This is a genomic window from Sinorhizobium sp. 8-89, from assembly GCF_030124325.1.
Lineage (GTDB): Bacteria > Pseudomonadota > Alphaproteobacteria > Rhizobiales > Rhizobiaceae > Sinorhizobium.
The window spans coordinates 338,382-385,094 of record NZ_JASKLR010000003.1 but is presented as its reverse complement, the minus strand read 5'-3'; the positions used below and the strand labels follow the sequence as shown (position 1 = coordinate 385,094).

Here is a 46,713-nt window from a genome sequence, read left to right as displayed (position 1 = left end):
GAACGATCTCGTCTGCGTCATGAGCACCGGCCGCATCGTCCAGATCGGGCCACCCCAGGAGATTTACGACCGCCCGGCAAGCCTCTTCGTCGCCGACTTCGTCGGCAAGACCAATCGCATCGCAGCCACGATCGACGCGGGCACGAATTCGATCCGGCTGGCGAACGGCGTCGCCCTTGCGAAACCCGCGAGCGCCAACGGCACGCTCGGCGCGGCCATGGTTGCACTGCGCCCGGAAGCGATCAGCCTCGTCCGCAATGGGAGAGCGACGCTTCAAGGCACCGTGACGCACCGTATCTTCCTGGGGTCGTCGGTCGAATATTCGGTCGAGGTCGATGGCCTCGGCGACTTTCTGGTGACCGCCGACCGCCGAAGCCTCAACGAAAGCGACCTCGCGGAACCTGGCGAAAGAATCGGGCTCTCCTTCGATCCCAACGCGCTTCACGTCTTCCCGGCCTGAACCGCCGGATCTGCTGCCATCACTGCACGTCAACGATAAGGGAACAGCATCATGACCAAGTGGTACAGAGAGAATGCCCCGATTACCGCCGACAAGCTTGCCGACGAGCTGATGCGCCTGAAGCGCGGCTCGGTCACGCGCCGTCACTTCCTCGGCGTTACCGGCCTCGGCCTCGCGACCGCCGTCCTCGCGCGCCAACCCGGCCTCTTCAATTCCGCCGCCTTCGCCGGCGATCTCGGTACGCAGATGTCGATCGCGACCTGGCCGAACTACCACGATCCTGCCACCTTCGAGGCCTTTACCGCCGCAACCGGCGTTGCCGTCGAGGTCAACGTCTTCGGCTCGAACGAGGAAATGCTGGCGAAGCTCCAGGCCGGCGGCACCGGCTGGGATCTCTTCGTGCCCACCAACTACACGATTTCGACTTATGTGAAGCTCGGCCTCATCGACGAGCTCGATATGTCGAAACTGCCGAACTACGACGCCTCGACGGAGACCGCGCGCTTCACCAACGAAGGCATCGTCGAAGGCAAGACCTATGCCGTGCCGAAGAACTGGGGCACGACCGGCATCGCCGTGAACTCCAACAAGATCAAGGCGCCGGTTACGAGCTGGAAGGAGTTCTTCGACGTGGCGATAACAGAGGCGGACGGTCGCGCCATGGTGCACGATTACCAGCTCACCACCATCGGCAATGCGCTCGTCGCGCTTGGCTACTCGTTCAATTCGATCAAGCCGGACGAACTCGTCAAGGCCGAGGAACTGCTGATCAGGGTGAAGCCGCATCTCTACGCGATCAACAGCGATTATCAGCCGTCGATGCGCGCGACCGACGCCTGGATGACCATGTGCTGGACCAATGACGGCGCCCAGCTCAACCGCGACATGCCGGAAATCCAGTTTGTGCTCGGCAAGGACGGCGGCGAGATCTGGTCGGATTTCTACGCCATCCCGAAGAGTGCGGCCAACAAGGCCGCCGGCTATGCGCTGCTCAACTACCTGATGACACCGGAAAACGCCGTCAAGGAACACATCGCCAACGGCGCGCCGACGACCGACAGCCGCGTCCTGAAGCTGCTGCCGGCCGAGGTCACCTCGAACAAGATCGTCTATCCGGACGAAGCGGCTCTCACTCCGCTCGAATTCGGCGCTGCCGTGACGCTGACCGACCCCGGCCGCGCCGAACTGATGGCGCGCTTCAAGTCGGCGTGACGGCCTGACCGCCCCCTCATCCGGCCTGCCGGCCCCCTTCTCCCCGCCAGCGGGGAGAAGGTCGCGGCAGCGGAACGAGGGGCCTTCTTCAACGTGCATTCTGACGGACCAACTTCATGCAAGCGGCAATGAACACGAAGAGGAACCTGGTGACGGCGGCGCTGGTTGCGCCGGCGGCGGCGTGGCTCTGTGTTTTCCTGGTTCTCCCCTTCATCGCCATGCTGATCTTTGCCTTCGGCGAGCGCGCGCCGGAGGGCGGATATCAGGCCGCCTTCACCTTCGCCCAGTTCGCCAACCTGCCGACGCGGGCGGCAGCGTTCTGGAATACACTCGTGCTTGCGCCCGTCGGCGCCCTGCTCTGCCTGCTGGTCGCCTATCCCGTCGCCTATTACCTCGCCGTCAAGGCGAACCCACGCTATCGCCTCATCCTCGTTTCGCTTGTGGTCGTGCCGTTCTGGACGAGCCTGCTCGTACGCACCTACGCCTGGATGTACATCCTCGGCTCGCGCGGCATCCCCAACCTGCTCGCGATGATCGGCATCGAGGATGTTCGTATGCTGAACACGCCTGGGGCGGTGCTGCTCGGCATCGTCTATGGCTATCTGCCGCTGATGATCATGCCGATCTATGTAAGCCTCGAAAAGCTCGACCGCCGGCTGCTCGAAGCCTCCGCCGATCTTGGCGGCAGACCGGTCTCCACCTTCTTCGGCGTCACGCTGCCGCTCTCCCTGCCGGGCGTGATGACCGGCGTCGCGCTTGTTACCATCCTGCTCCTTGGCGAATACCTGATCCCGCAGCTCCTCGGTGGCGGCAAGGTCTTTTTCATCGGCAATGCGCTGGTCGACCTCTTCCTGCAATCGCGCAACTGGCCTTTCGGGTCCGCGATCGCCGTCACGCTCGTCGCCGTGGTCGTCGTGGTGCTCATGGTGGCGATGCGGATCGCCTGGAAGGTCGCGGGCACAAGACAGGTGGACCTCGTCTGATGCGCGCCTTCGTCTCCTCCGTCTATCTCTTCCTCTACGCGCCGATCGCGTTGGTCGTGCTGTTCTCCTTCAATGCGGGCCGCAATGCGAGCGAGTTCACCGGCTTCTCGACAGCCTGGTATGGCAAGGCCCTCGGCAACACGTTCCTGGTCGCAGCGCTGCAAAACAGCCTGATGATCGCCTTTACGAGTGCTGCGCTCGCCGCCGTCTTCGGCACCATGGCCGCACTCGGCATGGAGCGGCTCGGCACGCGCACACGCGCCGTCTTCGACGCCTTGTTCGCCGCGGCGATCGTCGTGCCGGGCGTCGTCATCGGCATTGCCACGCTGGTCGCGCTCGTCGCCGTCTTCTCCTTCGTCAATCCGGCGCTCGCGACGATCTGGCCGGGCGACCAGCCGCCGCAGTTCGGCCTCGGCTACGGCTCGATCATCGCCGCCCACGGCCTCTTCTCGATGGCGCTGGTGACCATGATCGTCAAGGCGCGGATCGCCAGCCTCGGCCGCGACATCGTCGAGGCGTCGAGCGATCTCTACGCGACGCCGCTCACCACGTTCCGCCTGATCGTGCTGCCGCAGATCCTGCCGTCGATCCTCGCCGGCTTCCTGCTCGCCTTCACCTTCTCCTTCGACGATTTCATCATCGCCTTCTTCGTCGCTGGCTCGAAGACGACACTGCCGATTTATGTCTTCGCCTCGATCCGCCGCGGCGTGACGCCGGAAATCAACGCGATCGCGACCCTGGTGTTGGTCGCCTCGCTGCTCCTGATCCTCACCGCGCGCGTGCTGATGCGCGAAAAAAAAAGCAAATCCGGGGAGTGAAACCATGATCCTGAAAGACCGGATCGCGATCGTCACCGGAGCAGGCTCCGGCATCGGTCAGGCGGGCGCCGCCATCATGGCGCGCGAAGGCGCCCATGTGATTGTCGTCGACCGCAGCCTCGTGGCCGCTGAAGCAACGGTCGGAGCGATCACAGCAAAGGGAGGCAGCGCCGAGGCGCTCCCACTAGACGTCACCGACGACGTGGCGCTATCGGACGGCATCGCCGACATTGTCTACCGCCACGGCCGCATCGACATCCTGCATAATCATGCCGGCGCGCAGATAGCCGGCGACCTCGAGGAAGTCGAAGTGGCGGGTTTCGACCGCTCCTGGAGCCTCAATGTCCGCGCCCACTTCATGGCCGCCCGCCTCGTCATGCCGTCGATGAAGGCGGCGAGCCGCGGCGTCATCGTCAATACGTCCTCCTCCTCCGGCGTGCTCTACGATCGCGAGATGATCGCCTATACGACGACCAAACATGCCGTCATCGCCATGACCCGGCAGATGGCCGGCGACTATGCGAAATACGGCATCAGGGTGAACGCGCTCTGCCCCGGCTGGGTGGATACGCCCTTCAACGAACCCTTCATCGCCCAGATGGGCGGACGGAGTGCCATCGAGGCTTATATCCGCGAGAAGGTGCCGCTCGGCCGCTGGGCAAGCGTCGACGAAATTGCCGAGTCGATCCTCTTCCTCGTCTCCGACCGGTCTTCCTACATGACCGGGCAGATACTTGTGGTCGATGGCGGGGAGACGGTCGTCTGACAGCCCATCGCAGCGCCGTCAAACCTTCACGTGCCCGATGCCCTTTGCCGCAATCTCCTCGAAGCTCTCGTCGTAGCCCGCATCCGCATAGCGGATGACGCCGAGTGCGGTGTCGTTGGTCAGCGCATGGTCGAGTCGCTCGTCGGCGGCCGTCGTGCCGTCTGCAACGACCGTCACCCCGCAGCTGGTCATGTAACCGGCATAGCCGCCCCCGCCCGAATGGACGACGACGAGGTCGGCCATCGAGGAGCAGAGCAGCATGGCGTCGAGCAGTGGCCAGTCGGCGATCGCGTCGGAACCGTCCTTCATCCGCTCCGTCATGATGTTCGGATGCGCCATCGCGCCGGCATCGAGATGATCGCGCGAAAACGCGATCGGTCCGTTGAGTTCGCCGCTCGCGACCAGTTGATTGACGCGCCGCGCGAGCGCCGTGCGCTCGCCGTGGCCGAGCCAGGCGATGCGCGCCGGCAGGCCCTCGAAGGGAATGTGCTGCCGCGCGAGCCGTATCCAGTTGGTGATGATCCGATTGTCAGGGAACATTTCGAGGAGCAGGTCGTCGATACGGCCGATGTCGCTCTCCTCCCCGGAAAGCGCCATCCAGCGGAACGGACCGATGGCGCGGGCAAAAAGCGGACGGAGATATGCTTCGGTGAAGATCGGGATGTCGAAGGCATTGGCAACACCCCCTTCCCGCGCCTGCGTGCGGATCAGGTTGCCGTTGTCGAAGACCTCGGCACCTTGTTTCTGGAAATCGAGCATGGCCTTCACATGTTCGACGATCGAGGCGCGGCTTGCCGCCATCAACTGCCCCTGCCCGTCTTCGCGCAGCGACCGCACCTGATCGAGGCTCATGCCCTTCGGCACGTAGCCGTAGACAAGATCATGCGCCGACGTCTGGTCTGTCACCACATCCGGAACGATGCCGCGGCGTGCGATCTCCGAATAGATTTCAGCCGCGTTGCCGACGAGCCCAACCGAGAGCGCCCGCTTCTCCTTGACCGCCGCGTCGATCATCGCGAGCGCCGCGTCGAGGTCAGGCGCGATTTCCTGAAGATAGCCGACCTGCTGGCGCTTCTTTGCGCGTTCCGGATCGATATCGACACAGAGGATGGCGGCGCCCGCCATGCGGCCGGCAAGCGGCTGGGCGCCACCCATGCCGCCGAGCCCGGCAGTCAGCACGAAACGTCCGGAAAGATCGCCGCCGAAGCGCCGCTCGGCAATCCGCATGAAGATCTCGTAGGTGCCCTGGATCACCCCCTGGCTGCCGATATATTGCCAGGCGCCTGCCGTCAGCCCGCCCCAGCAGATCAGCCCCTTGCGCTGCAGCTCATAGAAGACCTCGGCCTTCGCCCATTGGCCGACGATGTTGCAGTTGGCCATGATGACGAGCGGCGCCTTGGCATGGGTCTTCAACAGGCCGACAGGCTTGCCGGACTGGATGAGCAGCGTCTGGTCCTCGTCCATCTCGGTGAGCGTCTTGACGATTGCCCGATGTGACGGCCAGTTGCGCGCCGCCTTGCCCAGAGCCGCGTAGACGACGAGATTGTCCGGATCCTCGCCGACCGAAAGGACGTTTTCGAGCAGCCGCAGCAACGCCTCTTGCCGCCAACCCTTGGCGCGCAACTCCGGCCCGCCGGGAATGGGAAAGTTCGGGTGACGGGGATTGGGTTTGGGCATGGTGGTCGTTCCTTTGTTGCGTCGCGGTCGTGTCTTTGCCCCTCACCCTAACCCTCTCCCCGCAGGCGGGGAGAGGGCACTGGGAGAGCGCGGCATATCCCTTCTCCCCGTCTCACGGGGAGAAGGTGCCGGCAGGCGGATGAGGGCAACCCACGCCGCCCATCATTCACTTCGACGGCAGCGAAACCACGTAGCTGAGCGCCGCATCCAGCAGGCGCTGGCGCAAGGCGTCATCGCCATAGGCTTCCGCACCGGCGCGCACCCAGCCGTGCATCCGGCGCTCACCCATAACCATCTGCACGATGCCGGGCAGCGCCAAGGCCCAATCGTCATTGCCCTTGCCAAGCCGCACGAGCATTCCATCCTCTCGCGCGCCGCAGAGCAAATTGCCGTTCAGAAGAAAGGCCAAGCCACCGAACATCGGTTTTTCGGAGAGCCCTGCACGCTCACCGAGGTCTTGCCTCACCAGCTCCTCAAGCCCGGTATCGCGCGCCACATCGCCCTCCCGTCAACGCTTCCCGGCCAGGGCGTAGCGTGCAATCTCGATCCCCATCGCCTTTTCGACTGGCGGATAGACGGACGGGTCGAGCACGCTGGAGGCGAGCGGGATCACCGACTTCGGCACATGCAGCACGAAGACTGTCATGCCCACCTGCAACTGCCCGACGCTTAAAGGTTCGCCCTCCGGCGACAGCGTGGTGATGACATCCGGGAACGTTGCAAGGCGCGCACCGTCCGGCGTTTCCACGGCCATGTACTCGTTCATCACATGAAGTACCGTTGAGTCATCGCCCTTCCCGAGCGTGACCATGCCAATGTCGAAGGCCTCCTTGGTATAGACGACGGATTTATCCGTGATCGTTCCCTCCGCAAGAATGGAGCCGTTGGTGGTATTGGCGATCGCATCGATTACGGCGCTGCCGCCCTTGCCTTCCGCAGCGATAATCGCCTCGCCCAGAGTCAGCGCCATGGAAATGCCGCCGAGCGCGGCATTGGCCTTGACGTAGGACGCGCGCACCGGGTTACGGCAGGAGGCGATGAAGCCACCTGACATGTCTGCGGCAGTCCTCAGAATCGGTGACACCTTGGCCGTCGCACCGCGCACCATGAGTTCGATATAGCGGTTCTCTTCGCGGTTTCCCCCCACGGCCGTCTGGATCATCGGTTCGGGTGAACCGGCAAGGCCGATCGACCCCATGTCGCCCGTGGGATGGGCGCGGATATCGCCCACGGCATCCACCACCTTGGTCCCAAGGATCGCGGAAGGCAGCCAGCCATTGAGCGTCGAGGACTTGCCGTTCTGCCCTATGATCAGGCCGGTGAGCTTTTCGCCGAGCGCCTCCTGCAGCAATTCAACCGCCTTCACGTAATCGACGCCGCGCATCTCCCACGGCGTCGTCGAAGCCGGCGCGCCGATTGCAGCCGCGGTCGCCACCCAGTCGTCTGGCTCCAGCTCGTTGATCGAAACCAGTTCCGGCTTGCCGATCGAGACGGCCGCATATCCGAGCATACGCCCGTGATCGGCCCAGCCGCCGCCGCCCGCAGCATAGACGGAACCGCCCTTGACCGCCGCCTCGACATCCTTTTCCGTCAGTATCCGGCCCATCTACGTCTTCTCCTGCAATTGCCCGTCGAGCCGTCGCACGGCCTCGAACAGCACGGCCGCGCCAAGCGCGATATCGTCATTCTCCGCCCATTCCTCGGGTGCATGCGACCGGCCGTCGCGACAGGGAATGAAGATCATCGCGGCTTTCGTTATCCGGCCCATCCAGGCCGTGTCGTGCCCTGCCCCTGAAGCCATCAGCCGGTGTCGCGCGCCGACGCGCCCGCAGGCCGCTTCCAACGTAGCAAGAACCGAGGGGTCGCCGGGTGTCGGGTGATTGTCGGAGATCACCTTCCGCGGCGTGATCGCGACGCCGGTCTCTTCGGCGATGCGCGCGGCAAGCGCCTCCACCTCGGTGATGAACACCTCCATCTGCGGCCGCAGCTCGGCGCGGGCATCGATCAGGAGCCGTGCCCGCGAGGGCACGACATTGGCGGCATTGGGTTCGATCTCGAATTCGCCGACGGTCGCGGTGAAGTGGCCCTCGCCCGCAGCATGGGCAAAACCGAGCTTCTCGATCTCCAGCACAAGCCGCGACGCGGCGACAAGCGCGTCACGACGCCGCCCCATCGGCGTCGTGCCTGCGTGATCCGCCTGACCCTCGACGACGATCTCGATGCGCGTGATCCCGGAGATCGCCGTCACGACGCCGATGTCGAGTCGCTCGGCCTCGAGCACAGGCCCCTGCTCGATATGCAACTCAAGGAACGCTTTGATATCGGACCGCTTCAACGACGGCAGGCGGGAAGGATCGCCCCCGGCCTCGACGATCCCTTGGCGGAGCGTCAGCTCGTCGTGCGCACGACTCAGCCAGCCATCCGGAATAAGTCCTGCCATGCCGCGGCTGCCGACGCAGGAAACGCCGAAGATCGACACCTCCTCGGCAAGGAAATCGACGATCTCCAGATCATGATCGAGCTCAATGCCAGCGTCAGAAAGAGAGCGCGCCACTTCGAGCGCCGCCGCAACGCCGGCGATCCCGTCGAAGCGGCCGCCTTCCGGAACCGTGTCGGAATGCGAGCCGAGCATAATAGTGCCGAGCGTCGACTTGCGCCCCTTGCGCCGACCGATAAGGTTGCCGGCCGCATCAATCCTCGTGTCGAGGCCCGCCGCCCTGAAACGCTCTTCGAGGAAGGCGCGTCCTTCGAGGAAGAGCGGCGTGAAGGCCCGCCGGGTATAGGGGCGGTCGGGCTCGGTGATACGCGCGAGCCCCTTGACGATCTCGGCGATGCGCCGCGCATCGACCGGCAGATTGGTTTGCGTTGCGGTCATTGCCGCGGCTCCCGAATCGGCAGGCTCGGCAGCGGCCGGATGAAGGCACCCGTGCCCGGCTCCGCCACGACCCGGCTGCCATCGAAGGCGAGCCGTCCGCGCAGATAGGTGGCGGAGACCCGCCACGGCAATCGAATGCCGTTATAGGGCGACCAGCCAACAACATTGTTGCCGCTTGTCGCCGCGTCATAGACATAGGATTCCGGCGTCATGACGATGACGTCCGCATCCTTGCCGGCTTCGAGCGCGCCCTTGCAATGGTCGAGCCGGAAATGCCGCACGGGGTTGAGCGCCATAAGCTCAGCGGCGCGCGTCAGCGGAATGCCGCGCTCCAGCGCACCCTTGACGAAAAGCGGCACCATCACCTCGAGGCCCGGCACGCCGGAAGCATTGGTAAGCATGTCCGGATTGGTTTTGCGATCCTCCGACCAGCTCACGTGATCGGTCGAAACCATCGTGACATTACCTTCGGCCACATGCCGCCAGAGTTTTTCCACCTCCGCACGCGGCCGGATCGGCGGGTTGATCTTGGCCTTGCCACCGAGGCGGCGCACGTCGTTTTCCTCGTCCAGCGTCAGATAATGAACGCAGCACTCGATCGTCGCCGCATGACCCTGCGCCCGATACGCGGCCGCGATCTCGTAGCCGCGGCCAAGCGAGCAATGCACCACATGCGCCGGGCAGCCGGTCACGGCTCCGGTTTCATAGATCTGGTTGGTGGCAAGAAGCTCGGTCAGCGGCGGGCGCGAAAACCCATGCGCCCGATAGTCCGTGATCCCTGCGGCCTTGACCTTCTCGATCGCGGCCCGCACCGCCTCATCATCCTCATTGTGAACGCCGGCGGTCAGTCCCGTCGGGGCGATAGCCCGGAAGCACTCTTCCAATAGCGCGGCAGGAATTCGCGGAAAACGTTTCGGGTCCGTTCCAAATGTCGAGAACTTGAAGGCGGCAACACCTGCCTCTACCATCTCGCCGATCCGCGACGGTCCCTCCTCGGGATCAATCGTGCCGTAGAGCGCAAAGTCGACGCGGGCCTGCGGACCGGCGTGGGCGACCTTGCGTCTGACCGCTTGCGCCGATGAGACGAGATTGCCCTCGTCGTAAGGCATGTCGACGATCGTCGTCACTCCGCCGGCGGCAGCCGAGCGCGTCGACCAGATGAAGTCCTCCTGATTCTTCTGCGACAGCGAATGCACCTGCGCATCGATCGCGCCGGGAAGGATCAGCGCTTGACCTAGGTCGTGCCGTTCGCGCGCCGCCGGTGCAGCGCCCTGCCCGACATGCACGACCTTGCCGTCTCGGACGGCCACATGCCCGCCTTCGACGATGCGATGCGGAAGGACGACGGTGCCTTTCAGAACGAGATCGAAATCGGACATTGCTCTTTCCCTTCCCGTTCACTCTGCCCGCTTATTTGGCCAGCGCAAAAAAGTCGTCGAATTCCGGCATCGGCGCCGTCTCGACGAAAGCGCGCAACAGGTCGTGGTCAGTGAACGCCGCCTGCAGCGCTTCGATCTCCTTCGAAAGCGGACGGTCCTTGAGGTAGATCGGGCTGACCGAGCGAGTGCGATCGTAGGCCAGCTTGACGACGCCCCACGGCTCGTCGCCGACGAGATCCATCGCCTGCGCGGACAGCATCGCCTCGATCGCCGCAAGCTGCCTGAGATCGCGGACCTGCGTTTCCATGCGCTCAACGATCAGCGGCAGGAAAGTCGCCTCCTCTTCCAGCCCACCGGCGACGACGATCGATTGGGCGGACAAGGGAACGGCGAGTGACTGGACGCGCATATAGAGCTCGACCGCGAGCTTCATCAGCGGCCCGAGCCCCGTGGCGACCTCCCCGGGCGCGACGAGATTGACCGAGAGATTGCGGCGCCCTCCGTTGGAAAGCAGGATGCATCGGTTCAAGACATTGCGCGCCACATGCGAGAACGCGACCTGCGCCGCCTCGATATAGAGCGTCGTCGTCAGTGGCAGGGAAGCGCCGGATGAATGCACCTGGCCCCCCAGCACCACCGGGTTGTCATCCGAGAGATAGGTTGCCTCGACAAGCCGGCCGGCGGCCACCAGCAAGGTATCGACGACCGCGCCAAAGACCTGGGCGGTCATGCGAAGGCTCAACGGATCGTGGATCGCCGTCGGCAACGGCCAATCGGCGATGCCCGACTGGCCATAGAGCCAGGACCCGACAAGCGCTTCGCCGCGGGTCGAAAGCGTCGCCGCAACGAGCCAGGGATCGGCGGAGGCGCCGAGCGCGCGCGACGACATGACACCGGTGACAAGCAGGACGCGGATCGCGGCCGCCGCCTCGCGCAGGACATCGGCCGCCGCAGCATAGGAGATCGCATTGACGCTCAGCGCGGCCAGCGCATCGCGCGGCCGCATGGCGAAAGGGCTCAGCCCCGCTTCTTTCAACGCCGATTCGGCCGTCATGAGCTGGCCGTTGAAATAGGCGTCGCCGACACCGGTCAATACCGAGGCCACCTGCCCCATCAGCCCGATGTCGGCGCAGCCCATCGAGCCGTGGCGGCGCACAGCCGGAACGATTCCGCGCTCCAGAAGCGCGAGGAAGGCGTTGATAAGTTCGGGGCTGCATCCGGTATGCCCGCGCATCGCGGTGTTCACGCGGATGGCGATTGCCTTGCGAATGATCGGCGCGGCAAAGAATTCGCCCGTGCCGAAGTGATGGGCGCGCACGAGCGACGTGTTGAATTCGGCGAGATCGTCCGCCGTCCAGAGGCGGTCCTTCATCGAACCGACGCCGGTGTTGGAGCCATAGACCGGCAACCCCATGGCGACGCGGTCGGCAACCACCTTGTGGGCGGCGGCAACCCGCTCCATGCCGCTATCGTCGGCGACCGGCCGTGCCAGCCCGACGCCGATCTCTTCGAGTACCCCGAAGTCGAGCGGTTTTCCGCACAGGACGATGGTCTTGACCGATTGCAGCATGCCGAAACGAACCTCTTTTGCGAGCATGCTATGCGCACAGTGCCAATGCGTGATATATCCCAAATTCGGAACGAATGATGCCGAAATCCGAACAGGGCAGATCGACATCCCTGTTCGAAGCGTGGGTTGATATCGTGGATATTGCGACGATCGTCCTTGTCGACGCGACGCTGCGTGAAGGCGGCATACGACGTGCGGCAAAGCTCAGCGGGCGCCCGCCGTCGAGTGTCAGCGCCGCCGTACGGCGCTTCGAGCAGACGATTTCCGTGCCGCTGCTCCGCCGCGAAGGCGCCATGCTCGTGCCGACGCTCGAGGCCCAGGCACGCATCGCGGAAATCGCAGAGGCAGCGGAAACCGCAACGCTCCTTGCCAACGGTCTTGGGCGCCGGAGGGCAGGCCTGATTCCTCCGGTCAGCCTGGCCGCACTCGACCGTTTCGTGAAGATCGCCCGCAACGGCAGCATACGCTCCGTCGCGCGGATGCTCGGTCTCGGCCAGCCCCAGCTCACGCGTCAGATGGCGGGCCTCGAACGCCATCTCGGCTACCGGCTGTTCGAGCGCGCTTATCATGGGGTGGTCTGCACCGAGGAAGCACTTGCCGCCCTCCCGCTTGCGGAAAAACTGCTTCAATCCTGGGGACGCCTGACGCGTGCATCGGACGACCGCTTTCGCCGCGACGCGACGACATGGCGTCTCGGTGCGGTGATGCCGCTCGGTCCCGAAAGTGAGATCGCGCGCATGCTGGCGGCGCTGACGGCTGCCTGGCATGCGGCCCGCCCTCGCCAGCACCTCTTCATTTCAAGCACGACTGCGGACGAACTCATCGCCGGGCTGAAGAGCCGGCGCTTCGATGCCGCGCTCCTCGACGTCGCCGACTTTCCGAATGAATTCGAAGGCCGGCTCGTGTCGGAGACGCCGCTGGCGCTCGCGGGCGCCGCGGGAACATTGTCCGAAATCAGCGGCGACTTCGCCCATCTGCTCTGCACCACGCCGATCGCCGTGCCAAGCGCCAAGAGCGGCCTGAGGCGCGAGGCGACGCGCTTTCTGGAAGACACCCTCAGTGAAAGCGAGCGCCGGCGCGTCACCCTGATCGAGGTGGACTCCATCCCCGTGATCATCAATCTGGTCAGCCATCACGGCTATCTCTCGATATTGCCGGAAAGCTCGCTCGCACGCGTCCATCGCCCGCCCGCGATGATCCGCCTCGCCCCCGCCTACAAACAATCCCTGACCCTCGTCTGGCCGCGAAAGGCGCTTTGGGCCCAGGCCGGCGAAGCCATGTTCAGGATGATGAAAAATGGAACGCGGCCGCAATAAGCTGCTGATCCGGCTCGCTGATCCGGCGCCGGGTGAATCAAGACCTGAAGCTGAATCACATCTTGAGCTTCAGGCGCCGGCGCGTTTCGCTGGGGCTCTCGCGATAGTGGGCGCGGTAGCTGCGTGAGAACGAGGACGAGGAATTGAACCCGGCGATCGCGGCGATGTCCGCAAACTCCATCCGCGTCTCGATCACCTTGCGGCGCGCAGCATTGAGGCGGAGAGCGAGATAGTGCTCGTGCGGAGCCACACCCATCGTCTCCTTGAAGAGATCCTGCAGATGCCGGGCGCTGATGCCGACCCGGCGTGCGAGGCGCGCCAGCGTCAGCGGCGCCTCGACCGTTTCGGCCATCAGCTTGACCGCCGCACCGACGCGGGCGTCGAGAATGCGCATATTGCCGATCGCCGGCACCTGCAGCAGATCGCCGCGCGTGCGCTCCTGCTCGTAGATGAAGAGGCGGGAGACCTCGAGCGCCAGCGAATAGCCGTGCGCACGACGGATCAGTTCGAGCATCAGATCGAGCGTCGGCAGCGAGCCGCCGGTGGTGATGCGTTTGCCATCGATGACGAAACGCTCGCGCACCATGGTCACCTGCGGATAGGCCGCGGCGAAGTCCTCGAAGTCCTCCCAATGGGTGGTGGCGGAAAAATTGTCGAGCAGGCTGGTCTCGGCGAGCAGCCATGAGCCGGATTCGATCCCGGCCATGACTTCCCGATGCCGCGCCGTTTGCGAGAGCAGCATCCTGAGTTGCGAGGTGGCGCTGCGCTCCCAGCTATAACTCGAAAGCACGAAGAGCGGCGCCGTCTCGCGCTGGGGCCGGAAGGGCCCGGCGACGGGGATCGGGATGCCGCTCTTGGTCTCGATTGCTTCGCCGTCCGGACTGAAGATTGTCCAGGTGTAAAGCGTGCGTCCGGCAATACGGTTGGCAGCCCGCAGCGGCTCGACGACCGAGGCGACGAGGATCAGGTTCGTCTCCGGGAGGACAAGCAGATCCACATGCTGCGACTGCGAAACGGATTGATCCATTGTGAAACTTCCTCCCGGAACTTCCGAGAATGTATAGAATGTCGCTGATAATGAAAAGCAGAGACGGCTTTTCTGGCTCGTAATGGCTCTCAATAAAAGGGAGACAGCAATGCCGCTCAGCATGAACCGCGAGGTATTCATCACCTGCGCCGTCACAGGTTCGGGAGACACCGTTTCGAAATCCGGCCACGTTCCGATCACACCGAAACAGATCGCCGACGCGGCGATCGAGGCCGCCAAGGCGGGTGCTGCGGTCGCCCACTGCCATGTTCGCGATCCGGAAACCGGCGCGCCGGCCCGCCGCCTCGATCTCTACAAAGAGGTCACCGACCGCATCCGCTCCGCCGACGTCGACGTCGTGCTGAACTTGACCGCGGGTATGGGCGGGGACCTCGTGTTCGGCAATGTCGAAAGCCCCCTCCCGGTCAACGAGAAAGGCACGGACATGGCCGGCGCCACCGAGCGCGTCGCCCATGTTGCCGAATGCCTGCCGGAAATCTGCACGCTCGACTGCGGCACGATGAACTTCTCGCTTGGCGATTACGTCATGACCAACACGCCGTCGATGCTGCGCGAGATGGCGCGCCAGATGACAGCGCTCGGCGTCCGCCCCGAGATCGAGGCCTTCGACACCGGCCATCTCTGGTTCGCCAAGCAGCTCGTCGAGGAAGGCCTGATCGAGGATCCGGTGCTGATACAGCTCTGCATGGGCATTCCGTGGGGCGCGCCGGATGACCTCAACACCTTCATGGCGATGGTCAACAACGTACCGGCGAACTGGACCTTCTCGGCCTTCTCGATCGGCCGCAATGCGCTCGCCTATCCGGCGGCGGCGATCCTTGCCGGCGGCAACGTCCGCGTCGGCCTCGAAGACAATCTCTATGTCGGCAAGGGCCAACTCGCGACCAACGGCCAGCTCGTCGAAAAGGCGGTCTCCGTGATCGAGGGCATGGGCGCGAAGATTATCGGTCCGGCAGAGGTCCGCGAGAAGCTGAAGCTTACGAAGAGATAAGAACCCAACCTCCCCGCAAGGGGAAGGCTTGACGTGCGGCATCGCCGAACTCCCCACCGAACGCCTGGTTTCGTGGAAATGTTCGATCAAGGCCGCCGAAGTGGCAGGAGTGCCGCTTGAGAGAGACGAACAGGATCCGGAGCCGCCCATCCCTCCCTCTGCGGGGAGGGTAGCCCCGAAGGGCCGGGAGAGCTCCCAACCAAAACAGTTGGATGGAGAGGGAATGAGCATCATCACCAAGGCCGCCTGCGTCGGCGGCGGCGTCATCGGCGGGGCCTGGGCGGCGCGCTTCGCGCTTGCCGGCATCGACGTCAACATCTTCGATCCGCATCCGGAAGCCGAGCGCATCATCGGCGAGGTCATGGCCAATGCCGAGAAGGCCTATGGCATGCTGACCATGGCGCCGCTGCCGCCGCGCGGCAAGTTCACCTTCTGCAAGACGATCCAGCAGGCGGTCGAAGGCGTTGACTGGATTCAGGAAAGCGTCCCCGAGCGGCTGGAGCTGAAGCGCGGCGTCATCACCGAAATCGACGCCTTCGCCCGCCCAGAGGCGCTCATCGGCTCCTCCACGTCGGGCCTCCTGCCCTCGGACCTGCAGGCCGATATGAAATACGCCGAACGCATGTTCGTGGCGCATCCCTATAATCCTGTTTATCTCCTGCCGCTGGTCGAACTCGTCGGCGGCAAGAGGACCTCGGCGGCGACGATCAAGCGGGCCGAGGAGGGTGTTGCCGAAATCGGCATGAAGGGCGTCGTCATCGCCAAGGAGATCGAGGCCTTCGTCGGCGACCGTCTGCTCGAGGCGCTCTGGCGCGAAGCGCTGTGGCTGATCCAGGACGACATCTGCGATACCGAGACGCTCGACAACGTCATGCGCTATTCCTTCGGCATGCGCTGGGCGCAGATGGGCCTGTTCGAGACCTATCGCATCGCCGGTGGCGAGGCTGGCATGCGCCACTTCCTCGCCCAGTTCGGACCCTGCCTGAAATGGCCCTGGACCAAGTTCACCGATGTGGTCGATCTCGACGATGCGCTCGTTGAAAAGATCGGCGCGCAGTCGGATGCCCAGGCCGCCGGCCGCTCGATCCGCGAACTCGAACGCATCCGAGACGAAAATCTCGTCGGCATCATGCATGCGCTCAAAGCCAGCAATGGCGGCGAAGGCTGGGGCGCCGGCAAGTTGCTCGCCGATTTCGAGAAGCGCCTTTGGGCGAAGGGCGGCAATCAGGCGAAAACCTATGACGCCTCCGGTCCGCTGCGCCTTGTTGAAACCAAGGTCAACGCCGCCTGGGTCGACTACAACGGCCACATGACCGAGCACCGCTACCTGCAGCTCTTCGGCGACACGTCCGACGCGCTGTTGCGGCTGATCGGCGTCGATTTCGCCTATGTCGAGGCCGGCCACAGCTACTACACCGTGGAAACCCACATCCGCCATCTCGGCGAAGCCAAGCTCGGTCAGGCGCTCTACACGACGCTCCAGCTTCTCGCCTCCGACGAGAAGCGGATCCACTTCTTCACGAGGATCCACGATGCCGAATCCGGCGAAGTGATCGCGACCGCCGAGCAGATGATGCTGCACGTCGACGCGAAGGCCGGCAAGTCCGTACCGGCGCCGACGGAAGTGCTGGCGAAGTTGAAGCCGATTGCGGAAGGGCATGCGAAGCTTGAGGTGCCGGAAGGCGCCGGGCGGCAGGTGGGGCAGAAGCGGTGACCCCATTTGAGGCGGATGATTGCCCCTCATCCGGCGTGCCGGCCACCTTTTCCCCGTTCTGACGGGGAGAAGTGACTCGCGGCACGCTCCCAGTCCCCTCTCCCCGCGCGCGGGGAGAGGGCTAGGGTGAGGGCAAAGAGCCAAGCACGCTGCGGCCCGATGAGGAGATCGGCCCAATAGCAGGCGGACCAAAATTGACGAGGGAGAACAATGAATTTCGCACTGACCGAAGAACAGCAGATGATCGTCGACACGGTCCGCAACTTCGTCGAGACCGAGATCTATCCACACGAAAACGAGGTCGAGCGCACTGGCATCGTCCCGCGCGAGCTCGGCCAGGAAATTGCCCGCAAGTGCAAGGAGCTCGGCTTCTTCGCCTGCAATTTCCCCGAAGAAGTCGGCGGTGCCGGGCTCGATCACCTGACGTTCACGCTCGTCGAGCGTGAGCTTGGCCGCGGCTCGATGGGCTTGACCGTATTTTTTGGCCGCCCCTCCGGCATCCTGATGGCCTGCAACGAGGAGCAGCGCGAGCGTTACCTCATTCCGGCGGTCAAGGGCGATAAGTTCGATGCGCTCGCCATGACCGAGCCGGACGCCGGCTCGGACGTTCGCGGCATGAAGTGCTTCGCCAGGCAGGACGGCGACGACTGGATCGTCAACGGAACGAAGCATTTCATCAGCCACGCCGACATCGCCGATTTCGTCATCGTCTTCATCGCCACCGGCGAGGAGCAGACGCCGCGCGGGCCGAAGAAGAAGATCACCTGTTTCCTGGTCGATCGCGGCACGCCGGGCTTCGAAATCCGCGAGGGCTACAGTTCCGTCTCGCATCGCGGCTACAAGAACTGCATCCTGACCTTCGACGATTGCCGGCTGCCCTCCTCGCAGATCCTCGGCGAGGTGCACAAGGGCTTCGACATCGCCAACGAATGGCTCTACGCCACGCGCCTGACGGTCGCCGCCACCTCGGTCGGCCGCGCCCGCCGCGCCTTCGACTATGCGCTTTCCTATGCCGCCGAGCGCAAGCAGTTCGGTAAGCCGATCGGCGCCAACCAGGGCGTCTCGTTCAAGCTTGCCGACATGATCACCGAGATCGATGCCGCCGACCTGCTGACGCTGTCTGCCGCCTGGCGGCTCGACCAGGGCCTGCCGTCGAACCGCGAAATCGCTTCGGCCAAGGTCTTTGCCACGGAAATGCTCGCCCGCGTCACCGACGAGGCGATCCAGATCTATGGCGGCATGGGGCTGATGGACGACCTGCCGCTCGCCCGCTTCTGGCGCGACGCCCGCGTCGAGCGTATCTGGGACGGCACCTCGGAAATCCAGCGCCACATCATCAGCCGCGACCTGTTGCGGCCGCTGGGGGCTTGAGCGATGGCCGAGTTTCCGCAACTCACCCCTCTCTGCCCCGCCGGGCATCTCCCCCACAAGGGGGGAGATTGGCAAGACGCGACCATCCAGCTTCTTGATCCGCAGGCCATCTCTGCCATCCGCCGCATCATTCCCGCAATCCATCGTTCATTCAGAGCACTCCACTCCTCGACGGTCACTGGCTGGCGAAGACACCGCCCCGTCCAATCGCCCTCCTTGGGGGGGAGATGCCCGGCAGGGCAGAGGGGGGTATTCCGCGACTCGCGCGCCCTTGATGCATTCGACGAGGGCGCAGCATGACCTCGCCTCCCCGCTCCCTCGACCGTCTCATCCGGCCCCGTTCCATCGCCGTCTTCGGCGGCAAGGAGGCGCGCCGTGTCATCGAACAATGCGATAAGATGGGCTTTACCGGCGAGATCTGGCCGGTCCACCCGCGAGAAGAGGAAATTCTCGGCCGCCACTGTTATCGCTCGGTGGCGGACCTGCCGGATCCGCCGGACGCCTCCTTCGTGGGCGTCAACCGGGCACTGACGATCGAGATCATCCGTGATCTGGCCGCAAGCGGCGCCGGCGGCGCTATCTGCTACGCCTCGGGCTTCCGCGAAGCGGCAAGCGAGCTTGCCGACGGCAATGACCTGCAAGAGGCGCTGGTTGCCGCCGCCGGCGGCATGCCGATCGTCGGGCCCAATTGCTACGGCTTCATCAACATGCTCGACGGCGCCCTGCTCTGGCCGGACCAGCACGGCATGCTGCGCGTCGAGCGCGGCGTGGCGATCCTTACGCAGTCCTCCAACATCGCCTGCAACATGTCCATGCAGACGCGTGGGCTGCCGCTTGCCTATGTCATGACGGCCGGCAACCAGGCGCAGACCGGGCTCTCGGACATTGCCTGCGCCGTTCTCGAGGATACGCGCGTCACCGCCGTTGGCCTGCATATCGAAGGCTTCGACAGTATCGAGGCACTGGAGCGGCTGGCGACCCGCGCGAGGGAACTGCGCAAGCCCGTGGTGACGCTGAAGGTCGGCAAGTCCGAGGCAGCCCAACTCGCGACCGTTTCCCACACGGCTTCGCTCGCCGGCAATGACCGCGTCTCCTCAGCCCTGCTTGCCCGCCTCGGCATCGGCCGGGTTGACACCCTGCCGGAGCTTCTTGAGACGCTGAAGCTCCTGCATCTTCACGGCCCGCTCGCCAGTGCCGACGTCTCCTCGATGAGTTGTTCGGGCGGCGAAGCCTCGCTGATGGCGGATGCCGGCGTGCGGCGCAAGGTCAACTTCCGTCCGCTTCGCGAAGAACAGCGCCAGCCGCTCAGGGAAAGTCTCGGCGAAATGGTGGCGATCGCCAATCCGCTCGACTACCACACCTTTGTCTGGGGTAATCGCGACAAACAGACCGCGGCTTTCACCGCGATGATGAAAGGCGACTACGCGCTGAATCTGACCGTGCTCGACTTTCCGCGTCTCGATCGGTGCGATGCCGCCGATTGGGTGACGACCTGCGAGGCTGTCATCGCCTCGTCGAAGGCAACCGGCGCGGTCGCCGGCATTGTCGCGAGCCTCGGCGAGAACATGCCGGAAGCAACCGCCCTTTCGCTGATGGCGGCAGGCGTGGTGCCCTTCTTCGGCATCGACGAAGCGCTCACCGCAGCGGAGACTGCGGCTGAGATCGGCGCCGCCTGGGCAGGACCAGCTCCGCCGCCCCTCCTCAAGATCCGGGCCGAAGCGGGCGATGCCATCACGTTGACCGAGGCAGAGGCCAAGGCGGAGCTTCTAGAGGCTGGCGTCGAGGTCCCCCGGGGCAAAACGGCCGCCACGGCCGAAGAAGCGGCAGATACCGCCGAAGACCTCGGCTTCCCCGTGGTCCTCAAGGGCCTCGGCGTCGCCCACAAGACCGAAGCGGGGGCGGTCAAGCTCAACCTTGCGAACCGCGACGAGGTATACGCCGCGGCAAACGCGATGGCCGAGATCGCTTCCGGTTATCTTGTGGAAAAGATGGTCGCGAAGCCCGTAGCGGAGCTCATCATCGGGGCGATGCGCGACCCGGTTGCCGGTCCGGTACTGACCATCGGCGCGGGCGGAATCCTAGTGGAATTGCTCGACGATTCCGCGATCCTGACGCTTCCGACCACCGAAAAGGCGATTTCGGAGGCGATCGACAGTCTCAAGATCAGAAAACTGCTGCACGGCTATCGCGGCGGCCCGAAGGGCGATGTAGCGGCGCTGACCAGGACTGTCGCCGCAGCGGCATCTTATGTCGTTTCAAACGCTTCAAAGCTCGACGAACTCGATATCAATCCTGTTATGGTGTTACCGGAAGGCCAAGGGGCCATCGCCGCTGACGCCCTGATCCGCCGGAGGAAATGATGCCTATGACCGGACCGATCCTCACCCGCCGCGAAGGCGGCATTCTCGAAGTCACGATCGATCGGCCGAAGGCCAATGCCATCGATCTGAAGACGAGCCGGATCATGGGCGAAATCTTCCGCGAATTCCGAGACGAGCCCAGCTTGCGCGTGGCGATCGTCACCGGTGCTGGCGAAAAATTCTTCTGCCCCGGCTGGGACCTCAAGGCGGCCGCCGACGGTGATGCCGTCGACGGCGACTACGGCGTCGGCGGTTTCGGCGGCATTCAGGAGCTGCGCGACCTCAACAAGCCGATCATCGCGGCCGTCAACGGCATCTGTTGCGGCGGCGGGCTCGAAATCGCGCTTTCGACCGATCTCATCCTTGCCGCCGAGCATGCAACCTTCGCGCTTCCGGAAATCCGTTCGGGCACGGTCGCCGATGCCGCTTCGATCAAATTGCCGAAACGCATTCCCTACCATATCGCCATGGACATGCTGTTGACCGGACGCTGGCTCGACGCCGCCGAGGCGAACCGCTGGGGTTTCGTCAACGAAATCCTGCCGGCCAACCGCCTGATGGAGCGCGCCTGGGAGCTCGCCCGCCTGCTCGAAAGCGGGCCGCCGCTCGTCTACGCCGCGATCAAGGAAGTGGTGCGCGAGGCGGAAGGCCGCGATTTCCAGACGACGATGAACAAGATCACCCGCCGGCAGTTCAAGACGGTCGACATCCTCTATTCGAGCGAAGACCAGCTCGAAGGAGCACGCGCCTTCGCCGAGAAGCGCGATCCCGTCTGGAAGGGGCGCTGAGACACGGCCGCCAATGGCCGCGGAATGAAATTTCGGCCGGCGAACTACCGGCATTCAACGTGGCGCCGCGAGTATCGGCGCACGCGGAATGCATTGTCGTTCCATGAGGCGAACTCATGGAAAAGATTTATAATTTAGGACGTTACAAGCCTGCTCCGAACGATTAGCCTTATGGATCGGAACAGCTGTATCGCCGCCACAGACCGCAGAGGAGGGAGAAAACCGAAGACATCACGACCTTCGAAGCCATTTCAAATGATGGTGATACGCAACAGTCTCTACCAATCACAACGAACGGCGAATGCCGACTGAAAGAAGGGAACAGGGGAATGAGCGATTACAAGGATTATCTGACACGGCAGGTCATGCTGGGCAAAATGAACCGGCGTGAGTTTCTCGGACGCGCGGCCGCTTTCGGTATCGCCGCCTCCACGGCCGGTACGCTTTTCGCAACCAGTGCCGCGGCGCAAGAGCCGAAGCGCGGCGGGCATCTGAAGCTTGGTCTCGAAGGCGCCGCCGCGACCGATTCGAAGGACCCGGCAAAGGCCCTCTCGCAGTTCATGTTCGTCGTCGGCCGTAACTGGGGCGACATGCTCGTCGAAACCCATCCGACCACCGGTGCGCCGGTTCCGGCACTCGCCGAATCCTGGGAGCCTTCCGCTGACGCGGCGACCTGGACCTTCACGATCCGCAAGGGCGTCAAGTTCCATGACGGCAAGGAACTGACGGTCGACGACGTCATCAAGACGCTGCAGCGCCACACTGACGACAAGTCGGAATCGGGCGCGCTCGGCGTGATGAAGTCTATCAAGGAAATCAAGGCCGATGGCGACAAGCTTGTGCTGACGCTGACGGAAGGCAACGCCGACATGCCGCTGTTGCTTTCCGACTATCACCTCATCATTCAGCCGAACGGCGGCCTCGACAACCCGGACGCGATGATCGGCACCGGTCCGTACAAGGTGGCGAGCTTCGAACCCGGCGTGCGCGCCACCTTCGAAAAGAATGCGGACGATTGGCGCACGGACCGCGGCTACGTGGATACGATCGAGCTGATCGCCATGAACGACGCGACAGCTCGCATCGCCGCTCTTTCGTCCGGTCAGGTGCACTACATCAACCGCGTCGATCCGAAGACGGTGAACCTGTTGAAGCGCGCGCCGACCGTCGAAATCCTCAACACGTCCGGCCGCGGTCATTACGTCTTCATCATGCATTGCAACACGGCGCCGTTCGATAACAATGATCTGCGGATGGCGTTGAAACTGGCGATGGATCGCGAGACCTTGGTCCAGCGCATCCTCGGCGGCTACGGCAAGGTCGGCAACGACTTCCCGATCAACGATACCTATGCGCTCTTCCCGGAAGGCATCGAGCAGCGCACCTATGACCCGGACAAGGCCGCCTTCCACTACAAGAAGTCGGGGCATAGCGGTCCGGTGCTGCTGCGCACCTCCGATGTCGCCTTCCCCGGTGCCGTTGATGCCGCCGTTCTCTACCAGGAGAGCGCCAAAAAAGCCGGCATCGAGATCGAGGTGAAGCGCGAGCCGGGCGACGGCTATTGGACGAACGTCTGGAACGTCCAGCCCTTCTCGACCTCCTATTGGGGCGGCCGCCCGACCCAGGACCAGATGTATTCGACCGCCTATCTCTCGAACGCCGACTGGAACGACACCCGGTTCCAGCGGGAGGACTTCGATAAGCTCCTGCTCGAAGCGCGGTCCGAACTGGACGAGGCCAAGCGCAAGGAAATGTACCGCACCATGGCGATGATGGTGCGCGACGAAGGTGGCCTCATCCTGCCGATGTTCAACGACTTCGTGAACGCCGCCACCAAGCAGGTGAAAGGCTATGTCCACGACATTGGCAATGACATGTCGAACGGTTATGTCGCAACCCGGGTGTGGCTGGACGCGTGACGATGGAAAGCGGACCGATCACTGGTCCGGTTCTGACCGATGGGACCGCGGGTGAAACACATCCGCGGCCCGCCGATCTTTCCGGAGTTCCAGCAACACCCAACCCCGCCGCCGGCACCGGCGCGATCGGGGGTACCTTCTGGCGGCGTTTCGTCTTTCGCCGTCCTCTCGCGGCGCTGGTCCTTCAGCGCCTCGGCCTGAGCGTTGGATTGCTTTTCGCCGTGTCGCTGATGATCTTCGGCGGCATCGAAGCCTTGCCCGGCGATTTCGCCACCACCTATCTCGGCCAGTCGGCGACGCCGCAGGCGGTCGAGAACATCCGCAAGGACCTCGGCCTCGACCGGCCCTGGAGCGAACGCTACCTCAATTGGCTCGGCGGCGCCGTGCAGGGCGATTTCGGCACCTCCTGGGCCAGCAAGAATTCGGTCAGCGAACAGATCGGCAATAGGCTCGGCAATTCGTTGTTCCTTGCCTTCTTCGCCGCGCTTATCTCCGTGCCGCTCGCCGTCGGGCTCGGCATGCTCGCCGTGCAGTTCCGCAACCGAATGCCCGACAAGATCATCAACGTGATATCGCTCGCGGCGATCTCGCTGCCTGAATTCTTCATCGGCTACCTGCTGATCATGTTCTTCGCGGTCAAATGGGGCGTCGCGACCTTCCCCGCGACCGTATACGACAGCATGAGCTTCATCGAACGACTTTCGGCGATCGCGCTTCCCGTCGCGACCCTCGTCCTCGTCGTTCTCGCTCACATGATGCGCATGACGCGGGCGGCGATCCTCAACGTCATGTCCTCGGCCTATGTCGAGACCGCGGAGCTGAAGGGTCTCGGCATGTTCCGCATCATCGCCCGCCACGCCGCACCGAACGCCGTGGCCCCGGTCATCAACGTCATCGCGCTGAATCTGGCCTATCTGGTCGTCGGCGTCGTCGTCGTCGAGGTGGTCTTCGTCTATCCGGGCATGGGGCAATACATGGTGGATGCTGTGACCGTGCGCGACATGCCGGTCGTCCAGGCTTGCGGCCTGATCTTTGCGGCCTTCTACATCTTCCTCAACATGGCCGCGGATATTCTCGCCATTCTCGCCAACCCGAGGCTGAGGCACCCGCGATGAACCTGAGATCTATCCCCTTGAGCGCCTGGGTCGGCATCGCGGGCATCGCGATCACCATCCTCTGTGCGATCTTCGCGCCTGTTATCGCACCCTACGGCGAGCGCGACGTTGTCGGCGACATCTGGCTGCCGGCCGGCGGCGATTTCCTGCTCGGCACCGACAATCTCGGGCGCGACCTGTTCTCCCGCCTGGTCTATGGCGCCCGCACCACGATTTTCGTGGCGCTGGCGGCGACCGTGCTGTCCTTCTCGCTCGGCATGATCCTGAGCTTTGCCGCCGCGGTCATGGGCGGCTTCGTCGACCAGCTCTTCTCACGCTTCAACGATCTGATGATGGCGATCCCGACACTGATCTTCGCCCTCGTCGTTCTCGCGGTGTTGCCGCAGCATCTCTGGATCCTGATCCTCGTGATGGCGGTGCTCGACTCCACTCGCGTCTTCCGCATCGGTCGCGCCGTCGCGCTCGACGTCGCGGTGATGGAATTCGTGGAGGCGGCGCGGCTGCGCGGCGAAGGCAGTCTCTGGATCATCTTCCGCGAGATCCTGCCGAACACGCTTTCGCCACTGCTTGCCGAATTCGGCTTGCGCTTCGCCTTCTCGATCCTGTTTCTCTCCACCCTCTCCTTCCTCGGCCTCGGCATCCAGCCGCCGGCAGCCGACTGGGGCGGCATGGTCAAGGACAACAAGGACGGTATCATCTTCGGCATTTCGGCCGCGCTCATTCCGGGTGCGGCGATCGCGACGCTCGCCATCTGCGTCAACCTTGTCGTCGATTGGCTGATGAAGCGGACCTCGAGCCTTAAAGGAGGGCGTGGCGATGCCTGAGCTTCTTTCCGTCAAGAACCTGAAAATCGAGGCGACCAGCTATCCGCCCGGCGAGCCGCCCAAGGTCGTGACCCTGGTCGAGGGCGTCTCCTTCGACGTGCAAAAGGGCAAGGTGCTGGGCCTCATCGGCGAATCCGGCGCCGGCAAGTCGACGATCGGCCTTTCGGCGCTTGCCTACGGCCGTGGTGGCGCCAGGATCACCGGCGGCGAAGTGCTGCTCAACGGCAGGGATATCCTGAAGCTCGACCGCAGCGGCATCAACACGGTCCGCGGCGCCCATGTCTGCTATGTCGCGCAGTCCGCGGCCGCCGCGTTCAATCCCGCTCACAAGCTCGGCGACCAGGTGATTGAGGCCTCGCTCCGTCACGGACTCATGTCGCGCGAGGAGGCAAAGAAACGCGCCCTCTATCTCTTCCGGGTGCTCGGCCTTCCCAATCCGGAAACCTTCGGTGATCGCTATCCTCACCAGGTTTCGGGCGGCCAGTTGCAGCGCGCCATGACCGCGATGGCGCTCTGCCCGAACCCCGAACTGATCGTCTTCGACGAACCGACCACGGCGCTTGACGTCACCACGCAGATCGACGTGCTCGCGGCGATCAAGCACGCGATCGAGGAGACGCATACGGCGGCGCTCTATATCACCCACGACCTGGCTGTCGTCGCGCAGATCTCGGACGACATCATGGTGCTGCGTCATGGCAAGACGGTTGAATACGGCACGACCAAGCAGGTGATCGAAGCGCCGAAGGAAGACTATACCCGAGCCCTCGTCAGCGTCCGGCAGGCGAAACGCGACGAGGCGACGGACCAGTCGGGCACGCTTCTCAAGATCGAGCGTGTCCATGCCGGATATGCCAACGGCTTCAAGGTGCTGCACGACGTATCGATGCATCTGCCGAAGGGCCAGACGCTGGCGATCGTCGGAGAATCCGGCTCCGGCAAATCGACGCTCGCCCGCGTCATTACCGGGCTTTTGCCACCGAGCGAGGGCCGCATCACCTTCGACGGCAAGGAGTTACCCAAGGCGCTCAAAGGCCGGACCAACGACGAGCTGCGCCGCGTCCAGATGATCTACCAGATGGCGGACACGGCAATGAATCCGCGACAGACGGTTCGCGACATCATCGGCCGGCCGCTTTCCTTCTACTTCAGCATGCACGGCGCAAAGAAGACCGAGCGGGTGAAAGAACTGCTCGACCAGATCGAAATGGGACCACGTTTCCTCGATCGTTATCCAGCCGAGCTTTCCGGCGGGCAGAAGCAGCGCGTCGCCATTGCCCGGGCGCTCGCCGCCAAGCCCGAACTCATCCTCTGCGACGAGCCGACCTCCGCCCTCGATCCGCTGGTGGCCGAAGGTATCCTGAATCTGCTTCTGAGGCTTCAGGAGGAAACCGCTGTTTCCTATGTCTTTATCACCCACGACATCGCCATCGTTCGCGCCATCGCCGACAGCGTCGCGGTGATGCATCGCGGTCGGCTGGTGCGCTTCGGGCCAAAATCGAAAGTGCTTTCGCCACCCTTCGACGACTATACCGACCTGCTGTTGAAATCGGTGCCGGAGATGGAAATCGGCTGGCTCGAGAAAGTGCTGAAGACCCGCCGTATGGAAAGCGCTGGAAACTGATCGCTTTCTCTCCCCGCGCGGGGAGAGAAAGCTGGCGAGACGCAATTCGGACAGAAACCGCGACAGCTTTCCTGGAATTGCGCTCGGTCGGCACGCCGCTCGCGGCACAGCCCCTTAGTATTCGCTTGGCACGGTCAACACCTCGGCGGCCGGCGTATCAAGAAAGCTCCTGACCGTTGCTGGCAATTGCCGCGAGCCGAAGGCGAGCACACCGCAACGCTCGAGCACCTGGCGGATATCCGGCTCCTGTCCGATATGGCGCCAGATCATGCGCGAAGCGTATGGCTGGTTTTCCTTGCGCCAGGAAACGCCCATGGTCGTCCCCCGGAGGTAGATGCGCTGATGCACTTCGAACGGCATCAGGATCGTTTGCGAAAGCATTGGCTGCCGCCCGACGCTTCGCTCGGTGATGAAGATGCGGTTTCGCCAGAAGGTGACGAGACCGACATATTTCGAGAACTGCTGGATTTCGTTGGCGGCATCGCGGATGCGTTCGATCGATTTCACGCGGATGGAGCCGCTGTCTTCGTATATCCGCGCGCAGGAGCAGACGACGAGGCCGGGCCATGACGGCGAAATGTGATAGGTCTGATAGTAGCCGACGTGCCGCCTGAGCGCCGAGATATCGCCCGGAAAGCCTTCGAACAGCAGCCGCGCCTCCGAACGGTCGCGCCCGGGGCCCGTCATGCGCGTTTCGAACAGTTTCGGCGACAATGAGAAATCCTGCGCGGAAAGCCCGAAGAAGGCCGCGATCCGCGCGACATTGTGCGCCGACGGCCGCGCCTCGCCGCTGATGTAGCGATTGAACTGCTGGCGATTGATGCCAATCTCGCGGCAAATCTGCGAGATCGAGCGCCGGGTGGCGCAGGCGAACCGCAAATTGATGACGAATGTATCGACCTGTTCCACGTCGGCATTCCCAAACCCTTGATGCCAACAGCGTAAACTAGCGTAAACCAGCGTCAAGTCGCGAAATTGCGTGCTATCCGGCAGGCGCTAGGTTTTCCCTTGAACAAGCACAAAAAGGGGAACCCCGAAAATGACCGAATTCACGAAGCGTCCCGACGGCCTTATCGTTCCGGCCGGCATCAACCGCCGCGGCTTCCTCGCGGGCACGGCAGCACTCGGCCTCGCCGCCGGCCTCGGTAGCTTGCCGGGCAAAGCTCAGGCACAGGAGCCGAAACGCGGTGGCCACCTGAAGCTCGGCCTCAAGGGAGGCGCGACAACCGATTCCCTCGATCCCGCCGCCTATACCGGCTCCGTCTCCTTCGTGATCGGCCATCTCTGGGGCGACAAGCTCGTCGAATCCGATCCGGTGACGGGCGCACCCCTGCCCTCCATCGCCTCCTCCTGGGAGCCTTCCGCGGATGCTTCGGTGTGGACCTTCAAGATCCGCAACGACATCTCCTTCCATAACGGCAATAAGCTGACCGTCGCCGACGTCGTCGCGACGCTGAAGCGCCATTCCGACGAGGGTTCGAAATCGGGCGCGCTCGGCCTCATGCGCTCGATCAAGACGATCGAGGAAAAGGCCGGCGAGCTCGTTCTGACGCTCTCGGAAGGCAATGCCGACCTGCCGCTGCTTCTCACCGATTACCACCTGATCATCCAGCCGGGCGGCGGCGTCGAAAATCCTGCCTCGCCGATCGGAACGGGTCCATACAAGCTCGTAAGCTACGAGGCCGGCATCCGCGCGACCTTCGAAAAGAACGCAGCCGACTGGCGTTCGGACCGCGGCTATGTCGATAGCGTCGAAATCATCGTCATGAACGACAACTCGGCGCGCATCGCGGCTCTTTCCTCCGGCCAGGTGCACTTCATCAACAACGTGGATCCGAAAACCGTATCGCTTCTCGAGCGTGCGCCGCGCGTCCAGATCCTCCAGACGCCAGGCAAAGGCTTCTACAGCTTCCTGATGCATTGCGACACGGCGCCCTTCGACAACAACGACCTCAGGATGGCGCTGAAATACGCCATCGATCGGCAGGCCATCCTTGATCGGGCCGTCGGCGGTTACGGCAAGCTCGGCAACGATTACCCGGTCAACGAGAACTACGCGCTCGCGCCGGAGGGAATCGAGCAGCGCGTCTATGACCCGGACAAGGCCGCGTTCCACTACAAGAAATCCGGTCATGACCGGCCGATCCTGCTGCGCACTTCCGATGCCGCCTTCCCGGGCGCCGTCGATGCGGCGGTTCTCTTCCAGGAAAGCGCCAAAAAGGCCGGCATCGAGCTCGAAGTTCGGCGCGAACCGGAGGACGGCTACTGGACCAATGTCTGGAACGTCCAGCCCTTCTGCGCCTCCTACTGGGGCGGTCGCCCGACGCAGGATTCCCGTTACTCGACCTCGTATCTCTCAAGCGCCGAGTGGAACGACACGCGCTTCAAGCGGAAGGATTTCGACAAACTCCTGCTTCAGGCAAGGTCCGAGCTTGACGACGCCAAGCGCAAGGAACTCTATCATACGATGGCGATTATGGTGCGCGACGAAGGCGGCCTGATCCTGCCCGTCTTCAACGACTATGTGAACGCCGCCTCCGCCTCGCTGAAGGGCTTCGTGCACGATATCGGCAACGACCTTTCGAACGGTTATGTCGGAAGCCGCGTCTGGTTCGAAGGCTAAAGCGTTTTGCAGTCAGGTGGAATCACCTGACGTCGCACAAATGCAGCACTTCAAAGTGCTACAGCGGGCTTTGCGCGTCCGATTGGACGCGCGGCGCTGTAAAGCGGGATAAGAAAAGGTGCGTGCGGTTTTCCGCCCGCATCCCGCGTCTCAATAGTCAGGCATGGAAGGTAGACAAGGTGGCCGATCGCAATTTCACCGTCGTCGAGAACGAATGGATCACGCTCAAGGACGGGACGCGGCTTGCCGCGCGCATCTGGATGCCCGAAGGCACGGAGCAGAACCCCGTGCCGGCCGTGCTCGAATATCTGCCCTATCGCAAGCGCGACGGCACCTGTGCACGCGACGAATCCACCTATCCGGTCTTCGCGGCTGCCGGCATCGCCGGCGTGCGCGTCGACATCCGAGGCTCAGGCGAATCCGATGGCGTGATCGATGGCGAATATACGCCGCGCGAACTTTCCGATGGCTGCGAGATCATCGAATGGATCGCGTCGCAGCCTTGGTCCAACGGCAAGGTCGGCATGATGGGCATTTCCTGGGGTGGCTTCAACTGCCTGCAGGTGGCCGCCCTCAAGCCGCCGGCACTGAAGGCGGTCATCTCGATCGCGTCAACCGTCGATCGCTACAATGACGACATCCATTACAAGAACGGCTGCCATCTCTCGGCGCAACTCTCCTGGGCGGCGACCATGCTCGCCTATCAATCGCGTTCTCCGGATCCGGCCCTCGTCGGTGAACAATGGAAGGAGATGTGGCTGGAGCGGCTCGAGAACGAACCCTTCTTCATGGAGGAATGGCTCAAACACCAGCGCCGCGACGATTTCTGGCGCCATGGCTCGATCTCGGAGGATTTCGACGGTTTCCCGATTCCCGCCCTGGTGATCGCCGGCTGGGCGGACGGCTATCGCAATACCCCAATCAAGGCTGTCGAAGGCCTCGGCGGCAAGGCAAAGGCCCTGATCGGTCCCTGGATTCATAAATACCCGCATTTCGCCTGGCCGAAGCCGCGTGCCGATTTCCACAGCGAGGCGATCCGCTGGTGGAACCGCTGGCTGAGGGACGAGAAAAACGACGCGGAACAGCTGCCGCAAATGCGCGCCTACATCCTCGACGGGCCGAGACCTGGGCTCCGACGAAACGAAGACCCGGGGCGATGGATCGCCAAGGACGTCTGGACCTCGCCGGAAATGCGCAACTTTGCGATCGCGGGCGACGGCAGTTTGACCGCCGGGGTTTCTTCGGCGAAGGGCGTCGGCGACGTCTACATCCGCTCACCGCTCGATACCGGCACGGCTGCCGGCGAATATTTTACGCTGAAGCCGGATGCCGAGATGGCAGGCGACCAGCGCATCGATGACGCCGGGTCCCTCACCTTCGAAACGCACCCGTTGCTCGAAGCGCAGGACTATCTCGGACAGCCGGTCCTCAGCCTCGACGTAGCCTGCGGCGCCGACACCGCCAACCTCGTCGCACGCCTCGTCGATATCCATCCCGACGGCACGGCAACGCGCGTCGCCTTCGGCGTCCTCAATCTCGCCCATCGCAACGGCAATGCGAAACCGATACTGATGGAGAAGAACCACAAGGCGCGCGTGACGCTGGTGCTCGACGCCTGCGGCTATCGTTTCCGCGCCGGTCACCGCATCCGCCTGTCGCTCTCGACGTCCTACTGGCCCATGATCCTGCCGCCGCCGACCGATCCGGGCCTGACGATCGACACCGCCACCCTTTTGCTGTCGCTGCCGCTCCTGGGCGCCCATCGCGAAGTCGTCGTGCCGCAGCCTGCAAACCCCAACCCGCTGCCGCACTACATCGAGCGTTCGCCGGGGAAAACGCGCCGCACCGTCGAGCGCGACATGACGAAGGGGCTGACCCACTATCGGATCCACGAGGACACCGGGCTTTCCGAACATCCGGACACCGGCTATGCCACCCAGGATATCCGCGACGAGACCTGGTCCATCGCGCCCGGCGACCCGCATTCGATGACGGGCCTTTCCACCTGGACCTGCGTCGCTCGCCGCGACGACTGGTCGGTCAGGACGGTTTCGACATCACGTTTGGCTTGTACGCAGACGGAGTGGATCACGTCGGCAAAGGTCGAGGCTTTCGAGGGCGAACAGAAAATCTTCGAGAAGAGCTTAGAAAAGCGCATCAAGCGGGATTTCATGTAGGCGGCGGGCTTCCGGCCGGGGCAACCGCCGCTCATCCGGCCTGCCGATACGGCTATCGCCTCTCCCGGCCAGCGGGGAGAGGGTTAGAGTGAGAGGCAAGCTCAGAGCTTAACGCCCGCAACGCCTCGATCGCTCGCTCCGCGTCGGCCGCCGGAACAAAGACGTGGTCGTGGTAATAGGCCGCGACGACGTTGGCGCTGATGCCCGCTCGCGTCAGCGCGCCGGAAACCGAAGCCGTCAGTCCCACGGCCTCTAGCGCGGAATGCACGCTGAGTGTGATAAGGCGCAGAACCGGGCCGTAGGAGAGCCCGGCCGCGTCCGCCCGCGATCGCTCGAGGATCAGCGTCAGGCCCTCCGGCTCGCGGAACGTGCCTATCGGCTCCAACAATAGCCAGGACGCGGCGTCGTCCTCGACGGCGCAGTAAACATACTCGCCTTCGCGCAGCATAGGATTCATATCCGCGAGCAGGCGCTGCAGGTCGGTTTCTCCATTCATCGTCATCTCTCAAGCCGTCCCGAGCAGTCTTGCCACGCCATCAAGAAGGTGACGAAATCCCTCGCGCGCGCCGGGACTCATGTGGCGTGCCCTGAGCCACGCATGGATCATCTGCGGCTCTTCCCTGTATGTCACGTCGATGCCTGCCTGTGCGAGGCGCGCCGCATAGGCCCTGGCATCGTCCCGAAGCGGATCGAAGTATGCGCCCGTGATGTAGGCCGGCGGCAGTCCTGCGAGATCGGTCGCTTTCAATGGGTAGGCAAAGGCATCCTCCGGTGGCGCCTGCAGTACGGCGCGATAATAGGCCACGTCCATCGTCGAAAGCCCCGGCGCTTCCGCCATCTCGGCATATGACCCGCTGACGAGATCGCCGCCGAGGCCGGGATAGATCAGAACTTGGCCCACAATGCCGGGAAGCCCGTCCGCCTTCGCTTTGAGCACGATGCCCGCCGCGAGGTTGCCGCCGGCACTGTCGCCGGCGACAACCAGCGGGCGACCTCCAGCAAGCAGGCTTCTCAGCACGTCGTAGCAGTCATCGAACGCCGCCGGCCAGGCATGTTCGGGCGCAAGCCGATAGTCGACCGAGACGAGCTCCGCCCGCGCCCCATGCGCAAGCTCGGCGCAAATCGCATCATGGCTTTCCAGCGAGCCGACGACGAAACCGCCGCCATGGATGTAGAAGATCCGTGCTTCGGTGGCGATCTCCGCCGGACGATAGCGCCGGACCGGAATCCGCCCGACCAAACGCTCGTCCTGCCGTGTAAGCCCTGCCGGGGAGGGCGCGTCGAACTCGGCGCAAAGCGCGTCGTACCACTGGCGCTGCTGCTCAGTTGATGCGTTGACAGCATCGGCGGGATAGAACGCCTCGCAGCGTTCATGAAAGGCGAGAATACCCGGCTCGGTCGGCATTGGTCGCGAAGTCTTCGAATCCATCCTGCTCTCCCGACTGCATGTTTCCTTAAATCGTTGCCGATTTAAGGAAACATGCAGTAATTCAAAGTGCTACAGCGACCTTTGTGCGTCTGAAAAGTCGCACGGCGCTGTGGAAGAGAGCTTACCATCGGCATCGTCCGACGCATGACAAATTGCGGCAGGGCACGGCGCAGCCGTTTCGCCTCGCTTGCCATCGGGTCCCTGGCCGGTGTTAAGTCCGATCATGGCATTCACACTCCGGCAATTGCAGTATTTCATCGCCGTCGCCGAACAGGGCTCGGTCACCCGCGCGGCGCAAAATCTGTCGATCTCGCAGTCCTCGATCACCGAAGCAATCAAGGAACTTGAAACCGACCTCGGGGTCGAACTCTTCGATCGCCATCCGCGCGGCCTGTCGATCACCCATAACGGCCACCAGTTCTTGCGCCATGCGACGAAGATCCTCGCCGACGTCTCCGATGCACGGCGCAGCTTTTCCGACAGCCGCGAGGAACTTGGAGGCAAGCTCAATCTCGGCGTTACCTCGCTCGTCGCCGGTTATGTGCTCTCTGACCTGCTGGCGCGCTACCGGCGTGCCTGCCCCGGGGTCGAAGTGAGTGCCATCGAGGACAATGGCTCCTATCTCGAGCATCTGCTGATCGGCGGCGAGCTCGACGTCGCGGTCATGGTCATTTCGAACCTGCGCGACCGCATGGCGCTGCAGGCGGAGATCCTCGAAACCTCGCCCTATCGCCTCTGGCTGCCGATCGGCCATCCGCTGGTCAGCGCCGACATCATCTCGGTCGACGACATCGCGAAGGAGCCGTTGATCATGCTGACGGTGGACGAAATCGAGGAGAACACCGGCAAGCTCCTGACGGCGCTCGGCGCCCGCCCGCACGTTGCCTTCCGTACCCGCTCGGTCGAGGCAGTCAGAAGCTTGGTCGCCACCGGCGCCGGCATCGCTCTGCTTCCGGATCTCGTCTACCGACCGTGGTCGCTGGAAGGCGACCGCATCGAAAGCCGCGACGTCTCCGGCGCGCTGCCGGTGGTGCAGGTCGGCATGGTCTGGCGCAAAGGCTCGAGCCTGCCGCAATCGGCTCGCGATTTTGTCGGCATCGCGGAAGCTCTGCGCAGCGCCCGCCCGCGCTGAAGTCGAAAAGCGCTCCTTACTTCACTGCTCGCTATCGGCAAAACCGATACCGCCATTCTGTTTAATGAATTTGCGAATACGGAGAAATCAAGGCACGCTTCGATCGGGAACAAAGCTGCAGAACGCTGCATAAACTGGGGAGACTTCCGATGAAGCAGATGTTGAAATCCTGCACGGCGCTCACTCTTTCGCTGGGCCTCGTCGCCCCTGCGCTCGCGCAGGAGCCGCTGAAGGAGCTGGGCAAGGGCGAAGGGGAGCTGTCGATCGTCGCCTGGGCCGGCTATATCGAGCGCGGCGAAACCGATAAGAACTATGACTGGGTCACCGACTTCGAGAAAAAGACGGGCTGCAAGGTCAGCGTCAAGACCGCGGCCACGTCGGATGAAATGGTCGCCCTGATGAACGAAGGCGGCTTCGATCTCGTCACTGCTTCCGGCGACGCCTCCCTCCGCCTTGTGGCCGGCAAACGCGTGCAGCCGATCAACACCGACCTCATCCCGAGCTGGAAGACGATCGACGCGCGCATGCAGAATGCGCCATGGCACACGGTCAACGGCGTCCACTACGGCACCCCTTATGTCTGGGGCCCTAACGTGCTGATGTACAACAAGGAAGCCTTCAAGGGTGAAGCGCCGAAGAGCTGGAACGTCGTCTTCGAGGAAATGACCCTGCCGGACGGCAAGTCCAACAAGGGCCGGGTCCAAGCCTATGACGGTCCGATCCACGTCGCCGATGCCGCCAACTACCTGATGGCGCACAAGCCAGAACTCGGCATCAAGGATCCCTACGAGCTCAACGAAGATCAGTACAAGGCCGCGCTCGACCTGCTTCGCACCCAGCGCACCCTCGTCGGCCGCTACTGGCACGATGCGATGATCCAGATCGACGATTTCAAGAACGAAGGCGTCGTCGCTTCCGGCTCCTGGCCGTTCCAGGTCAACCTGATGGAGGCCGAAAAGCTGCCGATCGCCTCGGTCATCCCGGAGGAAGGGGTAACGGGCTGGGCCGATACGACCATGCTGCACGCCGAAAGCGAGCATCCGAACTGCGCCTATATGTGGATGGAGCATTCACTGTCACCCAAGGTGCAGGGCGACGTTTCCGCCTGGTTCGGCGCCAATCCATCGGTCGGTGCCGCCTGCAAGGGCAATGAACTGCTGACCGACGCCGGTTGCAAGACCAACGGCTACGAGGACTTCGAGAAGGTCAAGTTCTGGAAGACACCGGTGACTAAATGCGCAAGCCAGGGCGAGTGCGTGCCCTATCACCGTTGGGTTTCCGACTATATCGGCGTGATCGGCGGGCGGTAAGCCAGTCGCAACTGCATCGCAAGCATCGCCCCTCACCCTAACCCTCTCCCCGCTCGCGGGGAGAGGGAACGCCTTCGGCAAAGCCGACCTTGAGGCAAGGCGCCGGCCGCCGAGTCCCCTTCTCCCCGCTCGCGGGGAGAAGGTCGCGGCAGCGGATGAGGGGCCGGAATACTGGAGTTTCCCTATGACCACCGCCGTCCTCTTCGACAACGTTTCCCGCTACTTCGGCGCGGTTCGCGCCGTCGACCGCGTGAATCTCGACATCGTCGAGGGCGAATTCTTCGCCATGCTCGGACCTTCTGGCTCCGGCAAGACCACATGCCTCAGATTGATGGCCGGCTTCGAGCAGCCGACCGGCGGCCATATCGAAATTTTCGGCGAGACGGCCGAGGGTGTCCCGCCCTACCGGCGCAGCGTCAACACCGTGTTCCAGGACTATGCGCTCTTCCCGCATCTCTCGATCCTCGACAACGTCGCCTATGGCTTGATGGTCAAGGGCATTGGCCGCGAGGAGCGGCGCAAGGCCGCCGAGGACGCGCTCGCCATGGTCAAGCTGCCGGGCTACGGCGCGCGCCGCCCCGGCCAGCTTTCCGGCGGCCAGCGCCAGCGCGTGGCGCTCGCCCGTGCGCTCGTCAACAAGCCGAAGGTGCTGCTCCTCGACGAGCCGCTCGGCGCGCTCGATCTGAAGCTCCGCGAACAGATGCAGGAGGAACTGAAGACCCTGCAGAAATCGCTCGGCATCACCTTTGTCTTCGTCACCCACGATCAGGGCGAGGCGCTGTCGATGGCCGACCGCATCGCTGTCTTCAACGAGGGACGGATCCAGCAGCTCGGCAGGCCGGAAGAGGTCTACAACCAGCCGAAAACCCGCTTCGTCGCCGATTTCGTCGGCTCGTCCAACGTCCTCTCGACGAAGCTCTGCCAGACGCTCGGGCTGAAGGCGCCCTTCGCCAGCCTGCGGCCGGAAGCGATCGCGATCGCCCCCGCAAGCAATGGCGCACTCAGCCTGGCCGGCACCATCGCCGGCCAGAGCTTCCTCGGCGCAACAAACCGCGTCGTCGTCGATGTCGAAGGCGCGCGTATCGCTGTTGCAAGCCCCGCTGCGCACGCGGTCCCTTCCATCGGCAGCCCAGTCACGATCAGTTTCGCCGCACGCGACCTTCACCCGATGGAGGACGCATGACCATCGTCGCCGAAAGCATCATCCTTCCGGAACGCCGCGGCGCGGCTGGCCGTCTCTCGGATTTCTTCTGGAGACACCCGTATGCGCTCCTCGCGGTACTTCTCGGGCCGCCACTCCTCTGGCTCGGCGTCGTCTATCTCGGCTCGCTCTTCGCGCTGTTGCTGCAGAGCTTTTTCTCGATCGACGATTTCTCCGGCCTCATCAATTACGAATTCACGCTCGCCACCTACCGCCAGCTTTTGAGCGAGACCAATCTCGACATCATCATCCGTACCGTCACGATGGCGGCCGCGGTGACGCTCGTCTCCGCGCTCATCGCTTTTCCGATCGCCTATTACGCGGCCCGCTATGCGCGCGGAAAATGGAAAGTGCTGTTCTATCTCGGGGTCATGCTGCCGCTCTGGTCGAGCTATCTCGTCAAGATCTATGCGTGGAAGCTGATCCTCGCCAAGGAAGGCATTCTCAACTGGTTCTTCGAGAAGCTTAATCTCCTCTGGCTGCTCGATGCATGGCTCGCGGTTCCGGTCGTCGGCGGCAATTCGCTGTCGGTCAGCTACACGGGCACGTTCATCGTCTTCGTCTATGTCTGGATGCCCTTCATGATCCTGCCGATCCAGGCGGCGCTGGAGCGCGTGCCGACGAACCTGATCGAAGCGTCGTCGGATCTCGGCGGCACGCCGGCCCAGACCTTCCGCCACGTGCTCTTTCCGCTGGCGCTGCCGGGCATCGTCGCCGGATCGATCTTCACCTTCTCGCTGACGCTCGGCGACTACATCATTCCGCAGATCATCGGTTCGTCGCGGCTTTTCATCGGCCAGGCGGTTTATGCCCAACAGGGCACCGCCGGCAACATTCCGCTCGCAGCCGCTTTCACCGTGGTGCCGATCGTCATCATGGGCCTCTATCTCTGGATGGCCAAACGCATGGGAGCCTTCGATGCGCTCTGAGAAATCGAACCGCGCTCCCGTGGGCCTGAAGATCGCAGCCGCCGGCGGCCTGGCCTTCATGCATGTGCCGATCCTGCTGATCTTTCTCTACGCCTTCACGACCGAAGAGAAGAGCTACCAGTTCCCGCCGCCCGGCCTGACGACGCAGTGGTTCGGTGTCGCCTGGGACCGGCCGGACGTCTGGGCGGCGCTGACCCTCTCGGTCAAGGTCGCCTCAATCGCGACGGCGACGGCCCTTGTGCTCGGCACGCTCTGCGCGGCCGCCGTCAGCCAGACCCGTTTCTTCGGCCGCGAGACCATCTCGCTTCTCGTCATCCTGCCGATCGCGCTTCCCGGCATCATCACCGGCATCGCGCTGCGCTCGGCCTTCTCGATGGCGGATATCCCCTTTTCCTTCTGGACGATCGTTCTCGGCCACGCGACCTTCTGCATCGTCGTCGTCTACAACAATGCGGTTGCCCGCTTCCGGCGGATCTCCGGCTCGCTGATCGAAGCCTCCATGGATCTCGGCGCCGACGGCTTCCAGACGTTCCGCCACGTGATTCTGCCGAATATCGGCACGGCACTCCTCGCCGGTGGCATGCTCGCCTTCGCGCTTTCTTTCGACGAGGTGATCGTCACGACCTTTACAGCCGGGCAGCAATCGACCCTGCCGATCTGGATGCTGGAAGAGTTGATCCGCCCGCGTCAGCGTCCGGTGACCAATGTCGTCGCCATGATCGTGGTCGTCGTCACCTTCCTGCCGATCCTCGGCGCCTATTACCTGACGCGCGACGGCGATCAGATCGCCGGTGCCGGCAAATGATATCGAACGTAAAGGGAGAACAGACATGGACACCCAACTCTTGATCGGATCGCGCTTCGAAGCCGGAACCGAGGTCGAAGAGCACATCCTGAACCCGAGAACGGGCGCCAAGATCATCGATGTCGCGGAGGCGTCCCATGCGCAGCTCGACGTCGCCGTCGACGCGGCCGAGCGCGCCTTCGTCGCCTGGTCGCAGACGACGCCCGCCGAGCGCTCGAACTATCTCCTGAAGATCGCGGACGCGATCGAGAAGAATGCCGACGGCTTCGCCGCGCTGGAAGCGCTGAACTGCGGCAAGCCGATCAATGCCGTGAAGAACGACGAACTGCCGGCGATCATCGACTGCTGGCGCTTCTTCGCCGGTGCGGTGCGCAACCTGCACGCCCCGACGGCGGGCGAATACCTGCCGGGCCACACCTCGATGATCCGCCGCGACCCGATCGGCATCGTCGGCTCGATCGCGCCCTGGAACTACCCGTTGATGATGATGGCCTGGAAGCTGGCGCCGGCGATCGGCGGCGGCAATACGGTGGTGTTCAAGCCTTCCGAACAGACGCCGCTGACGGCACTGAAGCTCGCGCGGTTGCTCGCGGACATTCTGCCCGAAGGCGTCGTCAACGTCGTCACCGGCCGCGGGGAAACGGTCGGCAACACGCTCATCAACCATCCGAAGATCTCGATGGTCTCGATCACCGGCGATATCGCGACCGGCAAGAAGGTGCTCGCCGCGGCCGCCAAGACGGTGAAGCGCACGCATCTCGAGCTAGGCGGCAAGGCGCCTGTCATCGTCTATGACGACGCGGACCTGGAAGCTGTTGTGAACGGCATCCGCACCTTCGGCTACTACAATGCCGGCCAGGATTGCACCGCCGCCTGCCGCATCTATGCCGAGGCGGGCATCTACGAGACGCTCGTCGCCGATCTGACGTCCGCCGTCTCGACGATCCGCTACAACCTTGACGAAGATACCGAAAACGAGATCGGTCCACTGATCTCGAAGCGCCAGCGCGATCGCGTCGCGAGCTTTGTGGAACGGGCGGCGGATCAGAAGCACATCGAGATCACCACCGGCGGCGGCGCCGGCAGCAAGGATGGCTTCTTCTTCCAGCCGACCGTCGTCGCCGGCGCCACGCAGGAAGACGAAATCGTCCGCCGCGAGGTGTTCGGGCCGGTCGTTTCCGTCACGCGCTTCACCGGCAGCGATGATGCCGTCGCCTGGGCGAACGACAGCGACTACGGCCTCGCCTCCTCCGTCTGGACGAGGGACATCACCAAGGCGATGCGGGCGGCGTCCCGACTGCAATACGGCTGCACCTGGATCAACACGCATTTCATGCTGACCAACGAGATGCCGCATGGCGGCGTCAAGCAGTCGGGCTACGGCAAGGACATGTCCGTCTATGCGCTCGAGGATTACACGGCCGTTCGCCACATCATGATTAATCATGGCTGACGCCGATCGGTAGCGACGCCCTAACCGCTGATTCGCTACACATAAGGAGCCGGTTTGCCCTTCGATTGTCGAAAGACGGCCGGAGGGCATTCTTTCTCGCCTGATCGATAGTTCAGCAACGTGACCCGGCGCAAGGCTTGGCCTCCGTCCGCCTGTTGCAGATTTCCCACAAATCCGAAAACATGAGTCTTTGAGTCATAAAAAATCCTTGCGCGTGCAAAAATCATGAGTGAATAGCTCATCTTATAGGATTTCGCTTATCGATCAGAAAGTTGCATCGCATGCCCCCCACCAGAAGCCTTCTGCTGCCGCTTGTCCGCGCCGCCCTCGCCGGCACCTCCGCCCTTGCTCTCGTCGCCGCCGCGCAGGCGCAGGAAGCACAGCAGGAGACGACGTCCACTGGCGATTCGACTGCACTCGAAACGCTGGTCGTCAACGGCGGCAGCGGCGGCGTGATCACGGCGGAAGGCTATGTGGGCATCAGCAGTGCGACTGGAGCCAAGGTCGATACGCCCTTCCTTGAGACGCCGCAGTCTATCTCGACGGTAACGGAACAGCAGTTGAAGGACCGCAATCCGCAGACACTGCTTGATGCCCTGGCCTATACACCGAGCTCTCGTGTCGGCGCTTACGGCTTTGACCCGCGCTTCGACAGCTTTACGGTCCGTGGTTTCGACGTGACTTATACCGGCGTTTTCCGCGACAACCTGCGTCAGCCGGGAGCAGGCTCATCGCTGTTCAAGACCGAACCTTATGGCCTGGAAGGGGTATCGATCCTGCGCGGCCCTTCCTCTGCCCTCTACGGTGCGTCAGGAGCCGGGGGGCTTTTCAACCTGATCAGCAAGCGTCCGACTGAAGAGACGTTGCGCGAGGTGCAGGTTCAATACGGCAGTCATGATCGTTATCAAGGTCAGTTCGATTTCTCCGGTCCGGTCAATGAAACTGATCCGGTCTATTACCGTCTGACCGGTCTCCTGCGCGATGCCGACACGGAGCAGGTCGGTGTTCCGGACGATCGCGCCTATGTCGCGCCCGCCTTCACCTGGAAGCCGGACGAGGACACCAGCCTTACCATTCTCGGTGAATATTCGCGGACCAAGACCGGTGGCACGGCGGCCTACTACTACGACACCACCACGGGCAAGGTGACGGATTTCTTCGCCGGCAACCCCGCCTTCAACGACTCGATACAGACGCAGGGCCGGGTTGGCTATGAATTCGAGCACCGGTTCAACGACACGTTCGTCTTCCGTCAGAATGCACGCGTGTCCACGCTGAACATCGATGCCGATTGGGCCTTTGCCTATGCTCCTAATGCCGTCGATCCGACGCTTATCGACCGCAGCGCCGGAACGTTCGACGAACGACTGAACGCCATTGTGATCGACAACCAGCTCGAATCGAACTTCGAAACCGGCGCCCTCGACCACACACTGCTTACTGGCGTCGATTTGACAAAACTGCGCTGGCGTTCGCTCGATGGTCGCGGCGCCTCGCCGCCGCTCGACACGAAGGACCCCACCCGCGGCGATGCCGTCGCCCCGATAGACTTCCAAACGCGCGTCGTGCAGGACCAGTGGCAGGTCGGCACCTACCTGCAGGACCAGATCCGCTACGACGCCTGGACGCTGACGATCGGCGGTCGCTATGACTGGGTCTCGTCCGACACCGATACGACCGACCTGCTGACGGACACGCTCACCACAGTGTCTCAGACGGACAAGGAATTCTCCGGCCGCATCGGCTTGACCTATGAGACCGATTTTGGCCTTGCGCCCTATATCAGCTACTCGACAGCCTTTGCACCTAATGCCGGCCTCAACCTGGAAACGAACCAGCCGTTCAAGCCGACGGAAAGCAGCCAGGAGGAAATCGGCGTCAAATGGCTTTTGCCGAACAGCAACACGCTGATCTCCGCCGCCTTGTTCAATATCGACCAGAAGAACGGGCTCTACTACGAGGTCGTCAACCTGCCTTCGGGCCCTGCAAACATCCAGGTGCAGCGCGGCAAGCTGCGCTCGCGCGGCTTCGAGATCGAGGCGAACACGAGCCTCGACAACGGCCTTTCGCTTACTGCCGCCTACGCCTACACCGATATGAAGATCATTCAGGGCCCGGCAGGAACGGTTGGGAATTACGTCTCCTCCGTGCCGCGCCATATGGCGTCAATCTGGGCCGATTACACGCTGCCGGAAGACGGTCCGGGTGCCGGGTTGGGCTTCGGCGCAGGGGCGCGCTTCATCGGATCGAGCTACGGCAACGACGCAAACACCATCCGCAATTCCGGGCGCGTTCTTTTCGATGCTGCGGTGCACTACAACTTTGCCGCGCTTGACAAAAAGTACGATGGCCTGCGGCTTCAGGTGAACGCCACCAATCTCTTCGACCGGCGCGAGCCCGTCTGCTCGGCCGGATTCTGCTATCGCGACCAGGGCCGTACCGTCATCGGCTCGCTGCGCTACAATTGGTAAGGCCATGGCAACTAGCGGGCATGAGAGCATGACGGAAGTCGGCGGAGCAAAGCTCCTGTCGGCCGCCTTTGCCGGTCCCCATGCCTGGTGCAACGAGAAGATGATGCTGGCGGAAGACCTCTCCGACGGCATTCCGCTCTCCACGTTCTTCGCCTCGGGCGCCTTCGAACGGGCGCTTTCGACCTATGCCGAGACGTCGAATGGCAGCGACCGGCGTGCCGTCGCCTCCATGTGGTCGCTCTATTATTTCTCCTGTCTTACCATCCCCTATGTCGTTGCCCGGGTCCTGGACCACCAGACGCTGCCCGTTGCGTTCGACGCAATGACCGTGGCGCTTTCGGCCGATGGCCTCCCTCGCGCCTTCGGCGTCGCGACGCCCGGCGACTGGCGGGAGGACGGTGAGCAGGAGATTTTGTCCGTCCTCGCTCCGTTGATGGAAGAACACCTCGCCAAGGTCGTCGGTCACCTGAAATTTGTCGGCGGGATTTCGCCCAAGCTCGCCTGGAACAATGCCGCCGTCTATATCGACTATGCCCTTCGCACGGCCGGAACCGAACCCTTAAGCGATCAGGCCGATGCGATGGTCGGCTGTCGCCTGTTGCCCAATGGCGCGCCGAACCCCTTCTTCGATTGCCTTCGCCACGAGGAAGAGGACGGGACAAGCGTCTGCCGACGCAAGATCTGCTGCCTCAGGTACCTTCTCCCCGGCATCCCGAGCTGCGGCAGTCTTTGCGCCCTTCCCAGCCAAAGGAAACAATAGTTGTCTCGCCCCAGTCTCGCTCTTGTAATCATCATCCGGGCCATCGCGCTTCTGTCGATGACACTGTTCTGCCTTGCCGCCCGTGCGGAGACCCAATGGCCGATGACCATCACTGACGCCGTCGGCCGGCAAGTGACGATTCCGGCCCCACCGAAGGCGGTTCTGCTCGGCAGCGGCTTCAATCTCGTCGCGCTTTCGCTCATCCATCCGGATCCCGTAAGCCTGCTGGCCGGCTGGTCGAGTGACATGAAGAATGACAATCCGGAGATCTACGAAAGCTTCGTCCACAAGTTTCCGAAACTTGCCGATGTGCCGCTGATCGATGACGGCAGCGGAGCCGGCCTTTCTTTCGAGGCGCTCCTGACGCTGAAGGCCGATCTCGCGATCCTTGCCAATTGGCAGGCCGATACGGAGCCGGGCAAGCGTGCGATCGACTATCTCGAAAACGTCGGCGTGCCGGTGGTCGTCGTCGACTTCAACGGCGACCCCTTGAAGAACACCGCCGGCAACATGCGGCTGCTCGGCAAGATCTTCGAGCGCGAGAAGCAGGCGGACGATTTCGCCCGCTTCTATGAAGAGCGCCTCGCGCGCATCCGCGAACGGGTTGCGAAGCATCCCGAGCCGGGACCGACGGTGCTCATGGAAGCGTTCCCCGGTGCAGCCGCCTGTTGTTGGGCCTATGGCGTCGGCGGTCTCGGCGAATTCGTCAGCATCACTGGCAGCCGCAATATCGTCGAGGGAAAGCTGCCGCGTCCGGGCGGCATGGTCAACGCGGAAGCGATCATGGCCGAAAATCCCGACGTCTACATCGCCACGTCCTCGCCGGGCGGAAAATACAGCGGCTTCTCCATCGGCCCCGGCGTGAAATCGGAAGACGCGGAGCGGACACTGGCAGAAGCAGTCACGACGCCGGTGATGACGAGTATCGCGGCTGTCCGCAACGGGCGCGTCCATGGCCTCTGGAATTTCTTCAATGCCGTGCCGCTGAACGTCCTCGCGGCGGAAGCCTTCGCCTCCTGGCTGCGCCCGGACCTTTTTCCGGATGTCGACCCGGCGGCGAGCCTTGCGGAAATCAACACCCGCTTCGCCGCGGTTCCGTTTGAGGGCAGCTACTGGATCAGCCTGAGGACGGGAAAGTAGCACGGCCGGCGGCCGGAAAAGAGCGCGAACGCAGCGGGCGCCTAGCGCCTTGATTCCAAGGCATCTTATTCGAGTTCGCTTCCTCCGAGCGGATGCGAGCGCCTAGCAATTGCCAGGTGCGCTCGACGCCATATAAGGTTCCGCAAGGAGGAGCTTCATGCTGTGGTTGATTGTGCTGCTGGTCGCGGTGGCGATCGTATATCTCGCGGCCCGATACAGCCGCTTTCGCAACCGGGCCGAACTGGTCCTGTCAATCGCCGTCGCCCTCGGCCTGAGCATCGCCTTCGTGATCTGGCTGAGCGAGCGCGGCAATCAGCAACCGCCGGCGCCAGAGCCAACCCGCCCTGCCGGCCTCACGACCAAGGACGTCGCGCTTGAGGGCGTGAGCTTCGAGCGCAACCAGTCCGAACGGAGCTACCGCGTCCGCGGCACCGTTCGCAACAGCTCCGCCCTCGCACTTGAATATTTCCGGCTCACCGTCACGCTCGAAGACTGCCCCGGCGGAGCCTGCGAGCGGATCGGTGACGACACGGCGCTCATCCTCGTCCGAGTGCCGGGCGGCCAGAGCCGCCCCTTCGAGACGTTCCTCACCTTCCCGTTCCGGGACGGAGAGGCACCCACCGCGCCGAAATGGACCTACGAGGTAAGCCAGGTGAGAGGTGCGGCGACGCGTTAGCCCTGGAGAGTGCCTGTGAAGCGATCCGGCACCCTCCGCCGATTCGTTGAAGCCGACCGTCACGCCGCCACGGCAGGGCCGAGCATCGCAAGCAGTTCGCCCGTCGTCACGACCGAAGCGAATTCCGCCCTCAGAGTCGCGACATGCGCGCGATGGATATCCCGCGCAGGAACCACGCCGCCCACGCCGTCCGGCAGGTCGAAGCAGTCGCAGGCATCCTCCACCAGGATCATGCGATAGCCCATATTGGCTCCCACCCGCACCGATGTCGAAACGCACATGTCGGTGGAGATGCCGAAGAGCACGACGGTGTCGGCACCGAGACGCCGAAGCCGCAAGTCGAGGTCGGTGCCGATGAAAGCGGCGTTTACGCTCTTCGTCACGAGCGGCTCGCCGCCTCTCGGACCGAACCCCGGGCGGAATGCATTGCCCGGCCGCTCCGGACGAAGTGTCGATCCGTCTTCGACACTGTCATGGCGGACATGGATGATCGGCCGTTTGGCGGCGCGCCAGGCGGCAAGAAGCGCAAGACCGTTCTCGTCGACGCGATCGTTCCAGCGCGGCGGCCACGGTGCCGCATCAAAGGCCTGCTGCATATCGATCGGTAGCAGGACGGCATTGTCGGGCAATTTCAAGCTGTTCATGAACAAGGCTCCTTCGTTGTTCCTGAACGGTAACTGCCCTATCGTCCGGTTTCACTCAGCATGATGCCGCCTGGGTCGGACATTCGTCCGGCTACAACGGCAGGGGACGACGATTTGACTGAACTCGATGAAAAAGACCGGCTGTTGATCGCCGCCCTGCGCAAGGATTCACGCCAGAGCCTTGTGGCGCTTGCCCGCCACGCCGGTCTCTCGCGCAGCGCCACGCACGAGCGGTTGCGCCGGCTCGAAGCGAAGGGCGTCGTTGCCGGTTACACGATCCGCCTCGGTCAGGAGGATAAGTCGCCCGTCGTGCGGGCGCTTGTCGCCGTCGCCTTCCAGCCCGGCAAGAATTGCGACCATGTCGTGCCGCACCTTTCCGGCATGCCACACGTGGTCAGTTGCTGGTCGCTCGCAGGCGCGACGGATCTGATGCTGCTGGTTGAATGCGATTCCAACGGCGAGCTCGACACGATCCGGCGAAAGATTGCCACGATTCCAGGTGTCGCCACCGTCCAGACGCATGTGACGCTCAGGACGCATTTCAACCGCCGATGCTGATCTCGAACGATGTCCTCCCGGTTCCGCCTTGCACTCGAAAAGCGGATCGCGCTGCATCGGTGTCGTCAGCAATAGATCCGGAATTTTTCGCGGATCGCCCGGTCGATGTCAGGCGCGATCACCGAAGGTGCCGCTTCCGATAGAATGCGATTCTTTCTCTCGATCGCGCGGGCGACGAGGTCCGGACGGCCGATCTCGACCCACTCCTTCGGGCTCGTGCGATCGGCAACCGCGGGATAGATATATTCGGTCTGCATCAGCCCGAGCGTCTGCGGGTGACCGAGATAGTGGCCGGGACCGTCGAGGCAGACGGAGCGCATGGTTTCGAGCGAAACCGAATCCTCGGTCACATCGATGCCGCGGATGCAGCGCTGCACCTGCCCGAGCATGTCGTCGCCGAGTACCAACGATTCCAGGCAGAAGCCGAGGAGCGAGGCATGCATGCCGAGGGCCTCGTAGACCATGTTGAGGCCGGAAAGTCCCGCCATGACGTTGGAGATCGCCTGCTCCCAGCCGGCCTGCATGTCCGGCAGCTTCGCGTCAGCGATGCCGGCGGCGGCCCCGCCTGGCAGGCGATAGAACTGGTGCATCTGCG

40 protein-coding genes (1 of these 40 cut by a window edge) are annotated in these 46,713 nt (G+C 63.4%); 28 read left to right on the top strand and 12 right to left on the bottom strand.

Going from position 1 to position 46,713, the window contains the following annotated elements:
• The 5 genes from QN219_RS09145 to QN219_RS09125 all read left to right on the top strand — a co-directional run.
• A partial coding sequence (locus tag QN219_RS09145) for a TOBE domain-containing protein (protein WP_283999301.1) occupies nucleotides 1–460 on the top strand: 460 nt, incomplete at its 5' end.
• A gap of 51 nt (nucleotides 461–511) precedes the next feature.
• On the top strand, nucleotides 512–1,672 hold the full coding sequence (locus QN219_RS09140; RefSeq protein WP_283999300.1) for a spermidine/putrescine ABC transporter substrate-binding protein: 1,161 nt from the start codon (nucleotides 512–514) through the stop codon (nucleotides 1,670–1,672).
• Nucleotides 1,673–1,788: 116 nt separating this feature from the next.
• Nucleotides 1,789–2,655 (top strand): ABC transporter permease, encoded by an 867-nt coding sequence (locus tag QN219_RS09135; RefSeq protein WP_283999299.1) that lies wholly within the window; start codon nucleotides 1,789–1,791, stop codon nucleotides 2,653–2,655.
• On the top strand, nucleotides 2,655–3,473 hold the full coding sequence (locus tag QN219_RS09130) for an ABC transporter permease (RefSeq protein ID WP_283999298.1): 819 nt from the start codon (nucleotides 2,655–2,657) through the stop codon (nucleotides 3,471–3,473). The genes QN219_RS09135 and QN219_RS09130 overlap by 1 nt, the downstream gene beginning before the upstream one ends.
• A gap of 4 nt (nucleotides 3,474–3,477) precedes the next feature.
• Nucleotides 3,478–4,239, top strand: coding sequence for an SDR family oxidoreductase (locus tag QN219_RS09125; protein ID WP_283999297.1), 762 nt, complete (start codon nucleotides 3,478–3,480; stop codon nucleotides 4,237–4,239).
• An 18-nt stretch (nucleotides 4,240–4,257) separates the two neighbouring features.
• Here QN219_RS09125 and QN219_RS09120 read toward each other — a convergent pair whose 3' ends face one another.
• The 6 genes from QN219_RS09120 to QN219_RS09095 form a co-directional block, all read right to left on the bottom strand.
• Complete coding sequence (locus QN219_RS09120) at nucleotides 4,258–5,916, bottom strand: urocanate hydratase (protein WP_283999296.1); 1,659 nt, start codon at nucleotides 5,914–5,916, stop codon at nucleotides 4,258–4,260.
• 166 nt (nucleotides 5,917–6,082) lie between these two features.
• Nucleotides 6,083–6,412, bottom strand: a complete 330-nt coding sequence (locus QN219_RS09115; RefSeq protein WP_283999295.1) for a TfoX/Sxy family protein — start codon at nucleotides 6,410–6,412, stop codon at nucleotides 6,083–6,085.
• A gap of 12 nt (nucleotides 6,413–6,424) precedes the next feature.
• Nucleotides 6,425–7,522, bottom strand: a complete 1,098-nt coding sequence (locus tag QN219_RS09110; protein ID WP_283999294.1) for a DUF917 domain-containing protein — start codon at nucleotides 7,520–7,522, stop codon at nucleotides 6,425–6,427.
• The gene (locus QN219_RS09105; RefSeq protein WP_283999293.1) at nucleotides 7,523–8,791 is read right to left on the bottom strand and encodes a Zn-dependent hydrolase; all 1,269 of its coding nucleotides are present in this window, start codon (nucleotides 8,789–8,791) and stop codon (nucleotides 7,523–7,525) included.
• Complete coding sequence (locus QN219_RS09100; protein ID WP_283999292.1) at nucleotides 8,788–10,170, bottom strand: dihydroorotase family protein; 1,383 nt, start codon at nucleotides 10,168–10,170, stop codon at nucleotides 8,788–8,790. Before QN219_RS09100 ends, QN219_RS09105 begins: the two co-directional genes overlap by 4 nt.
• A 31-nt stretch (nucleotides 10,171–10,201) precedes the next feature.
• Entirely contained in the window at nucleotides 10,202–11,767 is a 1,566-nt protein-coding gene (locus tag QN219_RS09095) for an aromatic amino acid lyase (RefSeq protein ID WP_283999290.1), read from the bottom strand.
• Between the two features lie 50 nt (nucleotides 11,768–11,817).
• Between QN219_RS09095 and QN219_RS09090 the strand changes: the two genes are divergently transcribed.
• On the top strand, nucleotides 11,818–13,056 hold the full coding sequence (locus QN219_RS09090; protein ID WP_283999288.1) for a LysR family transcriptional regulator: 1,239 nt from the start codon (nucleotides 11,818–11,820) through the stop codon (nucleotides 13,054–13,056).
• Between the two features lie 55 nt (nucleotides 13,057–13,111).
• Here QN219_RS09090 and QN219_RS09085 read toward each other — a convergent pair whose 3' ends face one another.
• Nucleotides 13,112–14,083 (bottom strand): GlxA family transcriptional regulator, encoded by a 972-nt coding sequence (locus QN219_RS09085; RefSeq protein ID WP_283999287.1) that lies wholly within the window; start codon nucleotides 14,081–14,083, stop codon nucleotides 13,112–13,114.
• Between the two features lie 109 nt (nucleotides 14,084–14,192).
• On the opposite strand from QN219_RS09085, the gene QN219_RS09080 reads away from it, so the two are divergent.
• The 9 genes from QN219_RS09080 (at nucleotide 14,193) to QN219_RS09040 (ending at nucleotide 26,810) form a co-directional block, all read left to right on the top strand.
• Nucleotides 14,193–15,095, top strand: coding sequence for a 3-keto-5-aminohexanoate cleavage protein (locus QN219_RS09080; RefSeq protein WP_283999286.1), 903 nt, complete (start codon nucleotides 14,193–14,195; stop codon nucleotides 15,093–15,095).
• Between the two features lie 223 nt (nucleotides 15,096–15,318).
• Nucleotides 15,319–16,809: a carnitine 3-dehydrogenase gene (locus QN219_RS09075; protein WP_283999285.1), complete on the top strand. Its 1,491-nt coding sequence runs from the start codon at nucleotides 15,319–15,321 to the stop codon at nucleotides 16,807–16,809.
• A gap of 210 nt (nucleotides 16,810–17,019) precedes the next feature.
• A complete protein-coding gene (locus QN219_RS09070; RefSeq protein WP_283999284.1) occupies nucleotides 17,020–18,180 on the top strand; it encodes an acyl-CoA dehydrogenase family protein in 1,161 nt (386 codons plus the stop codon).
• Between the two features lie 296 nt (nucleotides 18,181–18,476).
• Nucleotides 18,477–20,540, top strand: coding sequence for an acetate--CoA ligase family protein (locus QN219_RS09065; protein WP_283999283.1), 2,064 nt, complete (start codon nucleotides 18,477–18,479; stop codon nucleotides 20,538–20,540).
• A gap of 5 nt (nucleotides 20,541–20,545) precedes the next feature.
• Entirely contained in the window at nucleotides 20,546–21,328 is a 783-nt protein-coding gene (locus QN219_RS09060) for a carnitinyl-CoA dehydratase (RefSeq protein WP_283999282.1), read from the top strand.
• A gap of 329 nt (nucleotides 21,329–21,657) precedes the next feature.
• Entirely contained in the window at nucleotides 21,658–23,247 is a 1,590-nt protein-coding gene (locus tag QN219_RS09055; RefSeq protein ID WP_283999281.1) for an ABC transporter substrate-binding protein, read from the top strand.
• Between the two features lie 2 nt (nucleotides 23,248–23,249).
• Entirely contained in the window at nucleotides 23,250–24,362 is a 1,113-nt protein-coding gene (locus QN219_RS09050; RefSeq protein WP_283999280.1) for an ABC transporter permease, read from the top strand.
• The gene (locus tag QN219_RS09045) at nucleotides 24,359–25,186 is read left to right on the top strand and encodes an ABC transporter permease (RefSeq protein ID WP_283999279.1); all 828 of its coding nucleotides are present in this window, start codon (nucleotides 24,359–24,361) and stop codon (nucleotides 25,184–25,186) included. Before QN219_RS09050 ends, QN219_RS09045 begins: the two co-directional genes overlap by 4 nt.
• Nucleotides 25,179–26,810: an ABC transporter ATP-binding protein gene (locus tag QN219_RS09040; protein ID WP_283999278.1), complete on the top strand. Its 1,632-nt coding sequence runs from the start codon at nucleotides 25,179–25,181 to the stop codon at nucleotides 26,808–26,810. The genes QN219_RS09045 and QN219_RS09040 overlap by 8 nt, the downstream gene beginning before the upstream one ends.
• A 114-nt stretch (nucleotides 26,811–26,924) precedes the next feature.
• On the opposite strand, the gene QN219_RS09035 is transcribed toward QN219_RS09040, so the two are convergent.
• Complete coding sequence (locus tag QN219_RS09035) at nucleotides 26,925–27,719, bottom strand: helix-turn-helix transcriptional regulator (protein WP_283999277.1); 795 nt, start codon at nucleotides 27,717–27,719, stop codon at nucleotides 26,925–26,927.
• A 130-nt stretch (nucleotides 27,720–27,849) separates the two neighbouring features.
• On the opposite strand from QN219_RS09035, the gene QN219_RS09030 reads away from it, so the two are divergent.
• Entirely contained in the window at nucleotides 27,850–29,433 is a 1,584-nt protein-coding gene (locus tag QN219_RS09030) for an ABC transporter substrate-binding protein (RefSeq protein WP_283999276.1), read from the top strand.
• Nucleotides 29,434–29,612: 179 nt separating this feature from the next.
• Complete coding sequence (locus tag QN219_RS09025; protein WP_283999275.1) at nucleotides 29,613–31,610, top strand: CocE/NonD family hydrolase; 1,998 nt, start codon at nucleotides 29,613–29,615, stop codon at nucleotides 31,608–31,610.
• Nucleotides 31,611–31,662: 52 nt separating this feature from the next.
• Here the strand turns inward: QN219_RS09025 and QN219_RS09020 are convergent, their stop codons facing one another.
• Entirely contained in the window at nucleotides 31,663–32,106 is a 444-nt protein-coding gene (locus tag QN219_RS09020; RefSeq protein ID WP_283999273.1) for an ACT domain-containing protein, read from the bottom strand.
• 9 nt (nucleotides 32,107–32,115) lie between these two features.
• Nucleotides 32,116–33,039, bottom strand: a complete 924-nt coding sequence (locus QN219_RS09015) for an alpha/beta hydrolase (RefSeq protein WP_283999272.1) — start codon at nucleotides 33,037–33,039, stop codon at nucleotides 32,116–32,118.
• 223 nt (nucleotides 33,040–33,262) lie between these two features.
• On the opposite strand from QN219_RS09015, the gene QN219_RS09010 reads away from it, so the two are divergent.
• From QN219_RS09010 to QN219_RS08965, 10 genes are all read left to right on the top strand, one after another.
• On the top strand, nucleotides 33,263–34,171 hold the full coding sequence (locus tag QN219_RS09010; protein WP_283977646.1) for a LysR family transcriptional regulator: 909 nt from the start codon (nucleotides 33,263–33,265) through the stop codon (nucleotides 34,169–34,171).
• A gap of 149 nt (nucleotides 34,172–34,320) precedes the next feature.
• Entirely contained in the window at nucleotides 34,321–35,481 is a 1,161-nt protein-coding gene (locus tag QN219_RS09005; RefSeq protein ID WP_283999271.1) for an ABC transporter substrate-binding protein, read from the top strand.
• Between the two features lie 184 nt (nucleotides 35,482–35,665).
• Nucleotides 35,666–36,664, top strand: coding sequence for an ABC transporter ATP-binding protein (locus tag QN219_RS09000; protein ID WP_283999270.1), 999 nt, complete (start codon nucleotides 35,666–35,668; stop codon nucleotides 36,662–36,664).
• Complete coding sequence (locus tag QN219_RS08995; protein WP_283999269.1) at nucleotides 36,661–37,611, top strand: ABC transporter permease; 951 nt, start codon at nucleotides 36,661–36,663, stop codon at nucleotides 37,609–37,611. The genes QN219_RS09000 and QN219_RS08995 overlap by 4 nt, the downstream gene beginning before the upstream one ends.
• Nucleotides 37,601–38,416, top strand: a complete 816-nt coding sequence (locus tag QN219_RS08990; protein WP_283999268.1) for an ABC transporter permease — start codon at nucleotides 37,601–37,603, stop codon at nucleotides 38,414–38,416. Before QN219_RS08995 ends, QN219_RS08990 begins: the two co-directional genes overlap by 11 nt.
• 25 nt (nucleotides 38,417–38,441) lie before the next feature.
• Nucleotides 38,442–39,869 carry a gamma-aminobutyraldehyde dehydrogenase gene (locus tag QN219_RS08985; protein WP_283999267.1) on the top strand — a complete coding sequence of 476 codons (1,428 nt, stop codon included), beginning with the start codon at nucleotides 38,442–38,444 and terminating at the stop codon, nucleotides 39,867–39,869.
• Nucleotides 39,870–40,150: 281 nt separating this feature from the next.
• On the top strand, nucleotides 40,151–42,340 hold the full coding sequence (locus QN219_RS08980) for a TonB-dependent siderophore receptor (RefSeq protein ID WP_283999266.1): 2,190 nt from the start codon (nucleotides 40,151–40,153) through the stop codon (nucleotides 42,338–42,340).
• A 4-nt stretch (nucleotides 42,341–42,344) separates the two neighbouring features.
• Complete coding sequence (gene fhuF, locus QN219_RS08975) at nucleotides 42,345–43,100, top strand: siderophore-iron reductase FhuF (RefSeq protein ID WP_405052119.1); 756 nt, start codon at nucleotides 42,345–42,347, stop codon at nucleotides 43,098–43,100.
• Nucleotides 43,101–44,240, top strand: a complete 1,140-nt coding sequence (locus QN219_RS08970; RefSeq protein WP_283999264.1) for an ABC transporter substrate-binding protein — start codon at nucleotides 43,101–43,103, stop codon at nucleotides 44,238–44,240. It abuts the gene before it with no gap.
• Nucleotides 44,241–44,397: 157 nt separating this feature from the next.
• On the top strand, nucleotides 44,398–44,916 hold the full coding sequence (locus QN219_RS08965) for a hypothetical protein (RefSeq protein WP_283999263.1): 519 nt from the start codon (nucleotides 44,398–44,400) through the stop codon (nucleotides 44,914–44,916).
• A gap of 59 nt (nucleotides 44,917–44,975) precedes the next feature.
• Here the strand turns inward: QN219_RS08965 and QN219_RS08960 are convergent, their stop codons facing one another.
• Entirely contained in the window at nucleotides 44,976–45,560 is a 585-nt protein-coding gene (locus QN219_RS08960; RefSeq protein ID WP_283999262.1) for a cysteine hydrolase family protein, read from the bottom strand.
• 114 nt (nucleotides 45,561–45,674) lie between these two features.
• Between QN219_RS08960 and QN219_RS08955 the strand changes: the two genes are divergently transcribed.
• Nucleotides 45,675–46,118: an Lrp/AsnC family transcriptional regulator gene (locus QN219_RS08955; RefSeq protein WP_283999261.1), complete on the top strand. Its 444-nt coding sequence runs from the start codon at nucleotides 45,675–45,677 to the stop codon at nucleotides 46,116–46,118.
• A 65-nt stretch (nucleotides 46,119–46,183) separates the two neighbouring features.
• Here QN219_RS08955 and QN219_RS08950 read toward each other — a convergent pair whose 3' ends face one another.
• Nucleotides 46,184–46,713: the end of a trimethylamine methyltransferase family protein gene (locus QN219_RS08950; RefSeq protein WP_283999260.1), read on the bottom strand. 1,015 nt of this gene lie beyond the right edge of the window; only the last 530 of its 1,545 coding nucleotides appear in the window; its start codon lies beyond the right edge, outside the window; it ends in the stop codon at nucleotides 46,184–46,186.

Coding starts and splice junctions, on each gene's coding strand:
- QN219_RS09140 (WP_283999300.1), top strand. CDS start 512: ATGACCAAGTGGTACAGAGAGAATGCCCCGATTACCGCCGACAAGCTT.
- QN219_RS09135 (WP_283999299.1), top strand. CDS start 1,789: ATGCAAGCGGCAATGAACACGAAGAGGAACCTGGTGACGGCGGCGCTG.
- QN219_RS09130 (WP_283999298.1), top strand. CDS start 2,655: ATGCGCGCCTTCGTCTCCTCCGTCTATCTCTTCCTCTACGCGCCGATC.
- QN219_RS09125 (WP_283999297.1), top strand. CDS start 3,478: ATGATCCTGAAAGACCGGATCGCGATCGTCACCGGAGCAGGCTCCGGC.
- QN219_RS09120 (WP_283999296.1), bottom strand. CDS start 5,916: ATGCCCAAACCCAATCCCCGTCACCCGAACTTTCCCATTCCCGGCGGG.
- QN219_RS09110 (WP_283999294.1), bottom strand. CDS start 7,522: ATGGGCCGGATACTGACGGAAAAGGATGTCGAGGCGGCGGTCAAGGGC.
- QN219_RS09105 (WP_283999293.1), bottom strand. CDS start 8,791: ATGACCGCAACGCAAACCAATCTGCCGGTCGATGCGCGGCGCATCGCC.
- QN219_RS09100 (WP_283999292.1), bottom strand. CDS start 10,170: ATGTCCGATTTCGATCTCGTTCTGAAAGGCACCGTCGTCCTTCCGCAT.
- QN219_RS09095 (WP_283999290.1), bottom strand. CDS start 11,767: ATGCTCGCAAAAGAGGTTCGTTTCGGCATGCTGCAATCGGTCAAGACC.
- QN219_RS09090 (WP_283999288.1), top strand. CDS start 11,818: ATGCCGAAATCCGAACAGGGCAGATCGACATCCCTGTTCGAAGCGTGG.
- QN219_RS09085 (WP_283999287.1), bottom strand. CDS start 14,083: ATGGATCAATCCGTTTCGCAGTCGCAGCATGTGGATCTGCTTGTCCTC.
- QN219_RS09080 (WP_283999286.1), top strand. CDS start 14,193: ATGCCGCTCAGCATGAACCGCGAGGTATTCATCACCTGCGCCGTCACA.
- QN219_RS09075 (WP_283999285.1), top strand. CDS start 15,319: ATGAGCATCATCACCAAGGCCGCCTGCGTCGGCGGCGGCGTCATCGGC.
- QN219_RS09070 (WP_283999284.1), top strand. CDS start 17,020: ATGAATTTCGCACTGACCGAAGAACAGCAGATGATCGTCGACACGGTC.
- QN219_RS09065 (WP_283999283.1), top strand. CDS start 18,477: ATGACCTCGCCTCCCCGCTCCCTCGACCGTCTCATCCGGCCCCGTTCC.
- QN219_RS09060 (WP_283999282.1), top strand. CDS start 20,546: ATGACCGGACCGATCCTCACCCGCCGCGAAGGCGGCATTCTCGAAGTC.
- QN219_RS09055 (WP_283999281.1), top strand. CDS start 21,658: ATGAGCGATTACAAGGATTATCTGACACGGCAGGTCATGCTGGGCAAA.
- QN219_RS09050 (WP_283999280.1), top strand. CDS start 23,250: ATGGAAAGCGGACCGATCACTGGTCCGGTTCTGACCGATGGGACCGCG.
- QN219_RS09045 (WP_283999279.1), top strand. CDS start 24,359: ATGAACCTGAGATCTATCCCCTTGAGCGCCTGGGTCGGCATCGCGGGC.
- QN219_RS09040 (WP_283999278.1), top strand. CDS start 25,179: ATGCCTGAGCTTCTTTCCGTCAAGAACCTGAAAATCGAGGCGACCAGC.
- QN219_RS09030 (WP_283999276.1), top strand. CDS start 27,850: ATGACCGAATTCACGAAGCGTCCCGACGGCCTTATCGTTCCGGCCGGC.
- QN219_RS09020 (WP_283999273.1), bottom strand. CDS start 32,106: ATGAATGGAGAAACCGACCTGCAGCGCCTGCTCGCGGATATGAATCCT.
- QN219_RS09015 (WP_283999272.1), bottom strand. CDS start 33,039: ATGGATTCGAAGACTTCGCGACCAATGCCGACCGAGCCGGGTATTCTC.
- QN219_RS09010 (WP_283977646.1), top strand. CDS start 33,263: ATGGCATTCACACTCCGGCAATTGCAGTATTTCATCGCCGTCGCCGAA.
- QN219_RS09005 (WP_283999271.1), top strand. CDS start 34,321: ATGAAGCAGATGTTGAAATCCTGCACGGCGCTCACTCTTTCGCTGGGC.
- QN219_RS09000 (WP_283999270.1), top strand. CDS start 35,666: ATGACCACCGCCGTCCTCTTCGACAACGTTTCCCGCTACTTCGGCGCG.
- QN219_RS08995 (WP_283999269.1), top strand. CDS start 36,661: ATGACCATCGTCGCCGAAAGCATCATCCTTCCGGAACGCCGCGGCGCG.
- QN219_RS08990 (WP_283999268.1), top strand. CDS start 37,601: ATGCGCTCTGAGAAATCGAACCGCGCTCCCGTGGGCCTGAAGATCGCA.
- QN219_RS08985 (WP_283999267.1), top strand. CDS start 38,442: ATGGACACCCAACTCTTGATCGGATCGCGCTTCGAAGCCGGAACCGAG.
- QN219_RS08980 (WP_283999266.1), top strand. CDS start 40,151: ATGCCCCCCACCAGAAGCCTTCTGCTGCCGCTTGTCCGCGCCGCCCTC.
- fhuF (WP_405052119.1), top strand. CDS start 42,345: ATGGCAACTAGCGGGCATGAGAGCATGACGGAAGTCGGCGGAGCAAAG.
- QN219_RS08965 (WP_283999263.1), top strand. CDS start 44,398: ATGCTGTGGTTGATTGTGCTGCTGGTCGCGGTGGCGATCGTATATCTC.
- QN219_RS08960 (WP_283999262.1), bottom strand. CDS start 45,560: ATGAACAGCTTGAAATTGCCCGACAATGCCGTCCTGCTACCGATCGAT.